We start from the raw sequence: 57441 nt of genomic DNA on the forward strand, positions 1-57441 counted from the left end.
GGTTCTGGGCGCGAAGATCCCGGTCATCATTCTTTCCACCTATGCCAACCGGCTCACCGGCTTCGGCGGCAACTTCTTGAAGGCGGACGGCACCTCGGCGCTCGACAGCACCGAGGCCGTCGAAGCCCTGAAGTCGCTGCTTGCGTCGGCTCCCCATGCGCTGCCGACCCCACTTGAAACCCGCTTCGAAGAAGGGCTGCCCGCGTTTCTCAACGGCAAGGCTGCACAGATCGACTTCTGGACCGATCTCGGCGGCTATGCACAGGACCCCAAGGGCTCGAAGATCGTCGACAAGTGGGGGGTGACGCGCATTCCCGTTGGCGGCAGCAACAAAACACCCCGCCTCGCCTTCAATGCCGGCTTCGGTTTTGCGATCACCAGCGGATCGAAAAACAAGGACGTCGCCTGGGACCTGATCAAGCTTGCGACCGGCAAGGACTACCACCAGGAGCTTCTGGCTCTCACCGGCTCGGGCATCGACCCGGACCGCCAGTCTGGCTTGAAATCTAAGAATTTCAGAGACTTCCAGCCGTTGGTGCAACCGCTGCTCGATGATGGCGCATTGGAAAACAGCCTGGCCTGGCCGACCGCCGTCTATGCGCCAAAACTCGAAAATGCGCTGACCGACGAACTGGCCCTGGCGCTCGCCGGCACCAAAAGCGCGGAACAGGCGATCGCCGATGCCCACCAGGCCTGGACCGAAATCATCGAGACCAACGGCTGATTGCTTGCGGGGTGGCGCTTCCTCCCGGCGCCGCCCCGCCACTTTTTTTGAAACGAGGCAAAAGACCATGAGCGCAAGATCCTTGCCGAAACGCAGGCTCGGCCGAACCGATTTCGACATCACGCCCGTTGGCTTCGGCGCCTGGGCCATCGGTGGCCCCGATTGGGGCTGGGGATGGGGAAGTCAGGACGATACCCGGTCGATCGCCGCCATCCGTCATGCGGTCGAGCGCGGCATCAACTGGATCGACACGGCACCCGTCTATGGTCTCGGCCATTCCGAACAGATCGTGCGCGAGGCGCTTTCGACCATCCCACGCTCCCAACGTCCGTTGATCTTCACCAAGGCCGGGCTGATCTGGGACCCGGACAACCGCAACGCCCTTCCCGCCCGCATCGGCAATGCCCAATCCATTCGCCGCGAGCTGGAGGCTTCCCTGAAGCGGCTCGGCGTTGATGTCATCGACCTCTACCAGGTGCACTGGCCTGCCAATGACGGCACGCCGGTCGAGGAATACTGGGCGACTTTTGCGGAGTTGAAGAAAGAGGGTAAGGTACGGGCCATCGGGCTTTCGAACCACGATCGGGCGCTTCTGGAGCGCGCGGCAACGGTGGCGCCCGTCGATGTGGTGCAACCGCCCTTTTCGGCAATCAAGCGCCAGTTCGCTAGAGCAGACCTGCCGTGGGTGCAGGCGCATGGCAGCGGCGTCATCGCCTACAGCCCACTGCAATCAGGCCTGCTCACCGGCGCCTTTACGCCGGCGCGCGCCCGGGCCCTTCCGCACGACGATTGGCGATCGCGCGACGAGGAATTTTCGGGCGAAGCGCTTCACCGCAACCTGGCCTTTGCCGAAGGCTTGAGGCCGATTGCCGCGCGACACAAAACGACCGTCGCTGCGATCGCTGCGGCCTGGGCGATTTCCTGGCCCGGCGTCACCGGTGCCATCATCGGCGCGCGCGAACCGCTGCAGATCGACGGTTGGATCGATGCCGCAACCCTTGCGCTCACGCCCAGCGACCTCGACGATATCGAGGACATGTTGCTGGCCACCCGGGCCGGCAGCGGGCCGACACGCCCGGATCTGGCCGAGGCCGCATGACCACCTTTGCCGTCGAGGTGCTGGAACCCGCCGGCGCGGCGGGTGTTGCCGGGCGCGGCCACGCCTTTTGGGCGCGTCTCGCACGGTTGGCCTGGATCGCACCGGTCCTCGTCGCGCTGATCGTCACGACGCTCTACCCGACTGTCTTTCTGCTGGCGCTTGCCTTCAGCAAGAGCACGCTTGGAAAGCCGTTCCGCGGCTTCGTCGGCATCAAGCACTTCGCAACGGCGCTTCAGGATCCGATCTTCCTCGCGGCCATCGGCAGAAGCGTCGCCTATGCACTTGCCACCTCGCTGGTGCAGCTTGCGCTCGGCTTCCTGATCGCGCTGCTTTTCACTTCCCTGTTGAAGGCCGGCCGCTTTTTGATGAGCCTCGTTCTGCTGCCACTGATGACCCCGCCGGTCATGGTCGGCATCGCTTGGAAGCTGATCTTCGCGCCGGCAGGCGGGCTCCTGAACGGTACCCTGATCACCTATGGCTTTATCTCCGAGCCGATTTCCTTTCTTGGTCACCCGACGCTCGCCTGGCTGGCGATCGGCGCCGCCGACCTCTGGCAATGGACGCCATTCATCGTCATTCTCTGCTTTGCGGCTCTTTCCACGGTACCCGACAGCGTTCACGAGGCAGCGCTGGTGGACGGGGCCAATGGCTGGCAGCGCTTCTGGCACATCACACTTCCGCTGGTCGCAGCACCGCTTTCGTCGATCTATCTGCTGAAGCTCATTTTGTCGTTCAAGCTCTTCGACCTCATCTACATCCTGACCTTCGGCGGACCGGGCTTTGCGACGACATCGGCCGGCTTTGCCATCTATCGGCGGGCGATCGAACAGTTCGACGTCGGCCGCGCCGCGGCCGAAACGATGATCTATGCGCTTGTCATCGGGCTTGTGACCTTGCCCGTCGTACGGCTGCACCAGCACTTCGAAAGGCGAGAGCTGTGAGACCCGCCGCGCGACATCTGTGGCTCGGCCTTGCGACAGCGCCGGTCGTCAGCTTCTTTGCCTTGCCTTTCCTCTTTCTCATCGCGGTTTCCTTCAAGACGAAGGACGACGTGCTCAACGGACGCTTCTGGCCGACGATGCCGACGCTCGCCAACTGGCCGGCGGCCTTCGACGCGGCCAACATCCTCGGTTTCATCCTGAATTCCGTGATCGTGTCGCTGGTTTCGGGCCTCGTCACCATCGCGCTGGCGCTGCCGTCGGCCTATGCCGTCCTGCGGCTGAAGATCGGTGGCAAATGGCTGTCGGACGTAACGCTGTCGAGCTACATGGCGCCGCCGATCGTAGCGCTGATCCCGCTGTTTTTTCTGCTGAAGACAACCGGACTGCTCGATACGCGCGCCGGCCTGATTCTCATTTATGGTTTCGCCAACGTGCCGGTCGCCTTCTGGCTGCTGATGCCGTTCCTGCGCCGGATGCCGATCGAGATCGAACAGGCAGCGGCGATGGACGGCGCCGGTCCATTTCGCACGCTGCTGCAGATCGTCGTGCCGATCATCGCGCCCGGCATCGTCGCGACCTTCATCATCGTCACGGTCTTGTCCTACAACGAGTTCCTGTTTGCTTCCGCCTTCACCTTCTCCGACGCCACGCGGACCTTGCCGGTGGGCATCTCGCTCTTCCAGGGCGACCGTCTGGTGAATTTCGGCCAGATGGCAGCCGCCTCCCTGGCAGGCATCGCGCCGGTTTATCTGGTCGCGCTGTTCATGCAACGCTACCTCGTGAGCGGGCTTGCCCATGGCGGGGTGAAATAAGGATCGCCAACCGCAAGCTATCGCGCAATAGGAGAGTTGAACGCTTGTTGCGCCGCAGCTTTTGGTTTCTTGTCGGTCCATTGAGGCGGCGCGCCGTATTTGGCTGCTATCGCGCCGACCAGGCCCGGTGCCCGACCGAAGGCATCGCATGCGGCATATTTGGGTTTGCCACCCAACCAGGACTGCATGCGTTGCCGGGTCGGCAGCGAGATATTCAATGCCTTCGGCTCCTTGCCGGAAATCAGCACCTGCGAAAACGCGTCGGCGAATTTCGTCGAAAAGCTATAGGCGTCGCCAACTTCCGAAACACGGGGCTTGTCGAGGATCGAATTTGCACCACGCGCCCAAAGCATGGCGGCACTTTGCAGACCGCTGGCATCGACCGCTTCGGCCTCTACAGCCAAGCCTCCCAGGCCGACAGGCAATCGCGGCACGCTGACGGGCAGGACGAACCCCGTACCAATGGTGATGGCCGTGGAAACCCCTGCGAGCGCCTTGTCTGTCGGGACAATATCGGCGATCACGGAGCGAACCGTCAGATCAGCAGGCTGATTGGCAGGAACCATCTGGTACCTGTCGCTGAGCGCGACGCAGAGCGCCCGATCGAGAGCGTTCGAAACCAAATCGCGATCGGCATCGGACTTGATCTTGGAGGCGGCTGCAAAGGAAAACGTCGTTGGCGCGATGCGGACGGTTTTCACGTCGACCAGACGTTGTCCATCAACGTAGAGGCGTTTCTTGGCCACCATGCCTTTCGACGGACCGAGCTTGCCATAGGAGGTCAAAGTCCCCGCCTCCTTCAATGGAACCGATTGGCATCCGATCAGGGTTGCCGAGAGTAGCCCTGCCAGCGCCACCGCGCCGGCCGGGACGAGCGATGAAGAAACCCAGGCAAGCGATTGAATAAAATATTCTTTTAGCACGTTTAATGATCTCCGTTGACATGCAACGGCGACCTTGGGGATGGACAATTGCTACAGAATTACAAGCAGGTTAGAGCTGACACCGAAGGGATGGTGTCTCGAGAACCCTTCAAGCATGGGCGCGGCGGTGACCGCGACCTAAATCCCACGCCTCTCGCGGTCAGAGGTGGACGACCACCTTGGTTCCGCTCGCTGAACTCGTGAGACTGACACGCCCCCCGTGGTTTGAAGCCACCTGTTTTACAAGGCTCAAACCAAGACCCGCGCCCGTGTCCTTGGGAGAAACCCTGTAAAAGGGTTCAAAGACGAGTTCCTGATGCTCGGCAGGTATGCCCGGTCCTTCGTCGGAAACTTCCACGCGCCCATCGCTTGAGACCAAGACGGCAATCATGCCCGAATTGCCGCCGTGATCGATCGCATTTCGGACGAGGTTTGTGACCGCGCGCAACACGGCAGGTGGGTTGCCCTTTCGCGCCAGCGTCTCCACGTCACTGTGGAAAGACACCTGATAGCCAGCCCCTATCGCCAACGGAGCGAGATCGGCAACGCCGATCGCGCGATGTCAACCAGATCCATCGGCTCGTCCAGAACGAGCGCCTGGTCGTTGCGCTCGAAGTCCAGAAGCTGCTCTGCCGCTTCTGCGAGCCGGGCGACATCATCCATCAGGCGCGTTCTCTCCCGGCCATCAGGCATGCCATCGATGCGCGTTTGCATGATCGCAATGGGGGTTCGCAGTTCGTGGGCCGCATCGATCAGGAAGCGCCGCCGCTTTCTGGACTCGTCCTCGAGACGCTCAAGTGCGCCGTTGAATGCGATCAGAACCGGGGCGACTTCGTTCGGGATTCCCGCGAGCGGAAGGCGCGTCCCGTGGCGGCGCGGATCGATCCGCGATGCTTCGTCGGCAACCTCGCTCACCGTCGCGAGAGCACGCCCGACGATGTGAGGAACGGCAAGAAAAATCGCCGGGAGAGCACTGGCGATCAAAGACAGGTAGATTGGATAGGCCTTCGCCAAGAGAGCCAGGGCACCCCAACCCTTGTCCGCCACGCCGCCAAACAGAATCCGGACTTCGCCAGCCGGCGTCTTCGCGTTTTCGATCGTCGCAATCTCGCCAGTGGCTGCGGCCCCCCTGATATCCGCTTCGTCGAACAGGTGGATTACCGTGGGCAGCGCGGCATAGGCGGGCGGAACGGATCCATAGGACGCGAAGGCACCGCTGGTGGTGGCAACTACGAACCACAATGCGCTGTTTTGCGCCTTGAGCGTCGTCAGGTCATGGGTCTCAAAAAGCTGCAGTTGACCATCGCTTCCGCGGCCTACGGCACGGGACACGACCGAGACGACCGTCCCCTCCATGGCCGTGTTCGGCGACATGATCGTGGTTGCCCAGATGCAGAGCCCGATGATCACCGAGGCAACGACGGCGATGATGACGAGGCTCAATTGCCAGCTGAGCCGCCACCAGAGCGACGGATTGCGTCCTGTCGTCTGACCCATCACTCTTCCTTCAGGAGGTAACCGACCCCACGGATGTTGTGAATCGAAACGCCGGCCCCGGCATCCGCCAGCCGCTTGCGCAGCCTTGAAATGTGGGCGTCGATCGCGTTCGACTGGATCTCTTCTTCGTAGTTGTAGACCGCTGCTTCGAGCGTCGAGCGGAGAACGGTTTTGTCCCGGCGCCTCGCAAGGGCCTGGAGCACGAAGAGTTCGCGCCTTGGGACGTCAAGCTTCACGTCATCGACGGTCACGGTGAGGTTCAGCGGATCGAGCGCTATTCGTCCCACCTTGATCTGAAGCTCAGCAAGCGCAGCCGGACGGCGCAACACGGCGCGCAGGCGCGCCATCAGTTCTTCGACGAGAAAGGGTTTGCCGAGATAGTCGTCCGCCCCGGTGTCGAGACCTTCAACCCGTTCCATCGGCTCGTTGCGTGCCGTCAGGACGATGATCGGCGCGTCTTGGCCAATGCGGCGCAATTGCGGGATGAAGCTCAGCCCTTCACCGTCGGGCAGGCGGCGGTCGAGAAGAATAGCGCCGTAGTCATTCTGACGCGCAAGTTCGGCTGCATCGGCGAGATGGGTCGTATGGTCGATGACGATGCCATATTTGCTGAGCGCCACAGCCAGTGCCGCCGCCAGCTCCCTCTCATCTTCGATCAGCAGCATCGGCACCCCATGGCTTCGACCTTTCGAATCTGCCGCAAGAATTACAGCAGCATTACGGAAACCACGGGGCAGTCGAACGTAACACTGCTGCAATCGTTCAGAGCTAGCACACGCATCGAGCCGACCTCGCTCGTATCAGCAGTGATAGGCGCGGCCTTCAACGAACCGGAAAGGCAGGGAGCATGACGACGTCACAAGTGGAGTGCCCTCCCGGGTCGGGATTGAAAACTGTTAGTTCGCGCCATGAGCATAGGGCCGCTCGATGACCCGCGGCCCCCTGCTGCGCTTCCTCATACGCTCGATCCTGTCGGCACTTTTCCTCGCCGCCTTCCTGGCTGGCCCGGCGATCATTCTGATCCTGACGTCGGATCGAATTGCGATGTAGCGCGCCAACGGATCAGATCCCCGACGTGGCGATCTGGTCGATCCAGCCAGTCAAAACGTCGCCGCGCGGATTGACGGCGGACAACATTGTTCGAACTGCTTCGGGCCCATTCACGACCCTTGGTTGCCATCTTCGCCGGATGTGGGTGCCGGGGTGTTCTTCGCTTCCATCGCCGCTTCGATCTGCCTGATGACCTTGACGGCCTCCTGGAGGATTGCCCGCATCTCATCGTCATAGAGATATACCGGCATGCCGCCGGCGCGGATGATGTCCATCGTTTCGGCAGACTCGCTGAGGCGATTGGGCTGCCCGAGCAGCTCCCAACCTTCCTTGATCGCGACATAGGCCCGGGAGACAAGACGGAGCTTTTCGCCCTCCGTCAGCATGTGAACGTCGCGCGCGGCGCGGGTCAGTTCGGCGATGACGTCTTTCGTGCTTTTCATGGGACACCTTGGCTATGCAAGTACCGCGGTGCAACCGACCAATCCATTCATGGTAACTAATGTATAGATTGAGGAAAACAAGAGCCAACACCTTCACGTAAGGGCAAGCCGAGGCCCTGAAATCCATGCACCTCGCGGAAATTCATCACCGGGGAAGCACGTCCGATGGCATCAACCGCTTCTTAATCCTTTGTTGACCATAATCTCCGTCGAAGAGCCGAGCCGCCGGCCGTTGCCGCCGGTGGATTGTAACTCGATTGAATCGGAAGCCGCTGTGTCTGAGTATCCTGTAACTGCGTATCCAGAGCCTGCCTCGCGTGCCATCGTCAGAGGCGTGAAGCGTATCGCCCGGTGGGCCGCTCGAGCGGCCGCAATCACCGCCCTTGCAGCATCCGCCATGGCTTTCACCAGCACGGCGTCGTCGGCAGAAGTCCGGTCGCTGAAGCTGTTCTTCACGCACACCGGTGAACGCGCGACGATCACCTTCAAGCGGGACGGCAAATACGACCAGAAGGGGCTCGCGCAGATCAACCGTTTCCTGCGCGACTGGCGCAGGAACGAGCCCGCCCGTATGGACCCGCGTCTTCTCGATCTTGTCTGGGAGGTCTATCAGCGCGCCGGTGGGAAGGACTATATCAACGTCGTCTCGGCTTACCGCTCGCCCGCCACCAACAGCATGCTGCGCGGCCGCTCCCGCAGCACCGGGGTCGCCAAGAACAGCCAGCACATGCTGGGAAAGGCGATGGACTTCTATATTCCGGGCGTGAAGCTCACCCGGCTGCGGGAAGTCGCCATGCAGATGCAGGTCGGCGGCGTGGGATACTACCCGACGTCAGGATCTCCCTTCGTACATCTCGACGTCGGAAACGTACGGGCGTGGCCGCGCATGTCGCGCCAGGAACTCGCGCGTATCTTCCCCAAGGGGCAGACACTCCACCTTCCGGCAAGCGGCGGGGCTTTGCCGGGGTATGACCAGGCGATGGCCGACTACAAGCGACGGGTCAAGGCCACCTCGATCGTCGCTGCAAACAGCGCCGGCCCAGCCAAACTGAAGGGCGGAGAACCGGCCGGCAACACGCTGTTGACCGCGATGCTTCCCACGCGCAAGAGCCGCGGTGAAGAAGCACTCGAGCTTCAGACCATGCGGAAGGAAGCAGCCGAAAAGTCGCCGTTCTTCGACCTTGCGGCGATCGCCGTGCCGCTGCCGACGCTGCGCGCCACGGCTACCGCCGCGACCGTGACGCCCGTCCCCACGCCCGAGCGGGCGCTACCCACAAACGTCTCGGCTTTCATTCCCTCCTCGTCGTTCAAGGTTGCGCTTGGCGTGGGCATGATGCGCCATCCAGCTGCAGGCGAAAGCAGCCTCACCGGCCCGTCGCCTACAAATGCCGAGTGGACAATTCGCGACGCGGCGCTCTTCAAGTGGGCGCTTGCGCCGGCCAAGGAGCTTGAGCGTCTGGCACTTCCGGCGAACCTGGAGCTCTCGGTGGCAAGCGCCGACGATACACCGCGCGTTCTAAAGCGGGCGTCCCAGGCTGGTAAGGAAAACAAGAGCTTCAACAAGGAGCGCTTCTGGTCGGACGGTTGATGCGGCAAGCACCTGTCACCATCTCGGCTTAAGGTTCGACCGGCCGGTCCGGCGTGCCACCAAGGCCGGCGTCACAGCGGCAGACGGCCCGATGATCACGCCAAGCTTTTCGGCCGAATGAGCGGCGACCCCGCACACCTTTTGCCACGTCTTGTAACGCGGCCGCTCGAGAAAGTTCGCCCGAGCGGCCCGGTTTTCTCAGCGACCGCGGCCGCCGCCACCACCACCACGTCCGCCACCGCCGCCGCGGAAAGCAGCTCCACCGCCGCGACCACCACCTCCGTGGAAGCCGCCGCGGTTGCCACCCTGGAAGCCGCCGCCGCTGTAGCCGCCGCGACCACGGTCAAAGCTCTGGAAGTTCCGGCCGGAGTCTTGGTAAAGTCGCCCATAATTGCGGCTCAGTTCGTTCTGGTTGCCGAATTGCCGTCCGGCGCGATCGAAGGACAGATGATCCGGCGCCCGTTGGCGAACCTGCTGGTTGCGGCGTGGTGCGGGTCTCGTTTCAGCACGGTTCTGGATACGCTGCGTGGCTTGGGGCCGGTTGGATGCCGCGCCTTGGGCGGCATTGCGCAGGTTCTCCCCGTCCGGCCTCTGAACCGGTTGCCAGCCATCCGGCGTGTGCTTCTGCCATTGGCCGTCCTGACGGCGATAGACGCTGCCGTCGCGGCCGGCATAAACGTCACCGCCCTTGCTGCCGGCGATAAAGCCCTTGTCGCCTTCCGAGTTGCGCCAGCGCAGGCCGCCGGCACTCCCGGTTGATCCGCCGCTGATGCGCGCGAACTCGCCGCCGTGCTTGACGGCTACACTGCCCCAGGAGCCGTAAACATTCTGCCCGCCCCGCGCGACCATCGCGTTGCCCGTGCGTGGATTGTAGGCAGAAATGAAACCGCGCTCGCCACCGGGACCCGCCACCGCGCCGCCGCGGAACCGTGTCCCCGTGACGGGGTTATAGGCTGCGCCGAAGACCAGGCCCCTTTCCGGGCCATAGGCGTAGCCATAGCGCCCGAAAGTGCCATAGGCCGGGTTGTACGAGGCGCCGAACCCGTAGCTGATCGGCGGCGGATAATAGGGCCAATCGTCGTCGTAATAGTCCCAATAGGGCGGATAATACCATCCCGAGCCCCAGACGACTGTATCCCAGGCAAGGTAGGTATAGAGATAGCCGAGCGTATAGCCGTACCAGATGGCATCCGGTTCCGTATCGTAGATGCGGACATAGGTCGCGTTATAGACCGGAGACGACGATGGGATCGTGTAGATCTCATCGGCAACGGCGCGCGCAACGGCGAAGGGCCCGGTCGGCGTATCGCCGACGAACCAGATGCCGTCCTTCAAGACGAAATACTTGTCCGCGACCTTGATGACCTGCTCGTTGGCATTGACGGCATAGAACATGGACGTGCCTTCGATCGGCTCGAACTTCGGCTCGCCATTGTAGTGGACGTCCACCTTCAGCGATCCATCCGTCGAAACCCGCGCGAGCTTCGGAATGCTCGCCCGCAGACGCGCCATTGCGCTTTCGGACGTGCCGGGGATCGACGCGCGCACAGCCGAGTAGGCGGCGTCGTCGGGCAGGTTTACGAAATCATCGGGCAGGTCAGGCGTGGCAAAGGTCCAGGGACCTTCGAGTGACGTTGAAGAAAACCACCGTCCGGAAAGAAGCGTGTACCACGTCTTGCTGGCCCGATGGAAAAACACCGAACTGCTCGTATTGGAAATCCAATCCAGCCCGGTGCCCGCGATCGGTCCGAGGGCCGGTTTTCCTTCAAAGATCAGAAGCTCCGCCGGCTTCTCCGAATAGAAAACTTTCGGAACCTGGTTATCGCTGAAGGGCGTGGGCGGAAGAGAGGCCTTTACCCCTTTCCAGTTGTCGATTTCCGGTAGCTTGGAAAAGACGTCCGGCACCGATGCCGCTTCAACCCAACCGCTCTCCAAGGTCTTTGTTGTCAGCCAGTTCTTTTCGCTCCGCAGATAGTAGTCTGCCGCCTGATCCACCTTGAAGAGGTCCCAATTCGTATTGACCACGAAGGAGAGGCCCTCAACGCCCTTGAGCGGAGCCGTCACCGGCTTGCCGTCCGTCTGCACCAGGATGGCCGGCGTCTCACTGACAAAGATCGGCGGCGGATCGGCCTTGATATCGGGGATATCGGCGAGGCGTTGGAAGTCCGCAAGGCTTGCCGCCAGGCGTTGCTGCGACACGACGATCGGATCGGTCGGGACAAGCTTGCCGATGTCGAGCGCGAGGTCAGCGAGCTGCTGTCGGTCCAGTGCGGAGAAATCGAGCTGCGTGGTGCGAACATCCGTCAGCGTAACATTCTCCGTCGCCTCGTCGGCCACAGTCTTGGCCGAAAGCCCGATGATCCCATAGATCGGCTTGGCGTCGGCGGACGGTTTGAGCTCGGTCGCGACAAGGGCTTCGAGCTCCTTGAAATCCTTCCAGGACGTGATCTGCGGCTGGAAGAGCGTGATCGTCGCGCCTTTTTCGGTGTTGAACATCCTTGGCCAGGCCGGCGCGGTGGCATCGGACTGGTTGAGATACTTGCCGGCAACAAAGCCATTTGCCCCGGCATAACTCACGGCACACCAGGAGGCTTCTGCGTCGCATTCCTTGATGTCGACTTCCTCGCCCTGGGGGATCACGCGCATGGCGTCAAATCCGGTTCCCGGGCCCACTCTGAAGTTCACATTTGCAGTCAGGATGGCGGGATCTGCAAAGGCTGAAGTTGAGAAGAACGAAGCGATCGTCAGGTACGCAAGAAGTCTACGCATGATCACATTCCCTTCCTGGGATGTCTAAGCTGTTCGAAGTCCCTGCATGCTGGAGTGCTACTGAAAAAAACGGACCGCCACGACAAAGTCGACCGCGTTCGCAGCCGGTTAAAGTCGTTCAATTTCAGGATCATTGCACATTCGGTGATAGGTGCAACTGCGCAGCACGAAATCCTGGCGCGCACCGGCGCGCCTCGCGATCGTGAGTACTCTCCGCCAAGCTGCGGTGAGCGTCAGCCGAGGTCGCCTGCCTGTTCGAGAACATCATGCGCGCGCTCGATGATCGGCGCATCCACCATGGTGCCGTTCAGCACGAAGGCGCCACGGCCGTCTGCCTGCGCCGTCTTCGCTGCGTCGATCACGGACTTTGCCCAGGCGATCCGTTCTGGGCTCGGGGAGTAAGACGCATTCAGCACCGGGACCACGGACGGGTGGACACAGCTCGCGCCATCGAACCCGTGGGCCTTCGCCTCACGAGCGGCTGCCTTCAAGGCATCCAGTCGCTTATAGTCCGCAACCGTCAAAAGCATGCCGAAGGACAGCTTGCCTTCCGCCTTGGCGGCAAGGTGGACCATCAGTTTCGGAAGTCGCAATACGTCTGGCAGCGGTTCTGCGCCCATGCTGGTCGCGATGTCTTCGCCGCCAGCGGCAAGGCCGACCACGCGGCTGACGCGGGCAATCGCGCGCGCATCGAGAACTGCCCCGGCATCTTCGAGGAGTGGCACGAAGGCGACCGGCGGCCTGCCGATCTGCCGCTCAACTGGTGCGAGATGCGCTGCAATATCCTCTAGCTCCTGCGGCGACCGGGTTTTCGCGACATAGAGACCGAACGCGCCGGCACGGCAGGCGGCCTCTGCATCCGCCATCCGCAGATCCGGCGCCGAATTGATGCGGACAAAGACGGTCGCACCACCGCGTGCCACCTGCGCCACGGCGTCCTTCAACCCATCCCTTGCGGCCTGTTTCTGATCCGGGGCGACTGAATCTTCCAGGTCGAGGATGATCGCATCCGCTCCGCGTTCGTGCGCCTTGGCGATGAATTTTGCGGACGAGGCCGGGACGTAGAGTAGGGAGCGAAGCCTCATGCGGCGCTACCCTGGAGTATCGTCTCGATCGCGCCGCGATCCAGTCCCGCTTCGGCCAGAACTTCCGCCGTGTGTTCCCCAAGCGCTGGTGCCGGCCGCCGCCAGACGCCCGGCGTCTGGGAAAGCCGCGGCACGATGTTGTGCATCGGCAGGCTGCCGAACTCGTCATCCTCCACATCGACGATGATTTCGCGCTCGGCGAAATGCGGGTCCGACGCGGCATCTGCGATGTTGTAGATCGGCCCGACCGTCGCGCCGGCGTCACGCATGATCTTCAGCGCCTCGTCATGGTCGTGCCGGGCAAACCAGCCGCCAACGGCCTCGTCGACCAGATCGCGATTTTTGACGCGTTCAGAATTGGTGGCAAAGCGCGGGTCCTGGTTCATGTCGGCACGGCCGATGATCTCGAAGATCCTCCGTGCGACCTGCGGCGTCGATCCCGACAGCGCCACGTACTTTCCGTCGCGGCAGCGGTAGACATTGCGCGGGGCGGCCGTATTGGAGGCGCTGCCCACGCGCTCCTTGATCCTGCCGGTCGTCTGATAGATCGCCGCTTCTGGCCCGAGCACCGAGAACATCGGTTCCAGCAGCGACAGGTCGATGACCTGTCCTTTTGCGTAGCCGCGATCGCGCGCAAGCAACGCTGTCACGGTGGCCGAGCTGCCATAGACACCGGCGATCATGTCGGCAAGCGCCAGCGGCGGCAGCACGGGCTCGCGATCGGGAAAGCCGGTTCTGTAGGCAAAACCGCTCATGCCTTCGATGATGGTGCCAAAGCCCGGGAACTGCGCGTAAGGCCCCGTCTGGCCGAAACCGGAAATGCGCACGATGATCAGGTTGGGATTGCGGGCGTGCAGCGTTTCCGGCGAAAGCCCCATACGCTCCAGCGTTCCCGGCCGGAAATTCTCGATGAAGACATCGGCCGTATCGATCAGTGCCCAGAGCGCCGTCATCGCCGCCTCTTGCCTGAGGTTCAGAACGACGGAGCGCTTGTTGCGGCTATAGGTCTTCCAATAGAGCGAGTGGCCATCATCCTTCCAGTCTCTGAGCGGATCGCCCGCCGGCGGCTCGATCTTGATGACATCGGCGCCGGCATCGGCCAGCTGCAGCGACAACATGTTGCCGGCAACGAGCCGGGAAAGATCCAGAACCCTCGTGCCGACCAGCGGTCCCTTGGCGTCGGGATCGAACTGTCGCTTCGCAAATCCACTCATCGAAGGCGCTCCCCGGTATCCTTGTCGAAGAGCAGAACCTTGTCGGCATCGATCGTCAGCGTCACATCCTGCCCGGCCGAAAGTAGCTTGCCGCCGTGGACGACGACCGAGATATCCTGGCCGCCCATGTCGACGACGATTTCCTGGTCCTCGCCGGTCGGCTCGACGAGGCTGATGCGCCCCGGCACGCCCGTTGTTCCGAGCGTGATGTGCTGCGGGCGGATGCCGCAGACGACCCGCTTGCCAGCCTGCACCTGTCGCCCGAGCGGCAGGGATACGCCGCCCCGGGTCAAGGCCGTCGCTCCCTCTGTGACTGCCTCGATCAGGTTGATCTCCGGCGAGCCAATGAAGCCGGCGACGAAGAGATTGGCAGGATCGTTGTAAAGATCGAGCGGTGCGCCCGCCTGCTCGATCTTTCCGCCGTTCATCACCACAATCTTGTCGGCCATGGTCATGGCCTCGGTCTGGTCGTGGGTGACATAGACCATCGTGCGGCGAAGCCGTTGATGCAGCTTCTTGATTTCGCTGCGCATCTTCACGCGCAGCTTGGCATCGAGGTTCGACAGAGGTTCGTCGAAGAGGAAGGCACGCGGGTCGCGCACGATGGCGCGACCCATGGCGACACGCTGGCGCTGGCCGCCGGAAAGTTCCCGGGGCAGGCGGTCGAGCAGCTTTTCGAGGCCGAGGATTTCGGCCGCCTGGGTAACGCGCTTTTCGATCTCCGCCTTCGGCGCACCGGCGAGCTTCAAGGCGAAGCTCATGTTTTCCGCGACCTTCATGTGCGGATAGAGCGCATAGGACTGGAAGACCATGGCGATGTCGCGCTCCTTGGCCGGCATATCGTTGACGACCTTGCCACCGATGGTGATCTCGCCAGCTGAAATATCCTCCAGCCCGGCGATCATGCGCAACAGCGTAGACTTGCCGCAGCCCGAAGGGCCGACGAGCACGACGAATTCGCCGTCGCCCATTTCCAGCGAGATGTCGTTGAGCACGGCGACACTGCCATAGCTCTTGCCGACGCTTCTAAGCTCTATCTCGGACATGTTTCCTCCCTTTCTTTCCGCCTCGCGCAGTTAGCGCTCGGCGACCTCAAGCCGGCCGATCGACATGCGCCCGGCAGACGCCATGCGAAGGCCAGCCATGCCGTAGCGCAGCGTCCCATCGTCCGCCTGAAGCAGCCGCTCGCCATCGACGGAAAGCGTCAGCTTGCCACCTTCGACAGTGAGATCGACCGCGTAGCTCCGGCCGTATTCGATACGGAACGGGCTGCGCGCGAGGATCTTCGTGCCGTGGTCTTCAAGAAGGATCACGGCTTCGCCGTTCTCGAAACCGGCGGCATAAAAGCGGCTCGTACCCTGAGCCCGGGCCACCACCAGGTGCGAGGCACCCGAGTGCGGCTGAAGCTCGGCCTTGACACTGACGTCGCGGAGATAGGCGTTGCCCGTCCAGGCGTCCGCGTCGGTTGCGGTATGGGCATGGATGCGGCCTTGCTGCAGGCTCCAATGGCCGCGGTTCCAGGTGAAGCGGGTGATGCCGCCCCATTCATGCGCTTCCTTCGACGGGTCGATGACGGCGCGACCCTTGCCGGATACGGAGAAGTCCGCAAGGAACAGCCGGCCGAGGAATTTCAGGCGCCCGAAATATTCGACCAGGATGCCGATCTCGTCGACCGCTTCGCCATCGCCGTCGGGGATGGTGAACGCGTAGTCCTGCCAGCCGCTCGCAGACGGCACGTGCCAGGCGCCTGTTTCCTGGATGGCGCCTGTCATGGCGCGGCGAACATAGGGCGCCACACGCAGGTTGCCGTCACCGTTCCAAGGGTCGAGCCAGAGCTTGAACGACACCCTTTGGCCGTCATCGGCAAGCGGCGTGAACATCGGGCGGTAGCGCTCGTCGTCGAAGTCGGAGCGGCGATAGAAGGGCTTCCAGAAAATGCGTCCACCATGCCCGCGCTCGAGACGGTCGAGCAGGATTTCCAGCGATCCCTTGGCGTTATCCGTATGACGCTCCGCCGATGCCTTGACGGCGATCTGGTTGAACGGCTCGGTGCGGAAGCCATGGGTGGCGCCGGGTGCGTCGAAATCGAAGCGAACGCCGCGGCGCTCGAAATCCTCGACCCAGAGCGCCGGAGCCTCCCGTCCCTGCAGGCGGAGCGCCAGCACCGTCAGTTCACGGGCAAAGGAGGGGATGTCGACGACGTTGACCGTACCGGTTACGCCGGAAGCGACGACGAAATCGTTGATCGGCTTGCGGTACTTGTCCCAGCCCGGCTGCACCTTTTGCAGCGTGCCGACGATCGCACCGGCATTGCCGGCGTTGCAGTCCGTGTCCCAGCCAGCCATGGTGGCGATCTCGACCGTGCGCGGCAGATCACCCTGACCGTAGATCAGGCTCATGATCAAGACGCCGGCATTCGGAATGATGTGGCAGACGCCGGGATAGCGGTCATAGCCCCAATCCGCTGTCAACATGTCGCGGCAGGCACGCCAGTCGTTCCGGTTGCTGTCGTGGAAGCGGAGTACCGCGCGCGAAACCTTGGCATAGAGGGAGTCGGCCGGGATTGTCGCGAGACCCGTCTCGATCACGTCCTCGATGTTCTTGGCAACAAAAGCCTGGGCGATGGCCGCGGCGCAGAAGCGGGCGCCATGCAGGCCCTCGCCGTCATGGGCGACACTTGCCGCACGGGCTGAGGCTTCGGCTGCCTTCTTCGGGTCGGCCGGATGCACCCAGCCCCAGCTGTCGATGAAAATCTGCCCGCCGATCTGCTCGGCAACCGTCGTGCCGTTCTGGGCGATCGAGCCGGATTGCGGCGCCGGAATGCCAGCGCGCAGGTTCTGGTAGGCGGTATGCTCGGTCGAATTGCCGAAGCCGCCCCACCAATACATGCCGTGTTCCTCGGCCGCATAGTTCAGCCAGGTCTTGCCGACCTCTTCGGCGGTGGCGCCGAGACCGTAGTCGCGCAGCGCCCGGATGAAATAGACCGGACCGTTGGTGTCGTCATCGGCAGCGAAATTCTTGAAATCGCGCAGATATTCCGTCACCTCGCCATAGGTGTCCCGGACGCGTTCATAGCTCCAGATCGTCGGTTCGACAGGTGCGCCCAAGCGCACGCCGATCGCCTTGCCGATAAAACCGGAATAGATACGCTCGAAGATTTCTGTGGTGCTGAGCATCGGATACTTTCGAATTCTAGAGACTGGAAACCTGGGTGAGCTCGGGAGCGGCAAAGAGGCCTGCGCGCGCCGTGGCCCGCGCCATTTCGCGTTTGTGGTCGGCCGCCCGGATTGCGGTCACGGTTGCGGTAAAAGCATCGGCCGATCGGTAGAGATCGAGCTTGTTGACACGGTCGAGCTGGGAGACCATCGCCCGGTCGATGATGCTCTCGCCCTGCATGGCGCCGAGGATTGCGCCGGCCATGACGCCGATCGAGTCCGTATCGCGGCCGGAGTTGATGCCGTCGATGATCGACTTGTAGAAATCACCGTCATTGACGACCGCAAAGCCGAGCGCCAGCGGCAGTTCCTCGATCGCGTGCAGACGCGACGGCTGGTAGGCGTCGGTCGCAATGCCGGCCTTCTGCGGCGTGTGCTGCACGTCGTCGCCCATTGGAGAATAGCGCGCGATGATGCGGTGGAATTCGGCGACGACTGTCGCATGATCCGCGCCCTTCAATGAGCCCGCAGCCTCGACGATATCGGCGATCGCATCACGCGTTCCGTCCTTGGCAACGGCCAGCGTTTCTTTGATGACGGTGTCGAGGGTGGTGCCCGGCACGAAAGCGGCGGCGACCGCGGCGGCGAGTACGCCGGCAGCTTCGAGGCCGAAGCTCTGCTGGTGGCCGGAGGCAAAGGCGATCGCCTCATCATAGGCTGCCTTCGGATCACAGGCGTTGGCGACGCCGATCGGCGCGATGTACATCGCCGCGCCACAGTTCACCATGTTGCCGACGCCGCCCTGGCGCGGGTCGCAGCCGGAAAGTTGATGGCGCTGGAAGATCCACTTCTCAGGATAGAACAGCCGCTCGATCAGCATCGTCTCGCGCTGCAGCTCCGGCACCCAGCGCGGCGTCCAGGCAATTTCCCGCACCATGCCCGAGGCCATATCCCAGGCATCGAGATGGCGCTTCACGTCGTCGTAGATCGACATCACGCAGAGCGTCATCAGCGTGTCGTCGGTGACGATGCCGCTGCCGCGGACACGGCCGTTGCGGGCCGCCTCACTCTGCTTCATGCGGTGCCACTCTGTGTCGAGCGATGTCACCCGGCCATAGCGCTGGCGGATTTCCGCAGCGGAGAGCTTTTCGACCGGCGCCCCGATGGCGTCGCCGTAGGCGACGCCAAAGAGAAGCGCCCGAACCCGTCCCTTAAGGGAGAGCCCTTGAGCATCATTTGTCATTGAGAACCGTCCTTGCATATTCGGTCATTTTCTCGCCGCCGGCAGCGTTCCACTCGGAAACGAACTGGTCCCACTGGTCCATCTTGGCTTCGCCGGAGACGAACTTGTAAACCCAGGCCCGGTAGACGTTCTCCGTGGCGTCGATGTCGGTGGCGTATTCCGCAGGCCAGACGAAGGCGTTGTCCGGCTTGAAGTCGGCGGAGATCGTCTTCAGCGATTGCTGCGCGGCATCGCTCAGCCACTGAACCGGCGGCTGCCAGTTGGCGGCAACGAGGAAGCGGGCATACCAGGTAGCGAGCTTGTCGGTCGGCTTGATGGTTTCGCCGTCCTTGGTGTACTGCTCGCCCTCAAAGCCGAGCCGTTCAATCGCCTGGCCCTCGGGGCTGGCGATGAAGTCGAGCAACTTGACCACCTCCTCCTTGTGCTCCGAGGTCGTTGCGATCGCGAGACCGCGCGCTTCCTTGGAGACGTCCAGCGCCATCAGGCCCTGGCCGCCCGGACCCTTCGGCGGCGAAAGCAGGCTGAGGGTCACGCCGGGATGGGCCTGGCGCATCTTGCCGCCATAGATGTCGATGACCTCTGCGGAGGAACCGAAGATCACCCCGGCACGGCCGGAATAGAACTTGTCTTCCTTCACGTCCCACTTGGTGGTGATGAATTCCGGATCATAGAGACCTTGCTCGCGGAGCGATGCGTAGAAAGCGATCTTTGCCTTTTCCGCGGCCGAAACGCGGGCATGGATCCACTCGCCAGCATCGTTCTTCAGCCAGGTTCCGGTGACGCCAAATGCCTGATTGAAGACGGCGTCGAGCTCTTGAGTGTTGTCGGCGGTGGTAACGCCGTAGCTGTCGGCCTTGCCGTTGCCGTCGAAATCGCCGTCCTTGATCGCCTTGAAGAGGGTGACGTAGTCGTCCGTAGTCTTCGGTGCTTCGACGCCCGCTTTCTCGAGCCAATCCGCGCGGATCACCGGCTGCGGTATGCGCGGCGGGTAGACATAGAGCAGGTAGGGATAGTTCTTCAGCCGCTCGACATTGTGCGGGAAGAGCGCGTCCTTGAGATAGGTCGTCTTCGGCAGCCAGGTGTTCCAGTCCTCCAGCACGCCCTGTTCGGCCATCTTGGCGTCGCCGCCCTGGAAATAGATGAGATCGGGGATATCACCGGACAGAAGCATGGCGCTGAGCTTGTCGGCATAGCCAGAGGACGGCAGGTCGACGACCTGGATATGGATGTCGGTGCCCTTGGCCTTCAGCGCCTCCTCATAGGCCTTCATCAGCTTCACGTCGTCAGGATTGCTCGTCGTGAGATCCTTCGAGACGACGCGGATCGTCACCGGATCGGCGAAGGCGGGCATGGCGACGCTCGCCATCAATGCCATGGCGGTGGTTGCGCCAAGGATCAGATTTCCAAGCATGTTTGTTCCTCCCAATATGCTATGGCTTTTATGGTTCGGTTCTGCATCGTCAGCCCTTCAGCGCACCGCTCATGGTGCCCTTGGTGAAGAACTTCAGAATGAGTGGGTAGATTGCGAGGATCGGCGCGATCGTAAGCAGGATCATGCCTGCCTTCAGCGCGCGAATGTTGATCTGGCTCGCACCGGTGTAGTTGTTGCTGTCGACGACCCCGACCATGGCGAGCTTGTCGCCCTCGACCACGAACTGGCGCAGCACGACCTGCAGCGGCCATTTTGACTGGTCGTTGAGATAGATCATCGCCCGGAAGAACTCGTTCCAGTGGAAGACGAAGTAGAAGAGAGCGATGGTCGCAAGCGCGGACTTGGCGAGTGGTAGCGCCACGTACCAGAAGATCTGGAAAGGGTTGGCGCCGTCGAGCTCCGAGGCCTCGATCAGTTCCTTCGGCACTTCCTCGAAGAAGCGGACGAGAATGATCAGATACCAGGCGTTCACAACCTTGAAGAGGATCAGAGACCAGTAGCTGTCGAGAAGGCCGAGGCGCTTGTTGATGAAATAGTCGGGAATGATGCCAGGCTCAAAGACGATCGTCACCAGCACGAAGACGAAAATCGCGCGCCGCCCCGGCAAACCCGGGCGGGAAAGTGCCCAGGCCATCAGCGCCGTCAGCACGACACCAAGGACGGTGCTGACCAGCGTGATGAAGATCGAGTTCAGGAGGCCGCGCTGGACGGCCGGGTTGTTGACCAGGAGGCTCCAGACGTCGGTCGAGAACCCGTTGGGGACCACCGTCAGGCCGCTCATGCCGGCAACCTTGCCCGGATCCGAAAAGGAGATGGCGAGCAGGTTGAGCAGCGGCTGGACCGTCAGTACGACGAGGAACATCAGCGTCGAGACGATGATCGCATATTCGAGCCGCTCGAGCGGCGTTCTGCGAACGTTGTGGGCGGCCATCACCATACCCCCTTGCCGGTAAGACGTTTGGAAAGAAGGTGGGCGGCGACGATCATCAGCATGCCGAGAACCGCCTTGAAGAGGCCGGCGGCCGTTGCCAGCGAATACTCGCCGGTCTGCAGGCCGATGCGGTAGACATAGGTGTCGATGATATCGATCTTGCTGCGCACCACGTCGTTGGAGAAGTTGATCACCTGGTTGAGGTCGGCGTTCAGGAACATGCCGGCGTTGAGGATGAACAGCGTCGCGATCGTCGGCACGATGCCGGGAATGGTGACGTAGCGGATCTTCTGCCAGCGATTGGCTCCGTCGATCTCGGCCGCATCATAGAGTTCCTGGTCGATGGCGATGATGGCGGCAAGGTAAAGCAGGCTGTCCCAGCCGGCCGATCGCCAGATCTCGGAGAAGACCAGCACCCAGCGGATCGAGCCCGTGTCGGTCATGAAGGAGACCGGCTGCAATCCGAAGAAACCGATGATGTCGTTGACCGCGCCGTCGCTCGGCGAAAGCACCGCGATGAACACGCCGGCGATGACCACCCAGGAAAGGAAATGCGGCAGGTAGATCGCCGACTGGATGAACTTGCGGAAAGCGCCGCCCCGGATCTCGTTGAGCAGCAGCGCAACGATAATCGGGACCGGGAAGACGAAGACGATCTTCATTGTCGAGATGATCAGCGTGTTTATCAGCACCTGCCAGAAGATCGGCGAGGAGAAGAGCGTCTGGAAATGCTTGATCCCGACCCAGATGTTCGGCGGGATGATGCGCAACTGCTCGAAGGCGATCTTGGCTTCCCAGATCGGAAAATAGTGAAAGATCACGAAGAAGATCAGCCCAGGCGCCATCATCAGGTAGTAGGGCCACCACTGCCGCACGTTTTTCGTGACGCTTCGCCGATGGACGTTGGGAACGTTCCCACTTCTAGGCATGGCTTCATCCGCTACAAGATCGTTGCTTACGCTCATTGTTACCTCCCTGCCGCCGTGCGCACAGCTATCGAGGCCGAGACATCGGCAAGCGAACCGCGCTCGACCAGTCGGCACGGCAGAAATATCCGGCCGTGCTCCGGGCGGCCGGCAATCTGATCGAGCAGGCATTCGACCGCGCGAATGCCGATCTGCCGGCCAGGTTTTTCGATCGTCGTCAGACCGGGCCAGGAGAAAGCACCCGCCGGAATGCCGTCGAAGCCAAGAATGGAAATATCCTCCGGGCACCGGAGCCCCGCCTCGCGCACGGCGATCATGGCACCGAGTGCCATCAGGTCGTTGGCGACGAAGACGGCGCGACTGCCTCTCCACGGCCCGGCGAGCAAACGCCCCATGGCCTTTCGGCCACCCTCGACCGTGTAGTCGGATTCCTCCACCAGCAAGATGTCGGGGTCGATGTCGCGCGCGATGCAATGCTCGTGCACGGCGCGCAGGAACCGGGCACGCGCAAGACGCGACCGCGGGCCGAGCATCAGGGCCGGCGCCGGGTGTCCGCGCTCAACGAGGATATCCATGCCGAGACGGACAGCCTGGGCGATATCCGATCCGACGCTCAAGGTATCCGGAAAACGCTCGGCGCTCGATCCGATGAAAACGAAGGGTAAGCCGAAGCGATCGAGATCATCGAAATTGTCGGCGACCGGATTGATGATCGCGCCATCGACACGGGCGCGCCGCAGGGCGCGAAGATGCGTCGCCTCCGTGCCGGCATCCCAGTCCGACGAGAAGACGAGAAGCGAAATGTCGTCCTTGGCGGCGCGATCCTGGGCGCCGCGGGCGACTTCGGCCCAGAAGGGGTTGGTGATATCGGGAATGACCAGGCCGAGCATGCCGCTGCGCCCCGAACGCATGCCGACGGCCAGATGATTGCGCTCGTAGCCGGTGGCTGCAACGGCCTTCAGCACGCGGTCGCGGGCTTCGTCGGAAATGCTGGCAGAACCCGCCAGAACACGTGCAACCGTGCTCTTCGAGACCCCTGCCCGCTCCGCGACGTCGATAATGGTGGCCCGTTGCCGGGGTCCGTTTTTCATGTTTCCTCCCGGGCCGGAAGCCATCATCAAAGGTGACAGGCCCCAAGCTCGTGGGAACGTTACCATGAGAGTTCACGCATTGGCAAGACATGAAAATCCCGCCTTAACACAAGGCTCCTTTGTCGCCGATTACTCGACCGCCGGCGACGTGGTCGACTTCCTGCTTTCCGGTCGCGCCGACCGCGCGCTTGAAGAGGTCGGCCTGACCCGGTCGCGGGATCTCGACACGATGAAAAACGTCCAGTTCATCGAACTGGGACCGGAGCTGCTCGTCTATCTCGACGCCGTCAAGCGCAGCAGATTTCTCGACACGTGGTTCCAGCTCGTGATCCAGGACTAATACCGAAACGTTGGGGCGGCGCTTGGACGACCTATGACTTCGCCGCGGCCCGGAAGGCACCAGCCAGCTTCCGCACCGCCCCCTCGATCTCGCTTGGCGTATAAGCGGCAAACCCCATGAGGAACCCGGGCTCGGGCTTGCCGCCGGCGTGAAGCGCGGACAATCCCATGATCTCGATCCCGACACGTCGTGCCGCATCGACGGCCGCGGCCTCCGAGATCGCACCTGTCAGCGCGCACGGCATCTGCAGGCCGCCATCGGGCACCCGCGCTTCAAGGAAATGCGGCAAATGTTTTATGACAAGCATCGCCAAAAGGTCGAGCCGGTCGGCGTAGATGCTGCGCATTGTGCGCACATGGGCGCCGAAATGCCCGCCTTCCATGAAGCGCGCGAGTGTCATTTGCGCCATCGGAGCGGAGTGCCCGTCAAGCAGAGTACGCGCGACGGTCATCGGCTTGACCAGCTCAGGCGGCAGAACTGCATAGCCGATCCGAAGCCCTGGAAAGAGCGATTTGGTGAAGGTGCCGATGTAGATCGTCCGGTCGTGCGGATCGAGGCCCTGAAGGCAGGCCGTTGGTTTGCCGGCATAGTGGAATTCGCTGTCGTAGTCGTCCTCGAGGATCCAGGCCTGATGGCGGCTCGCCCATTCGATCAGCGCAAGGCGGCGATCGAGCGTCAGCGTGGCGCCGGCCGGGAACTGATGCGAGGGCGTCAGGAATACGGCCTTGACCTTGCGCGTCTCCGCCTTGATCTGGTTGACGGCGATGCCATGGCGGTCGACGCGGATGGGGACGCATTCGAGCCCCGCCGCATCGAACGCCTTGCGCGCGCCGTAATAGGCCGGATCCTCGATGAAGATGCGGTCACCGGGATCGAGCAGCATGTTTGCGCACAATGTCAGCGCCTGCTGCGAGCTGGTGAGGATCAGCACCCGTTCGGCCGTGGTACGGGCGCCGCGTTCTAGGTTCACATAGTCGGCAATGGCACGGCGCAGCTCCTCGATCCCTTGCGGGTCGCCGTGAAGCAGCGCCCTTCTGCCGGTTTCGCGCAAGACCTGCCGTCCGAGGCGCTCCCACAGCGCGAGCGGAAAAGTGCGCGTCTCCGGCACGCCATGGGCGAAGGGGCGGGGCAACAGCTGTTCACTGACGCCGCCGCTGCCGAACATGGCATTGCCCCGCCTGCTCAAAGCCGCTGCCTGGTTGGGCGACTGCGCGCGCCTTGGAGACAGGCGCCTGCCGGGTGCAAACTCCTTCACCTCGGCCACGAAACTGCCGCTCCCGACGCGACGGTCGATGAAGCCTTCGGCATGAAGCTGGCCATAGGCCGCTTCGATCGTATCGCGCGATACGCCGAGGGATTTGGCGAGCACGCGCGAAGCTGGAAGCGGCTTTCCCGGCCCAAGCGCACCGTCGAGGATCAACTGCCGGATCGCCCGCTGGATGCGCGCATGAAGCGGCATCCCAGCCTGGGCGGGCTGGGCAATCCATGCCTTCACGGACTCGAGTTGGGAATGCTTGAACAAATGGTCTGATCATCTTCAGAAAAATGGATGGGCATATCGGGCCAATGACTGGCTATTTGTCAACGCGGCTTGCCAGTCCTCCCCGAAATTTCAGGAGCCCCGATAGATCATGTCATCACATGTTTTCCCGTCATCCCTTCGCTTCAACGACCTTGCCCATCCCATTGTCGCGGGTCTGATCTCCGTCATCGTCAACTATGGCGGCACCTTCATCCTGGTCTTTCAAGCCGCGAAAGTGGCTGGGCTCAGCCCCGAGTTGACGGCTTCCTGGGTCTGGTCGGTCTCGATCGGCGTGGGAATGACGGGGCTTTGGCTGAGCTGGCGCTATCGCGAGCCTATCATCACCGCCTGGTCGACGCCGGCCGCAGCCTTTCTCGTCACTGCGCTTGCGACCACGCCCTATGCCGAGGCCATCGGCGCCTACATGATCTCGGCTCTAGCCTTCGTCGCACTCGGGCTTTCGGGCTATTTCGAGAAGGTCATCCGGCTGATCCCGCCAGGCATCGCCGCGGGCCTGCTCGCCGGTATCCTGCTGCAGTTCGGCATCGGCGCGTTCGGCGGCGCAAGCGTCGATCCGTTGCTCGTCGGCCTGCTGATTATCGCCTACGTCGTCCTGAAGCGCTTCTCCGCCCGCTATGCCGTGGTCGGCATCCTCGTTCTCGGGCTCCTGTTCCTGCTCGCGGAGGGCCGGGTCGACCTGTCGGGTCTGAAGTTGGAGTTCGCGGCGCCCATTTTCACCATGCCGTTGTTCTCGCTGAACGCGCTGCTTTCGGTCGCACTGCCGCTGTTTCTCATCACGCTGACCGGCCAATACATGCCGGGAATGCTGGTGCTGCGGAATGACGGCTTCAAGACCAGCACCAACCCGATCGTGACGACGACTGGCTTCGGTTCGCTGATCATGGCGCCTTTCGGCTCGCACGCCTTCAATATCGCGGCAATCACGGCGGCGATCGCAACCGGCAAGGAGGCCCACGAAGACCCCTCCAGGCGCTGGATCGCGGGTATCGCCGCGGGCTTTTTCTACGTGCTCGTCGGCGTGTTCGGCGTTACGCTTGCGGCCGTGTTCATGGCGTTTCCTGCGACCTTCATCGCCACGCTAGCGGGCCTCGCCCTTCTCGGTACCATTGGTGGCAGCCTTGCTGCAGCAACAGCCGACCCGGCCTGCCGCGAAGCGGCGCTCATCACGTTCCTGGCCTCCGCCGCCAACATCAAGCTGCTCGGGATCGGCGGGGCCTTCTGGGGCCTGGTGATCGGCCTTCTCGCCTACATCGTTCTGAACGGCCGCCTACCGCAGCGTCGCGGGAGCAAGCTGCCCCTGAACGAAGGCACAGCGAAGTAGCAGGATGACCGGGTCCCGCCGCGTTTGACGGCCTTCGTCGCTGATGAAGGCCCTATGGCGGGTTTTGGTCCATCTCGCCCAAAGCCCCCCAGCCCTGAAAATCGGCGAAGCCCACCAACGGAGAAACCGGGCATTTCAAAGGGTGGCGGCAACACATGCCGCCATCCGCCGCTCCAGGCGAAGTCGCGGAATGCCAATCGGTCCGTCAGGACCGAGCTTCACACTCCTTAACGCCAGCGAGCCACGTAGGCCGCCGTCGCGGGCCGCCTGTGACGGCGTCGTTGACGCATGTGCAAACGTCAGCTTGTTGCCGCTGGACAAGGCGAATGTAACGCTATAACACAACACATGTTACGTTATTACATTATAGGAGATTTCATGTCCCGCTCCGGTTTGCCCGCGCTTTTCGCCACCACCATTCTCGCGACCCTCGCCTTTCCGTTGACCTCTCATGCCGAGGAAGAACAGCAGCGCGAGACCTGGCGTTTGTTCATTGCCGACCACACCCAGCCCGTGGTCCGCGCCATCGATTTGGAAACGGACAAGGAAATCGGCCGTTTTGACCTTGAAGGCTACGCCGCCCTTTCCCTGAGCGACACCGGACGAACCGTCTTTGCCGTCCAGGGCGAACAGAACCTGATCCATGCCATCGACACCGGCATAGCGCTTTCCGATCACGGCGAGCACCGGGACATCGAGGTCAAGGAGCCGAGGCTGCTTGAGAAAACCATTCGCGGACAAAAGCCCGGCCACGTGGTTGCCCATGGTGACGATCTCGCCATCTTCTACGATCGCGGTGGCAAGTTCGATCTGCTTGGCGAAAGCGCGCTTCTGGACGGCAAGGCGGAGCTCAAGGCTTACGATACTACCGCCGCACACCATGGCGTCGCGGTTTCGACCGGCAACCATCTTCTCGTTTCGGTCCCGAACCTCGAAGCGACGGTAAAGGAAGGTGAGCTTCCTCCCCGCCTGGGCCTGCGTGTTCTCGACAAGGAGGGCAAGCAGGTCGGCGATGTCGCAACCTGCACGGGGCTCCACGGTGAAGCGACGTCCGCCCGCCTGGCCGCCTTCGGTTGCGCCGAGGGCGTCCTGGTCGCACGCCCAGGTGGGCTCGATGGCCCCAAGCTCGAGATGCTCGCCTATGGCGACAAGCTGCCGGAAGGCAAGGTATCCACACTGCTCGGCGGCACTTCTATGCAGTTCTTCCTTGGGAACTACGGAGAAGACAAGGTCGTACTGATCGACGCCGACGCGAAGGAACCCTACCGCCTCGTCGAACTGCCGCTGCGGCGGGTGGACTTCATCCTCGATCCAGCAAAGTCACGCAACGCCTATATCCTGACGGAGGACGGCAAGCTTCACCTCCTTGACGTCGTGGATGGCGTGATCACCAAATCGGAAATCGTCACGGAGCCCTACAGCAAAGATGGCCACTGGCGCGACGCAAGGCCCCGCCTCGCCGTCGCCGGCAATCACCTCGCCATCACTGATCCGCGCCAAAGCCTGGTACGCGTGATCGACACGGAAACACTGAAGGAGACCCGCACGATCGCGGTCGAGGGACAACCCTTCGCAATCGTCGCAGCCGGTGGGTCGGGCGCAACCCACTAGGGAACACAGGCAATGAAGTCTGGACGCCGGCCAAAGGGCCGGTGTCCATAAGCAGGTGAACCGGCAGCGCCGGTTGCCCCACCATCGTTCGGCCTTTACTTCCGGAATTACACCGAGAGCCAGCGCCAAGGTCTTAGCGGATTAACTTGCGCGGCCCGTTTCTATCCTTCGCCTTGGACAATCATTTTAAGGCTGCCTTAAGGTAGCGGCCTGATCGCTCCGCCCTCGATTGAAGACGAGGACGCAAGAACGATGCGGAAAGCAAGTCTGCTGGCGCTGGTTTGGGTTTTGATTGCGGCCATCCTGCCAGCCCGGGCGCTCGAGGCGCCCCTGCCGATGGACGAGGCCTTCGTACCTGGGATCGCCAGGCAAGACGACGGCCGGCTGGCGATCACATGGACGATTGCTGACGGCTACTATCTCTACAGGGACTTCCTGGCAGCAGAAGATGAGGGTAACCGGCCGATCACCCTGCAAACCGAACCGGGGACAGTCAAGGACGATCCGGGCTTCGGCACAACCGAGGTCTATTACCAAAAGGCTTCGGCCCGGATCGCGAATGCGCCTCCGCTCATTCGCCTCACCTATCAGGGCTGCCAGGATGGCGGGCTTTGTTATCCGCCGACAACGCGGACGATCGATACCGCCGCGATGACCATCAGCAAACCGGTCGGTGGTTTTGCCTTTGCGCCTGCCAAGGACGCACGGCCCGTGGAAGCGCCGGACACAGGTTTTTCCATCGCAGCTGACGGCGGAGAAACGGCGGTCGACCGGCTCATGACCGGTGGCGGGTTTGCGCTGCTTCTTGCAGGCTTCCTCGGCTTCGGACTGCTGCTCGCCTTCACGCCCTGCGTTTTCCCGATGTATCCGATCGTCGCGGCCATGCTCACGCGCGAGGGAGAGGGGCTGACGGCACGACGCGGTTTCATGCTCGCCTCCGCTTATGTGCTGGCCCTTGCGTCCGCCTTCGGTCTCCTTGGCATCGTGGCCGCTTGGTCGGGGCAAAACCTGCAGATCGTGATGCAATCGCCCGTCGCTGTCGGCGTGGTCGCGGCACTGTTCGTCCTGCTGGCGCTCTCCAGCTTCGGGCTCTTCCACATCAAGCTGCCGGCAGTGATCGGCAACCGCCGGAGCGGCGGCCGGCAGAAGGGCGGCTCGGTCGCCGCCGCCGCCCTGCTCGGTCTTTCCTCCGCCTTCCTCATCGGCCCCTGCGTAACCGCGCCGCTTGCCGGCGCCCTCCTCTACATCGCCCGGACCGGTGACATTGCGGTCGGCGCACTCGCCCTTTTCGCCCTTGGCCTTGGCAAGGGCATCCCGCTCATCATCATGGCGACAATCGGCGGCAAGGCGCTTCCACGCGCCGGCGCGTGGATGGAACGTGTCCGGCACGTCTTCGGCTTCGCATTCCTGGGAACGGCGATTTGGCTTGCGACGCCGCTGGTGCCGGAGCGCTTCGTCCTCCTGCCCTGGGCCGTGTTTTCCCTTGCCTTCGGCATCTACGCGGTCGCTCCCGACGGGCTGCGGTCCACAGGCGGCTACGGCGTACTGACGCGCTTGACCGCCGTCGTCTCGCTCATTTGGGGTAGTCTGCTGCTGGTGGGCTTCGGCCTTGGAGCCAGCGATCCGCTCACTCCGCTCGGCCCGCTTAAGAGGGCGGCGAGTGTTGACCAAACAGCCGCCATCCAGAAGTCGGATTTTACCAAGGTCGGCTCGGCCGGCGCACTCTCCCGCCTTCTCGACACCGCAGCCTCCGGGAGGCAACCCACCCTCGTCTATGTCACCGCTGGCTGGTGCGTCACCTGCCGCACGATCGAGCGGTCCGTTCTGACAAAGCCTGATGTCGCGGCGAGCCTTGACGGGATCCGCTTGGTCAGCCTCGACGTCAGCACCCTCGATGCGGAGAATGGCGCACTGATGCGATCACTTGCCGTCGTTGGCCCGCCGACTATGATCTTCTTCAACCGCAGCAAAGAGGAGGCCCCCGGTACGCGCCTCGTCGGAGAAATCACGGCCGGCTCGCTTGCGGAGGCGGCACGGATGGCCAAGGGCAGCGCGCAATGAACGCCGTCGCAATAGGTCCCTTCGCTTTTTCCGCCGATCGCTTTTCGGTCATCGCCGGGTTGATCGTCTTCATGCTTGTCGGCTCGCTCCTTGCCGCCCGCATCCACAACCGGCTTGGCACCTTTACGACGGCTGCCACACTTTTCGGCGTTGTCGGCGCGCGCGCCGGGCATGTGCTCATCCATGCCGAGAGCTTCCTGCAGGAGCCGTTGCGAGTTCTCGCCATCTGGCAGGGCGGCTTTTCCCCGACGGGCGGATTCCTCGGTGTTTTCCTCGCCGCAGTGATGCTCTGGCGAAACGCACCGAAAGCCGCTCCTTGGGCGATCCTGCCGCTTGCGGCCGGCCTCTTCGTCTGGGTCGTCGCCACAACCCTCACCGATAGCGGCGCTGCACCCCGTGCCCCGGAAACGTCCTATGCCGTTCTCGCACGGAACGAGAGCCTCGCCATCGCCGAGCGCAAGGGCCGCCCGGCGGTTCTCAATCTCTGGGCAAGCTGGTGTCCGCCCTGCCGGCGGGAAATGCCGATGATGGCGGAGATGACCGAAAGGAATCCTGAGGTCGACTTTCTCTTCGCCAACCAGGGCGAAAGCCGCGCGGCGATAGAATCCTATCTGCGCCAAACAGGCGTCGACCTGGAAACCATCCTTCTCGACCCTTTCTCGGGCCTATCCCGGCACTACGGCGCGATCGGCCTTCCTGCCACACTTTTCATCAACCCGGACGGTACGCTCGCCGCCACCCATCTCGGCGAAATCTCCCGCGAGGCAATCGCCGAACGGCTCGCCGCCTTTGCATCTGAGGACAGGAAGCAGGCAGAATGACAGCCCCGGCCTTTCCGACTTTCGTCGTTTGCCTGCGCGGCATGATCCTCGAAATCGCCGCACGCGCCGTCGCTCTCGGCCCCAATCCATTCGCACAAGGAGAAATCTGATGTTCACCCGCAGAACCGTTCTGACGGCCACGGTCGCGACCGCCGCCGCCGTGCTTGTCGGAGGCCGATCATCCTTCGCCCAGCAATTGACCAAGGAGGAGGTGTTTTTCGACAAGGACGCGCCCGTCCTTGGCAATCCGAAGGGCGATGTCACCATCGTCGAGTTCTTCGACTATCAGTGCCCTTACTGCAAGAAAGTGCATCCGACGGTCGAGAAGGTGGTCAAGGCCGACGGCAACGTGCGGCTCGTGCTGAAGGACTGGCCGATCTTGGGCGAAGCCTCCGTCTTCGCCGCACAGGCAGTGCTTGGAGCCGCCCAGATCGGCAAATACCAGCCGGCGATGGAGGCGCTGATGAAAACCAAGGCGAGGCTGTCGCAGGACGACATCGAGAAGGCGCTGACCGGGGCGGGTCTTTCGATGAAGGAGCTGACCGCAGCCGTGAACACGCACAATGCCAAGATTTCCGGGCTGCTCGACCGCAACTACAGTCAGGCACTCGCCTTCAATTTCGCCGGCACGCCATCCTTCGTCATCGGTTCGGCGATCATTCCCGGCGTTCTGGATGAAAAAGGACTGAAGGACGCCATCGGCAAAGCGCGGAGTTGAAGCACGAACTTGGTGAGCTTACCGGACTGCCGCTTCGAAAGGCGGCCAGAGCCCATTTGCGCGCGACCTGACCGGTTGAAAGGGTCGCGCGCCGAGAGGTTCCCCTTGGCAGCCAGCCGACGAGCGGAAACCGGGATCGCTGAGCCTGGTGAGCCACCCCAGTCCGAACAGGGAGGCACCCATTCGGCCACCCGACTGCGGCCTTTCTGGCATCATTGAACGACCTTGCTAGGCCGAGAATTTCACCGTTACGCCGCGCTGCCGAAAGTACGCCTGCATCAGCTTCCGTCCGGAACGGTTGTTTTGCACGAGCCTGGTCGGGTCGAATACGGCCTCTTTCAAACCTGCCCGCATCAATGCTGCCTTGAGGGTCGCGATATGAAGATCGATGTCGGCATTGTCTGCCTGCAGCGATGCGTAAATGCGATCTGTTGCCTCTGCTACGGTCGGTTCGCTCACTATACACTCCTGTTGCTGTCTTGCTGGCGTTTGGCACGCCTGTCGGCTTGGCCCTATTTGCTGGAGCCGCCAACGTCAATCGGGAGAGGGCAGAATGTGCTTCCGACAGAACGCAGCAGGGCCTTGGAACAGGTTATCGAAGGTGTCGGCTTGACGCCTCGACGAAGGCGTCGAAGACGCGAGCGCCCGGATGGCTGTCGGCATCCAGCATTTCGGGGTGCCATTGAAGGCCGATGGCAAAGGTCTGCGAGCCGATCTCGATCGCTTCAACGACACCATCCGGGGCTCGGGCCGTAACGGTCACCGCGCCCGATACCTCCACGATCGCCTCGCGGTGAAACGTGTTCACGGTGAATGTTTCGATGCCGAGGATGTCGGCCATTCTGGTGCCGGGGACAACGCTGACGTCATGCGAGAAATTGGCCTGGTCGTGATTGAGCGCGTCGGGCCGCGACGAATGGACATCGGAAACCATCCGGCAACCGTTGAGGCACCCGAGCATCTGCATGCCGTTGCAGATGCCGAGCACAGGCTTGTCGCGCGCAAGGAAACTTTCCATCAATGCCATGTCGACGGCTAGCCGATCCGAGGGCGGATACTGGGATTGGTCTCCTTCGACATACCAGCTTTTCGGGAAGTTGATGCGGCCGCCGACGCTTAAGAACCCATCAAAATCTTCGACGACCTGGTCGACGAGATCGGGAACATAGGGGATGCCGAAGGCAAAGGCGCCGGCGCGGCGCAGGGCGGAAAAGTAATTTCTCGAGACGTCATAGCGTCCACCGCCCGCACTGGTGTTTTCATCCATGATCACGGCGATCTTCGGCATGCGTTTCATCGGGTTCATCCTAGATTTCAATGATTCCAAGTTCGGACGTTGAGCAACCTAGCCTATCTTTGCCGCGGGGCGGAACGGGGCTTCGCTCAGCGCATTCCATCGGTTAGGCCAAAGCCATCCGAACCCTATGGTTCCCGCCGATCTCGATCAGTTCGGATCGAACAGGCGCGGTAAAAACATCCGGCGCGGTGCTGCCATCGGAAACGAAGCTGCGGCCGGCAAGTTGCGGCACGGTGGCGTCGCTCGCCTGCCTTTCCGCCGGGTTCAGCGCAGCATCCGGATCGGGAATGGCGGCGATCAGGCGGCGCGTGTAGGGATGGGTGGGGACTTCGAAAATCTCGCGCCAGCCGCCCTCTTCCACGACTTCGCCGAAATACATCACCAGCACCCGGTCGCTCATATGTTCCACCACGCTCAGATCGTGGCTGATCATCAGATAGGAGAGGCCGAGTTTTTCCTGAAGGTCGAGCAGCAGATTGATGATCTGCGCGCGGATCGACACGTCGAGGGCCGAGACCGGCTCGTCGAGCACGACGATCTCAGGCTCGAGGATCAGCGCGCGGGCGATGCCGATGCGCTGGCGCTGGCCGCCGGAGAACTCATGCGGATAGCGTTTGGCCTGTTCGGGCGTCAGGCCGACATTCTTGAGCATCGCCTCGATGCGGCCTTCGATTTCCGAGGCGGCGGTAATGCCGTGCAGCCGCAGCGGTGCTGCGAGCGAGGTGCGCACGGACTGGCGGGGGTTGAGCGAGGCATAAGGATCCTGGAACACCATCTGCACCGCTTTCGCCCGGTCCATCCGTTGCGGCGCGCCGGGCCCCGCGAGCGGCTGGCCGCGATAGCGGATCATGCCCTCAGTCGGTTCCTGCAGGCCGAGAATGGAAAGCGCCGTCGTCGATTTCCCGCAGCCCGACTCGCCGACGATCGACAGGCACTCGCCCTTGGCAAGCTCGAAGCTGATGCCGTTGACGGCGTGAAGCGTCCGCCGTCCTTTGCCGAGCAGGCCACCGCCGGAAATGGGGAAACGGACATGGAGATCGTCCACCTGAAGCAGCGGCGCGGTCATGGCTGGCTCCCTTCCCGTTCGCGTGGCGCGATGAAGCGGCTTTCCGTCAGCTTCGAGCGGTCGGCGATGATGCTGTCGATGTCGACGAGCCGCTGCCGCCCATGTTCGCTGCGGCTGCCAAGGCGCGGCAGGGCGCCGAGCAGGCCGCGGGTGTATTCGTGCCGCGGGCTTTCAAAGAGCGCCCGCGTCTCGTTCTCCTCGACGAGGCAGCCCGAATACATCACGCCGACGCGCTGGCAGATGCTGGCGATTACGCCAAGGTCGTGGCTGATGAAGAGAACTGCTGTGCCCTGCGCCGCGCAGAGTTCCTTGATGAGGCGCAGCACCTCGGCCTGCACGGTTACATCGAGTGCCGTCGTCGGCTCATCGGCGATCAGCAGGTCCGGGCTGCAGGCAAGCGCCATCGCGATCATCACGCGCTGGCGCAGTCCGCCGGACATCTGGTGCGGGTAGTTCCTGGCGCGCCGATCGGGGTTGGGAACGCGGACATTCCCGAGCGCTTCGACGGCGAGCTTTTCGGCTTCCGCCCAGCTTTTTCCCTGATGTAGCACGAACATCTCGGCGATCTGTCGCCCGACCGTTGAAAGCGGGTTCAGCGCTGTCATCGGCTCCTGGAAGATCATCGCGATGCGATTGCCGCGCAGGCGCCGCATCTCGCGTTTCGGCAACGCCAGCAGGTTCTGCCCCTTGAACAATATCTCGCCACTGGTAACGGCAAGCGGCCGTTTCAAAAGGCCCATGACGGCAAGCGATGTGACCGATTTTCCGGAGCCGGATTCGCCGACGAGGCCATAGGCCTCGCCGGGCATGATCTGGAACGAGACGCCCTTGAGCAGTGGATGGTAGCTGGAACGGCCGAGCGAAACGCCAAGCTGCAGGTTCTTGATGTCGAGAAGCGGCGCGGTCATGGCTTGCGCGTCCTCATATGCGGATCGAGGCTGTCACGCAGACCATCGCCGAGAAGGTTGAAGCCGAGCACCGAAAGAAAGATGGCAAGGCCGGGGAAGAGCGCCGCCCAGGGGGCGAGCTGGATGAGTTGGCGGGCATCGGTCAACATCGAGCCCCAGCTCGGGAATGGCGGCTGGATGCCGAGGCCGAGGAAGGAGAGCGCCGCCTCTGACAGGACCGCCGACCCCATGCCGAGCGTCGCCATGACGAGGATCGGCCCCATCATATTGGGCAGGATCTGCGTGAACATGATGCGCAGGTCGCCATAGCCCAGCGTCTGGGCCGCCTGCACGTAGCCCTGCGATTTCAGCGAGAGCGTCGAAGACCGGGCGATGCGGCAGGTCCAGCTCCAGTTGGTGAGGCCAAGCGCGATCAAGAGCGACGGCAGGCCGGGGCCAAGCACCGCCATGACGGCAAGCGCGAAGATCAACGAGGGGATGGCGAGCATGACGTTGGTCAGGCCGTTGACCAGATCGTCCCACCAGCCGCCCCAATAGCCGGCCGTCATGCCGAGCGTGACGCCGATGATCGAGTTGATCACCTGCGACACGATGCCAACAGTCAGCGAGATCTGCGCGCCGTAAAGAATGCGGGTATAGACGTCCCGTCCCTGCCCGTCCGTGCCGAACCAGAAGGTGGCGTCCGGCGGCAGTTCGGAGTTCATCAAGTCCGCATCGAGCACGGGGTCAAAGGGCGCGATCCAATGGGCAAGGACACCGGCGAAGATGACGAGCGCAGTCAGCGTCGCACCGAGCCAGAAGTTGAAGCCGAGGCGCACGGTCGTCACTCCTGCTTGATGCGCGGGTCGATCGCGGCATAGACCAGATCGACGGCGGTGTTGATGATCAGGAACCACAGCACGATGACGAGGATCGTGCCCTGCACCACGGGAATGTCGCGGATCGCCACACTATCGACCAGCAGCGAGCCGATGCCCGGCCAGGCGAACAGCTTTTCGATGACGACGGCCTGGCCGATCAGCGAGCCGAACTGCAGGCCGACCGTGGTGACGATCAGCACCAGCGCATTGCGCGCCACGTGCCAGCGCACCACCTTCGCCTCGCTCATGCCTTTGGAATGGGCGGTGCGAATGAAGTCGGCGTTCAAAACGTCGAGCACGCCGGCCCGGGTGGTGCGCGCCAGCAGCGCGAGCGGCGTGACGCCGAGGGTCACGGCCGGCAGGATGAGGTTTCGAAACGAGCCGTCGCCGTAACCGAAACTGGGCAGCCAGTTCAGTTGCAGGGCGAAGAGATACATCATCAGAAGGCCGAGCCAGAATTGCGGCATGGAGAGGCCCGAAACCGCCCCGATCATCGTCACCGTATCGAGGATCGAACCGGGCCTGAGTGCTGCAAGAAAGCCGAGCGGCACGCCGACAACGATGGCGAAGACCATGGCGGCGACGGCCAGCTGAAGCGAGGCGCCCATGCGGTCGTTGATGAGGTCAATGACCGGCTGGCGGGTGCGGAAACTGGTGCCGAGATCGAACTGGGCGAGATCCGTAACATAGGTCACGAAGCGCTCCATCAGCGGCTTGTTCAGACCGAACTCCTCATTGAGGCGAGCGATCATTTGCGGATCGGCGGCACGCTTTCCGTCGGCAAAGAGGCTGGCCGCGAAGGTACCGGGGACGACGGAGAAGATAACGAAGATCAGCAGCGCCACCACGACGATCGTCGGGACGACCTGCAGAATGCGGCGCAGGGTAAAACGAAGCATGAGCGGTTCCATTTTGGCCACCCGGATGGGTGGGACAACTGATGTGTGGGGCGGCCGAAACCGCCCCGAACCTCTCAGGGCTTACTTGCGTGCGTCCGGAGCCGTGTCGTCGATCCAGATCTCGTCATAGGGCTGGACCGCCAGTTCCGTGGCGTTCGGGACAAGGCCGTGGATCCAGGGCTGGTAGGCCATGACCGCCTTGTTGTAGTTGAAGAACCAGACCGGCGCATCGTCCTGCACGATGTTGTTGGCCTGGCGCAGCAGATCGCTCTGCTTGGCAGGGTCGCGTTCCTGCTGGGCCGCCTCATAGAGTTTGTCGAAATCCGGGCTCGCATAGCTCGCGTAGTTGCAGGCGGACTGCGCCGTCTTGGAATAGAAGCAACGCAGTGCATTGAGCGGGTCGGGACCGGACAGGTTCGACCAGATGAAGGCCTGGAAGTTGTTCGACGTCACGGCATCGCCAAGCGCCGAGCTTTCGACCGGCTTCGGCTTCACGGTGACGCCGACCTTCTTCAGCATCGGCAGGATGGCTTCAACGATCGGCACGCCCCAGCTTTCGTTCGGGCTCGCCGTGACTTCGAACTCGAAGCCATCGGCATAGCCTGCTTCCGCCAGGAGTGCTTTCGCTTTCTCTGGATCGAAGGCGTAGGGCACCTTGTCCTTGTCGAAGGCCGGCGAAGACAGCGGCAGCCAGCCGGAGGCGGGGTAGGCCTTGTTCTTGACGAGCCGTTCAATGATCAGCGGCGCATTGATCGCATGGTTGATCGCCTGGCGGACCCGCTTGTCCTTGAAGGGTTCGAAGGCCGGGTTGAAGCCGATGTTGCGCGTATAGACCTCGGCAACTTCGAGCAGGTGATCCTTCAAGGCGTCTTCACCCTGATAGGCCTGGTATTGGGTCGGGCCAAGGATCGAGACATCGATTTCCTTGTTTCGGAACGCGACGTCGCGCGCGGCGTCTTCGGCCATCAGCACGATGTTGATGCGGTCGAGATAGGGCTTGCCCTCTTCGTAGTACTTGTCGAACTTTTCGACAACGACCTGCGATCCCGGCACGTGCTCCTTGAAGACGAAGGCGCCGAGGCCAACGGGGGTCTTGGCGAAGCTCGATTCATCCTTGACATCAGACGGATAAATCACCGTCGTGTTCTGCATCAGCGGGAAGCCGGGGTTGATCGGTCCGGTATAGGTGATCTCCAGCGTGTGGTCGTCGATTTTCTTGAGACCGGAAATCTCCTCAGCCTTGCCGGCGATGAACGCATCCGCACCCTTGATGACGGCAATGTAGCTTGCGCCCGGGAAGGCGTTCTTCGGGTTGGCGATGCGCTTGTAGCTGTAGATGATGTCGTCGGCCGTCAGTGGCTTGCCGTTGTGGAAGACGGCATTTTCGCGCAGGCGATAGGTGTGCACCGTACCTTCCTCGGACACCTCTTCCGAGCTAGCGAGTTCCAGGACCGGCTTGTTCTGGATCGAATCCCAGCTGTAGAGCGCGCGGTGGATCGCCTGGGTGATGAATTCCTCCTGGGTGTTCGGGCTTGCCTGAACGTCGAGCGTGGCGAAGCTCGAGCCATAGGGTGCGGTAAAGACGAGCGTTCCGCCGTGGCGTTCGCCGGCAGCCAGCGCTCCGGTTGCCACCCCGAGGCCGAGCATTGCGACCAATGTCAATCTTTTCAGCATGCTGTTTTCCCTCTCGTGCCGTTTTCGGCTTTGTGTTGATTGGTCTTTCAGGTCGTCAGCGTGCGTCATGCACGACGCGGCCTGCAAGCAGGGTCATCAGGCAGCGTGTGCCTGAGAGAATGGTATCGGCCGGTGCCTCCAAGAGGTCGTTGTCGAAGACGGCGATGTCGGCCCATTGTCCCGGCACAAGTCTGCCCTTCACGTCTTCGGCCTTCTGAGAATAGGCGCCGTATTCCGTGTAGGCCTGCAACGCTTCCTCGCGGCTCAGCTTTTCCGCCTCCACCATCACGGTACCCTTGCCGGTCTTGCGCGTGATCATGGCGTGAAGGTTCGGGAAGGGATCGGGCGAGCAGACGGGCGAATCCGAACCGGTCGAGGGCTTGAGACCCATGCGCATCCAGGTGCCGATCTGGTAGGAGGCCTTGCCCCGTTCCTCACCAAGCACGGAAACGTAGCTGTCGCCGAAATCGTGGATGAAGGCCATCTGCGGCGCCGGCAGGATGCCTGCCGCCTTCATGCGCCGATCTTGCTCCGGGCTCGAGAAGCCGCAGTGCTCGATGCGATGGCGCCGATCCGGATCGGGATTACCGGCCAGCGCCTTTTCGTAGGCCGTGATCAGCTGCTCGATCGCACCGTCGCCGATGGCGTGGCAAGCCATCTGATAGCCCCGGTCGTGGCAGGATTTGACGATCGCCTCTACGTCGGCATCCGGCAGCATCTGTACGCCGATATTGTCGGGCTCACCAAGATAGGGCTTCGACATCCATGCGGTGCGCCCGCCGGCCGAGCCGTCGAGGAAGATCTTCACGGCCCCGACGCGCAACATGTCGTCGCCCGCACCGGAAATGAGCCCGGCACGCCAAGAGTCCTCGACGATCGAGACGCCGGGATCGCCGAGCAGTGTCAGCCAGACGCGCACCGGCAGGCGGCCGGAAAGCTTGGCCATCTCATAGGCCTGGATTTCCGCAAAGCCGGCAAGTTGGCCGACCGCCGCATCCATGCAGCTCGTAATGCCGAGCGACAGAAGATAGCGCCCTGCCCGCTCGATGCCGTCGATCAACTCCTCCGTCGTCACCTCGGGAATAGCCGTCTTGATGAGGTTCTGCGCGTTTTCCGCCAGGAACCCGTTGAGGCGCCCGTCCGTGGTGCCGATTACGCCGCCGTCCGGCACCGGCGTCGCCTCGGTGACATCCGCCAGGCTCAGCGCCAGCGAATTCGCGATGGCCACATGGCCGCAGGCGCGCGTCAGCAGCACGGGATGATCCGGCACGGCGCGGTCGAGCTCCTCGCGGGTCGGATGCCGGCCGACATCAAGCTTGACCTGGTCATAGCCCCGCGCCCGCACCCAGGCGCCCTTCGGCGTGACGGCCGCGCGTTCGGCAAGTTTCTCCATAAGGGCGGCAAGCGTCGGCGCAGCGGCAGGCGTCGCGTCGACCCAGCCCATGGTGATGCCGGTGGAGATCAGGTGCAGGTGATTGTCGATAAGACCGGGGCTGGCAAAACGGCCTTCGAGATCGATCACCTCGGTATGCGGCCCCTTGAGGCTCGCCATCTCGGCATCGCTGCCGGTGGCCAGAACCTTGCCCTGCCAAATGGCAACGGCCTCGCTGATCCCCTCCTCCCTGCCTCGCCAGATTCGGCCGTTGTGCAGAATAAGATCAGCGTGAAGCTGGAAGGCCATTAACAATCCCCCTTTTGTTATCAGCCTGATTTCGTGAGCCTCCTCGCTGCCTCGAAATCAGAACTGTTTGCCTTGGGCGCAACGTGGAAGGTTTGTCGGGGTTTGGCTAATTCGCTTTTAGCAAAGGCTGATGCAATATCGGCATAGCGATTTCTTTCCAACGACTTATGATCCCCTCAGCTGCAACGCAGGGGAGATCTGCGCATGGAAATCAAGTGGCTGGAGGACTTCGTGACCCTCGCCGACACGTGGAGTTTTTCGCGCGCTGCCGAGTTGCGCAACGTGACCCAGCCGGCCTTCAGCCGCCGCATCAAACAGTTGGAGCGTTGGCTCGGGGCAACGCTGATCAACCGCGCCACAATGCCGGCGGAACTGACGCCGGCAGGTCGTAATTTCCGGCCCATAGCGCAGGAGGCGATCCGAACCTTCTATGCAGCGCGCGAATCGCTACGCCCGTCTCACGAAGAAGGCCTCATCCGCTTTGCCGCGCTCCATACGCTGACGGTAACGATCTTCCCTGGCTGGCTCAAACTGCTCGAAAACGCAGCTGGCGCTTTCAGCACCTCGCTGATGCCCGACCGCGGCGGCATCGAGGCCAATCTTGACGCCCTCATCGGTGACGAGGCGGATTTCTTCCTGACTTATGCGCATTCGGAGGTGCCATTCCATCTCGACCGCGCACAATTCTCGTCGCTAACGATCGCCCATGATCGGCTGATCCCGCTCGCCGCCGCACACGTCTCTATCTCCGATGGTACGCTACCGGGGCTGAATATTCTCGACCGGGCTGTGGCGCAGCCGCGGCTCGCCATTCCCTATCTGAGCTACGGGTTCAATTCGTTCTTCGGGGTCGCCCTTTCGCGTCTCATGCTGCGGCGCCCGCCCTTCCGGCGCCGCACGACGCATGAAAACACGATCAGTGCCGGACTGATGAACATGGCGATGTCGGGTGCCGGCGTCTGCTGGTTGCCCGAAAGCCTTGCCCGTGACGCGATCGATGCCGGTGGCCTCGTACCCGCCTCCACGGATAGGGGTTGGAATCTCGACCTCGAAATTCGCCTTTACCGTCACGCCGCGACGCGCAGCCGCAGGGTCGAAGACCTCTGGCAAACGGCAAAGCTCTTGCTGGAACGCGAGCCCGCCTAGACGGGCTCGCGGGAAGATCAACACGCGCAATTCGTCGCATCGCGAAAAGATGGTCTAAATCTTGACCCTCAGCGCACGCGGATCATATGCCGGTGCCAGATGCACCGTCGCGGCATAGCGAATGCCTGCAAGATCGATCTCGAAGCGCTCCCCCTCGAGGAACGTTTTGTCCACGCCTTCAGGGTTTTCAAGCAGGCCGAGTGCGACCGAACGCCCAAGCGTGTGACCGTAGGCGGCGGAGCGGACCTCGCCGACCGGTTTTTCCGCACGCAGGATCAGTTCGCCGCCCCAAAGCATCGGCAAGGGATCGTCCAGGGTGAACTGAACGATGCGGCGCGAGGGCAGGCCCTTGGTCTTTGCGGCCACGAGCGCATCGTGGCCGACAAAGCCGCCGGGTTTTCCCAGAGCAACCGCAAAGCCAAGACCAGCCTCGTAGGGGTTGATGTCGGGCGTCAGTTCCCGGCTCCAGGCGCGGTAGCCCTTCTCCAGCCGCAAAGCCTCAAGCGCATAGTAGCCGCAATCCGTCAGGCCGAAGGCGCGACCGACCTCGTGCAGCGCCTCGTAAACACCGACAGCGAATTCTGTCGGCACGATCAGTTCCCAGCCGAGTTCGCCGACATAGGTCATGCGGTTGGCAAAGGCCGTGGCGTACCCGATATCGATCTCGCGGATGGTCGCGAAGGGAAAGCCCTCGTTCGAGATGTCCGCCGAGGTAAGCTTCGAGAGGATGTCGCGCGATTTCGGTCCCATCAGCGCCAAGACTGCATAGGACGACGTCACGTCGGTCAAAGTCACGTGGGCGTCCGCGGCAAGGTTCTTGCGGATCCAGTCCGCATCATGCACCGCTTGGGCCGAACCTGTGATCAGCATGAAGCGATCGGCCGCAAGTCGCATGACGGTCAGGTCGCTCTCGTAGCCGCCCCGCGCGTTCAAGAGTCCGGTATAGACGGAACGGCCGATCTCGCCGTCGATGTCGGCAGCGCAGATGCGGTTAAGCGCTGCTGCCGCATCCCGCCCCTGCACAAGCAGCTTGGCGAAGGAGGTCTGGTCGAAAATGCCGGCGGCCTCGCGCGTTGCCTTCATCTCGCGCTTGACCGCTTCATGCCAGTTCTGCCGACCGAAGGAATACTCGGTGACGGGGCGCTCGCCTTCCGCAGCAAACCAATTGGCCCGTTCCCATCCCATTTTCGAACCGAAGCACGCGCCTTTGGCGGCAAGCCGATCGTAGAGAGGCGAACGGCGGAAGGGGCGTGCCGTATCCAGCTCCCGGTTCGGCCAAGGCATCGCATAGTGCAGACCGAGCGTTTCCTTGACGCGATCGTGAAGCCAGCGCGGATTGTTGTTGAAGCCCGCGAAGCGACGGATATCGACCGGCCAAAGATCCATGGTCGGCGCGCGGTTTACGATCCACTCGGCAAGGGCTCGACCTGCCCCGCCGGCGCTGGCAATCCCCATGGAGTTGAAGCCTGCGCCGACAAAGAAGTTCTTTAGTTCGGGCGCCTCGCCGAGAATGAAATTGTTGTCCGGGGTAAAACTCTCCGGGCCGTTGTAAAACTTCTTCACCTCGGATGTTTCAAGCTGCGGCACGCGCTGCAGCGCATTGTGCATCAGGATTTCGAACTGATCCCAATCGTCAGGTAAGAGGGCGAACTCGAAATCGTCGGGAATGCCTGCCATGCCCCAGGGCTTGGCTTCCGGCTCGAAGCCACCCATGACGAGCCCGCCGACTTCCTCCTTGAAATAGATGTAGCCGTCCGGATCGCGCATGACCGGCAGGTCAGGATGTACGCCCTCGATGCGGCCGGTGACGATATACATGTGCTCGGCCGAGTGCAGCGGCACGGTGACGCCGCACATCTGGCCGACCTTGCGTGCCCATTGACCGGCACAGTTGACGACGATCTCCGCGGCAATGGCCCCCCGATCGGTTTCGACGCCGGTGACGACGCCGTTTTTGGTCGAAATGCCTGTGACCCGGACGCGCTCGATCACGCGGGCGCCGCGATTGCGGGCGCCTTTGGCGAGCGACTGCGTGAGGTCTGTTGGATTGGCCTTGCCGTCGCCCGGCAGCCAGACGGCGCCGACGAGATCGTCGATCGCCATGACCGGCCAGAGCTCCTGCGCTTGCTTCGGCGAGATCACCTCGATCGCGACGCCTTGGGCGCGAGCAGAGGCCGCCGTGCGCTTCAACACGGTCATGCGGTCTTGCGTGCGGGCAACCGAGAGCGAGCCGCAATTCTTCCAGCCCGTGGCAAGGCCGGTCTCGGACTCAAGCTCGCTATAGAGCTTGGTCGAATATTTGATGAGGCCCGTCATGTTGGCGTGGCTGCGCAACTGACCGACGAGACCGGCCGCATGCCAGGTGGTGCCGCCGCTTAACTGCCCCTGCTCCAGCAAAACGACGTCGTTCCAGCCGAGCTTGGTTAAGTGATAGGCGACCGAGCAGCCTATAATACCGCCGCCGACGATGACGACCTGTGCCTGTGTTGGAAATTCCTGCGCCATGAAACGACCTCCCGAACCCATGGAAGGCCGCACGGTAACAAAACGCGGACAAAGAACAAGACAAAAAGTTACAAAAGATTACATTTGTTGTTCTGCAACGACCAGGGCTGGACCTTTGCGCTCGAGCGCCTCGCGGATCGCCTCCGGCGGATGTCGGTCAACAATCACTCCGGCGGCGGCTTCGAAGCGCGGAATGCGAAGTGGCGTCAGCCGTCCGAACTTGGAACTGTCGAGTACGAAATAGGCCTTGGCCGCCGTTGCCACCATGCGCGAGCGCTGCTCGGCGCCGCTGCGGGTAAAGTCGGTCACCTCTCCATCGGGCGACAGGCCCCCGCCGCCTAAGAACGCGACGTCGACGCGGAAATGGCTGATCGCCTCGAGCGCATCGATACCGATGGCCGCTTCTTCATCCGGATCGATTTCGCCGCCGAGCATATGAACGCGCACCTGGGGCTGTCGGCACATCAGCAAGGCGATCGATAGCGAAGTCGTGCAAATCGTTAAGTTTTTTCGCCCAGTCAGGGCATGGGCCACAGCAAGCGTCGTCGTGCCGGAATCAAGGAAGATCACCATGCCGTCGCGCACGAGACCTGCTGCTGCACGACCGATCAGCGCTTTTGGCCCGGCATTCTCCTCCCGCCGCTCGACGAAGGCCGCTTCCGTCGGCTCGAACAGGGTGGCGCCGCCATGGACAAGATCGAGCTGGCCGCGATCGGCAAGAAGCTTCAGATCGCGCCTGATGGTCTGACGCGAAACATCGAAGAAATCCGCAAGCTCGGTGATACCAACGGTACCGTCGGCTGCAAGCCGCCTGAGGATCTCGCCGTGACGGCGTGGAGCAAGAGCGCGGGCGTTTTGTTGTTCTGACATGTGACTATCTGTGTCCATTTTTGTCCATTTGACAAGCTGCAACGGTTGTCCATGCCGCAGCGCACGCGCAGTAGCCCCTCACCTGCACGGATTTCGAGCGGATTTCTTCGGATCCTCGTTTTAACGGGATTGGCAACGGTCCAATATGTTGCATAATGTAACTATTCTTTCCGCGCACCACTTCGACGCCCTCAGGAAGAGACAATGCAACAGCCATGTACGCAGGCTCGCCACTTCACCTTCTACCTGCTCGATGGATTTACCCTCCATGGCTTCTCCGCGGCGATCGAAGCGCTACGCCTCGCCAATGACGTGGCCGGCCGCCCGGTATACGGGTGGCACCTTGTAGCGGCGGATGGAGCACCCGCCGTTTCATCCTGCGGCACGTGCATTCCGGTAGCGGCGCCGCTCTCGGCCGAACGCAACCGGTTTGGCCGCGATGCAGATCCGGGCTTCATCGTCATCTGTGGCGGCCGCAAGAAGCCATCGGCCGACAGGGCCCTGGAGGCCTGGCTGCGATCAGGCGCTCGCAGCAACGCGCGCCTCGCCGGGCTTGGCGGCGGCGTCTACTGCCTAGCGCGCGCGGGGCTGCTCGATGAGCGTCGCTGCGCCGTTCACTGGGAACACTTTCCAGACTTCTCCGAGCGGTTCTTCATCGCGGACCCGCGCCAGACCGCCTTTGAGATCGACGGCGGGATCTATACCTGCGCCGGCGGCAACGCGCCCTTCGACATGTTCCTGCACATCATCGAAGAGGACCTTGGTCGGGACGTGGCCACCCGTATCTGCGAGGCGGCACTCTGCGAGCGGCTGCGTGAGACCGGCGAGCGCCAGCGATTGCCGTTGCAGGCACGTCTCGGCATCGACAACCCTCTATTGATTCGTGTCATCGAAAAGATGGAGGCAAATCTTGCCGAGCCATTGAAGCTCGCCGACATGTGGCCCTCGACCGGACTTTCCCGGCGCCAGATCGAGCGCCTGTTTCGAAGAGAAATGGGGCGCACGCCGGCGCGCTACTATCTCGACCTCAGGCTCGAGCGCGCTCACCTGCTGCTCATAACCTCGTCGCTTCAGGTCATCGAAATCGCGGTCGCCTGCGGCTTTTCCACCGCCTCGCACTTTTCCCGCACCTACCGCGAACGCTACGGCCTTACGCCGCAGCGTTCGCGTCTCAACGAGATGGAGCGCCTGCGCGCAGGAAACGACCGCAAAGTGGTGATGGCGGAGCTCCGGGTGGCGTAGAGTGACGCGGACAAAAGCGCCGCCGTCCTTCAGAACGAAGGACGGCGGCGCTTTGCGAAGGGCTGGTTGCGGGTTAGCGCCAAGCCTGGGTGCGCGCGAGCAGACCGCGCGCGATCAGCGCGTGGACAAGTTTGGCCGCAACATTAGTGTAAAAGATCATCATGCCCATGGCCGCGGCCGGCGCTATATCGCCGGCGTCGTCCATGTTTAGCACGGCGACTGACGCGAGCTTGGTGTCGGTCGAGTAGAGAAACACCACCGCCGAGACGGTCGTCATCGCATTGACGAAGAGATAGATAGCGATGTTGAGGATCGCCGGCAGGCAGACCGGCACCGTGACCCGAAAGAACAGCCGGTGGAAGGGCTGTTTCAGCGACGCGGCGACGGATTCGAACTCCGGGTCCATCTGCTTCAGCGCCGTCAGCGCGGTCAGGTGCGCGACGGTATAAAAGTGCGTCACGGTCGAGACGACGAGGATCGTCATCGTGCCGTAGATCGGGTGCAGCGGATTGGCCGGGTTGTTGAAGAAGAAGATATAGGCAAGGCCGAGCACCATGCCGGGCACCGCCATCGGCATCATCGCCAGGAAGTGAAAGAGGCCACGGCCGAAGCGGAAGCCATCGGCCTTCTCCACCATGTAGGCGCCGGCAAAGACGACGATCGAACCGAAGAGTGCCGTCAAAAGCGCGAGCCGGATCGAGTTGCCATAGGCGGCCCAGCCGCCACCGTCCATCAGGTCGAAGGCAAAATTCTTGGCTGTCAGCGTCAGGTCATAGGGCCAGAACTTCACCACCGCTGCGATCTGGCACATGGCGATCATGCCGAGGATGAAGAGGCTGACGAAGCAGGCAAAGGTGAAGCACAGACCGTCCATGCGGGCATTGGGCTTCGGCTGATAGGGCACGGCGCGAGCCGACAGAAGCGCTACCTGCCGCTTCTGCATGTGCCGGTCGACGTAAAAGGCAAGCACCGCCGGCACCAGCAGGATGACGGAAACGACCGCGCCCATCTCGAAGTTCTGCTGGCCGATCACCTGCTTGTAAATGTCGACGGCGAGCATGCCGTATTGTCCGCCGATCACCTTGGGCAGGCCAAAATCGGTGATGACAAGCGTGAAGACGACGAAGGCCGCAGAGACGATGCCGAAGCGCGCGCCGGGCACCGTGACGGTCGTGAAGGTCCGCCATTTGCTGGCTTTGAGCGATGCGGCCGCCTCATAGTGGCGAGCATCGGCAATCGAGAGCGCCGTCAGGATGATCAGGAAGGCATGCGGCAGGGTGAAGAAAACAGAGCCGATGACGATGCCGATCGGCCCGTAGATCGAATAGCCAAAAAGCCAATCCCTGAAGATGCCCTGATTGCCGAAGAGATAGACGAGTGCAATGCCCGGCAAGAGTGACGGCACCAGGATCGGGATCGTCAGGATGCCGCGGAAAAGCCCTTTGAGCGGCATGCAGCTGCGCGTCAGGCCGTAGGCAAGCGCAAAGGCGACCGAGATCGTGAACACCGTGCTGATCACCGCCATCAGCACGGAATTGTAGATCGACTGCGCAAGCGCCGGCGTCGAGAAATAGGTCGTGAAGTTCGTAAAACCCAGAGCGCGCGCGGGTCGCAGCACGACGCGCCGGAAGGTACCGGAATCATAGTCCCGCCACTCAGTCCCCTTTTCGAGGGTGGAGCCGACCAGGAAGGCGGCATCGTCGTTCGTGCCGCGAATACGGTAGTGAACGGGGCTGCGGAACTTGAAATCCGGGAATAATTTTGTGGCCGCGAGCCGTCCGTCGGAACTGCTGGAAAGCTCGGCTTCCGTCACCGCCCCGAGTTCCCGGTTCAGGTCTTCGGCGGTGACGACCGGCCCCCAGTTCGCCCCCGTCTCGTCGCTCACCTGGAACTCGAAAGCCGAAAGCTCGAACCGGTAGGTCGACAGCGACTTCGACAGCATGACGAAGAGCGGCGCGCCAAGCGCGACGACCAGATATAGCCCGATGACCGCCATGAAGCCGAGCTTGATGCGGTCGTCTTTGGAGGATTCCTGGCGCAGCCGCTTGCCGATCAGGGGAAGGTGGGGTGCTTCCAGAACCATGTTCATCGTCCAGCCCCCCTCGGATAGAGCAGCAGGCGTTCGCGCGGGATCTCCACCTGGATGGCGCCGCCGGTTTCGATCCGGAGGCGTCTCACCGCGTTGACGGAGAAGTCGGCAACCAGCGTGCGCTCGCCGAGACGCGGGGCCGTCAGGCGCGTGCGCCAGAACATGCCGAGGAACTCCATCTCGCGCACCTCGGCATCGATCAGGTTCTGCGGTGTGGCCGGCCGGTCGCTGGCGTTGACGGCATGGGCATCGGCTCCGTGGGGAATGATGTCGACCGGGCGGACGACCGCCGTTGCCGCATGGCCGGCGGAAAAATCCTCCGTCGAACAGCAAAAGGCGGAGTGGCCGATCTCGACTTCGTCATCTCCAAGAACCCGGGCTTCGAACTGATTGGTCTCGCCGATGAAGTCGGCGACGAACAGCGTTTCGGGATGACGGTAGATTTCGGTCGGCGAGCCGACCTGCTCGATGACGCCGTGGTTCATGACGACGATCCGGTCGGCCATGGCGAGGGCCTCCTCCTGGTCGTGCGTCACCATGATGGTCGTCACACCGAGCTTTCTCTGCAGCGCCTTGATCTCATGGCGAAGGTGCACGCGAACCTTGGCGTCGAGTGCCGACAGCGGCTCGTCGAGCAACAATAGCCCCGGCGAGATGGCGATGGCGCGGGCAAGCGCGATGCGCTGTTGCTGGCCACCGGAAAGCTGGGCCGGATACTTCTTGCCGTGCGCCGAAAGGCCGACCGTTTCCAAGAGTTCGGCGACCCGGGATGCGACCCCCGCCTTCGATCGGCCGGTGTTTTCCAGGCCAAAGGCGATGTTCTGCTCGATCGTCAGATTGGGAAAGAGCGCATAAGACTGGAAGACGATGCCATAGTCGCGGCGGGAAGCCGGCAGCGTCGAGATATTGCGGCCGTCTTGCAGGATGGTGCCTTGCGTCTGCAGGTCGAGACCGGCGATGGCTCGCAGCAACGTCGTCTTGCCGCAGCCGGACGGGCCGAGAAAACAGACGAACTCGCCCCTGGCAATCGACAGCGAAATGTCGCGAAGCGCGACGAAATCGCCATAGGTCTTCCAGAGATCCGAGATCTGCAAGTAGGGGGCCGGCTCCGCGGCCGCGTCATCGGCGAAGTGCTGACGGCTGGTGGGCGTCGGTTCGATCGACAGGGCATGCCTCATCTGCAAGCTCCGCTGGCTTGAGGGATTTTCTTTCCGAGAAATGCGATGGGGCGCAGCGCAAAGGCGCTGCGCCCAGCCGATCAGGCTCAGCTCTTCGGTTCAGACTTGGCGTCGTAACGCTTCTGCCATTCCTTGAGGATGTCAGAGCGGTTGTTTGCAGCCCACTCGAAGTCGTTGACGATCATCCGGGAAGCGATGTCGTCGGGCAGGTGCTCGACCTGCTTGGCGACGCCCGGATAGGCAACGACGGCATAGCCGGCATTGTACATTTCGTTCGCTTCCTTGGTGACCGACCAGTCGACGAGCGTCTTTGCGGCTTCGAGGTTTGCCGTGCCAGCGATGATTGCGGTTGCCTCGGCCTCCCAGCCCGAACCCTCGGCGGGGAAGATGATGTCGATCGGTGCACCGGCACTCTTGGCCTTGGCGCCCGGAAACTCGAAGGACACGCCGATGACGGCTTCACCGGCGCCTGCCATCTTGCACGGCTTGGAGCCGGAATGGGTGTAGGCGGAGATGTTCTCGTGGAGCTTGTCCATGTAGTCCCAGGCCTTCTCCTCGCCCCACATCTGCATCCAGCCGGAGACGTCGAGGAAACCGGTGCCCGAGGATGCCGGGTTCGGCATCACCACGTGGCCCTTGTATTCGGGGTTCGTCAGGTCTTTCCAACTCGTCGGCGGCTTGAGGCCGAGCTTTTCGCCCTCGACCGTGTTGTAGCAAAGAGCCGCGACATAGGCGTCCATGCCGACCCAGCTCGGCGGCGTGTCCTTGTCGACGAATTTCGGGTCGAGCGTCTCGACGCCCTTGGGCTGGTAAGGTTCCAGCATGCCTTCGGTCTTCAAGAGAAGCAGCGAGGTTGCAGCGAGCCCCCAGACGACATCGGCCTGCGGATTGTCCTTTTCTGCAAGCAGCTTGGCGGTCATGACGCCTGTGGAATCGCGCACCCAGTTGATCTTGATGTCCGGGTGGGCCTTTTCGAAGGTCGCCTTGTAGCGGTCGAGGTCGACGGCTTCGACGGCGGTGTAGACGGTGAGCTGCGTTTCAGCGGCAGCGATGGCAGGAAGCACAGCGGAAACGGCGCCGGCAAGCACAAAGAGCATGCGTCTGTTCATGATTGAAGTTCTCCTCTGAGGTCCTGGTAAAACCGGGGAAGCGCGGCGGACAATCTTGTCGTTGCCCTGTTGTGATCGGCTTCGGGAAACATTCTGCGCAGCGGTTTCCTGTAAGTAAAATTTATTATTCTTATCGATTAGAAGAAAAAAACTATGGATGTTCTGCCGCAGAACTGGGCATGGAAACCGCGCTTGACCAAGGCGGCGGCAGGTTTCGATACGATTTCGCACAATCTGCCGGATGAAGGAGCAGATCTAAGATTGCGCGTCGCGCAGAGCCCCGCGACGCTGCGGGAGCAAATAAAAAGGGAGCCGCCATGGCGGCTCCCAGAGGGGTGAATCAGCGGGGGAAACGCTTGAAATCACCATGGCAAGGAGAATGTCTTGACGTTGGTAAAGCTCTTCATCGCCTCGATGACGCCTTCCTTGTAGCCGTTGCCGGAATCCTTGATGCCGCCGAAGGGGCTCATCTCGATCCGGTAACCCGGCACTTCCCAGATGTTGACCGTGCCGACCTTCAGCCCGGCGATGTATTTCTGCATTCGCCGGAAGTCATTGGTGCAGACGCCGGAAGAAAGGCCGAAGGCGGTTGAGTTCGAGAGCGCGATCAGCGCGTCGTCATCATCGGGCGCGCGCACGATCGGTATGATCGGCGCGAAGGTTTCTTCCATCACCAGTTCGCTCGAATGCTTAACGCGGTCGACAACGATTGGCGGCAAGAGGGCGCCTTTACGGCCGGGATCGTAGAGGATCTCCGCCCCTTCTTCCGCTGCCCGGTGCACCCGCCGCTCGAAGACTTCCGCCGCCTTGGCATGGACGACCGTGCCAAGGTCCGTCGCCCGGTCCATCGGATCGCCGAACCTCAGCTTTTTCGCTCGCTCGAGCACCAGCGGCACGAAGCGGTCGGCAACGCTCTCCTGGCAGAGGATGCGTTTCACAGCGGTGCAACGCTGGCCGGAGTTCTTCGTCGCGCCGGCAACGGCCAGATCCGCGGCTCTTGCGAGATCGTCGTCCGACAGATCGTTGAGGATGATCAGCGGGTCGTTGCCGCCGAGCTCCAGGATCTGCCGCTTGTAGTGGGCGTGGGCCGCGATCAGCTTGCCGACTGGAACGCTGCCGGTAAAGGTGATGAGGTCGAAGTTCGGATTGGTGATCATCTCCATGCCAATATCGGCGGGCCAGCCGGTCACGACCGAGAGCATTTCCGGCGGCAGGCCGGCCTCATAGAGAATGTCGGCGAAGATAAGCGCCGTCATCGGCGTCAGTTCTGTCGGCTTGAGCACAACGCAATTGTTCGTCGCAACCGCCGGCGCGACCTTGTGTGCCACCATGTTGAGCGGATGGTTGAACGGCGTGATCGCCGAAATGGCGTTGAGCGGTTCGCGCGTGGTGAAGATCTTGCGCGCCTTGCCGTGTGGTGTGAGGTCGCAGGAGAAGATCTCGCCGTCGTCATGAATGCACATCTGGCCCGACAGCGTCAGCACGTCGAAGGCGCGGCCGACCTCGTAGAGCGAGTCCTGCTTGGAGATCCCGAGCTCCAGCGTGATCAGATCGGAGATCTCCTCCTTGCGGGCAACGAGCAGGTCCGCAGCCTTGAGCAGGATGCGCTGACGCTCGTAACGCGTCAGCTTCGGCTGGTAGGCGGCCGCGATCTCGAAGGCCTTGCGCGCATGCTCGGCGCTGCCCGCAGGCACCGTGCCGATCACCGCATCGTTGAAAGGGTAGCGCACCTCGATGCGCCCTTCGGTATCGACTGTCTTGCCGGCGATCCGCATGGGCTCGTGGCGAATTGCAAATGCTGTTTCCACCTTGGTCATCGCTCCCTCCCTAGTGCGTTGTCTGGGCGGCTGCGACGAGCGCGTAGTAGAACGCATCGAAATTGCGCAACGACGCGGATGTCAGCAATTCGGGCAGTTTGCGGTTGGCGATGAAAGGCACCGCCTGTTCGGTCAGGCCGCCATGCGAGCGCAGCGGTTCGTTCAGCGCCGCCAGATCATGGCGATGTTCGCTGGTGCCGAGCGTCTTGTTTTCCGAGGAGATCAGCACGAGATCGCCGATCCGATCGTCGGGCAGCTCGAAGCGTACGCAGGCTTCCGGGCGGGAGAGCACGACGTCGATGCCTTCGATCGCCTGCAGCCGCTCGATGATCTCCTCCTTGTCCGCACTTTCGGGCAGATAGGCCGTGGCAAACGAGCCGAGCGCGCCGTGATGCACGACATAGGGGTCGGTGATCGGCAGGATGACGCGCGCGGCGTCCTTGCCGAGCCATTGGTCGAGCAGGTCCTGCACGTAGATGACATCCGGCGAACCGTCCGCCTTGTGCTTCGGCTTCATACCGTGGTCGGCCGTGACGATGATGGCCGCGCCGAGCGCGTCGAGTTCGGTCAGATACTTGTCGAACATCTCATAGAAGGCGTTCGCCTGGGGTACGCCCGGCGCATATTTGTGCTGCACATAGTCGGTGGTCGTCAGGTACATGACATCCGGCCGAAATTCCTTGAGCAGCTTGACGCCGGCGGCAAAGACGAATTCGGAGAGATCGGCCGAATAGACTTCCGGTACAGCGCGACCGAGCCAGGCCGAGGCATTGTCGAGGCCGTTTTCCGCCTCGGTCGTCTTGTCCGCCTTTTCAGACGAGAAGCAGATGGCCCTGCCCTCGTCATACTTCAGCCCGTGGCCGAGCAGCGCCCTGAGCTTGTCCTTCGCCGTCACCACGGCGACCTTCGCACCCGCATCGTAGAATGCCTTGAAGATGGTCGGGGCGCGCAGGAAGCGTGGATCGTTCATCATCACTTCGTTACCCGTCTGCGGTTCGTAGAGATAGTTGCCGCAGATGCCGTGGATCGCCGGCGGCCGGCCGGTAGCGATGGAAAGGTTGTTCGGATTGGTGAAGCTCGGGATAACGCTGAGCGCGGTGCGCTCCGTCCCGGTCTTGCGGATGCGCTCGAGCGTCGGCATCAGCCCGGCCTTGATGGCTTCGTCGAGATAGGCCGGCTCGCAGCCGTCGAGGCAGATGGCGATGGCCGGGACATTCGGCCAGGGATAGGTGCGACGGTTGGCGGTAACGGTGATCTTGGACATCTTGTTCATCGTAATTTCCTCAGTTCAGGCAGCGAGACGGCGACGTTCTTCAAGGGCGACGGCCGGGGGAGCGGCGCTGTCGACGCCCATTTCGGAGAGTGAGTTGCGGGCGGCCTCGACCACGCGGCGCATGACATGCTCGTCCATGCGACCGATGCAGCCGACGCGGAAACTGTCGACCACCGTCAGCTTACCCGGGTAGATTATGAAGCCTTTGTCCTTCATCAGGTCGTAGAAGCGGTCGAAGGCGAAGGCCGGGTGGGCCGGGCTGAAGAAGGTGACGATGATCGGCGACAGCCACTGGTCGGCAAGCAACGTCTCGAAACCGGCCTCGCGCATGCCCGCGACCATGACGTCGCGGTTGCGGGCATAACGGGCTCCGCGACCGGCGACACCGCCCTCTTCCCGATGCAGACGCAAGGCCTCCAGGAACGCCGCGACAACGTGGGTCGGCGGCGTGAAGCGCCACTGGCCGGTCTTGTTCATGTAGTCCCACTGGGCATGCACATCGAGGCTGAGTGAATGGCTGCGCCCCTTGGCTGCCTCCAGTTCGCTCTTGCGGGCGATAACGAAGCCGAAGCCCGGCACACCCTCGATGCACTTGTTGGCGGAAGAAACGATCGCCTCGTAGCGGAAATCGCCGATACCGGCCGGCACTGCGCCGAAGGCGCTCATGGAGTCGACGAGCAACTTGCGACCGCGGGAATAGACTGTGTCGGAAATCTCCTTCAACGGGTTGAGGATGCCGGAGCTCGTTTCGCAATGGACGATCACGACATGGGTGATTCCAGGGTCGGCATCGAGCGCTGCTGCAACCTCCGGACCGCGTGGCGGCATGTAGTCGCCCTTGTCGATCGTCACATGGTCACGACCGAGATAGGAAAGCGTCTGGGCGATGCGCTTGCCATAGGCGCCGTTCATCAGCACCAGCACACGGCCGTCCTTCGGGACGAAGCTGCCGAGCATCGCCTCGACCGAAAACGAACCGCTGCCCTGCATCGGCACGCAATCGAACTCGCCCTTGGCATCGCCGGCAATCTCGAGCAGTTCCTGGCGAAGCTTGGCGGTCATTGCCCGGAAATCGCCATCCCAGGAACCCCAGTCCCGCAGCATGGCTTCCTTAACCCGATAGGCCGTGGTTAGCGGGCCGGGCGTCAAGAGATAGGGCTCGCCCAGCCTCGGTGTTTCCAGGGGCGCGATGGTTCTTTCAGAAGCGGTGTTTGGCATTGTCCGTCCTCGCGGTTGGCGTGTTCGAGAACGACAATGGGGCGGAAACATCTATCTGTAAAATCGTTCTTTTGTATCAATCTATCGTTTCAATTTATATATCTAAGCAGCAGGCACGAGCCGGCTTTCCAGGAGGTCCCCGCTCTCGCGCAGGCGCGGATAGGCCATCGTCGTCACCAGCGAATTGACCTCCTTCAGCGCCCGAACGATCTCGAGATGCATGTCGCTCGACAGGATGCTGGTCGCGATGCCCTGCCGAAGCCGCTCCAGATGGCACTTGCTGCTTTCTTCGACCAGGCGACGCACATGTTCCTTCTGCCGAACCATTTCGCGCGCGATCACCGGGTCCGGGGAGACGAGAAGATTGGCCGCCAGCCTGACGTTGGAAGACACGGCCGCATGCAGCAAGGTGAGTTCACGCCATCCCTCCTGCGAGAAGGTCCCTGCGCCCGCAAGCCGCTCCTCGGCCATTTGCAGGAGGCTCTTTGCGACGACGTCTCCGGCATATTCGAGATGGATCGCTGCCTCGGTGAGTTCGATGCCGCGCCGCGATTGCTCTTCGGTCAGGATGCCGCGGTTGACGGCGGCGATGTAGAGCTTGATTGCGCTATGGGCCACGTGGATGTCGCCATCGATGCTTCTGAGCGCCTTGACCGCCTGCGGTGTCGGCGCGTGAATGACGGTCATGACGGGCTCCAGCATCCGGGCGATAAGATTGCCCATGTGCAACACCTCGCGTGCCGCGGCCGCCAGCGCCTGCGCCGGTTTGTCGATCAGCGCCGGGTCAAGCGCGCTGACATGAGCCGCACGATCATTGGCACCGGCGGCCTCCGGCATGAGCAACCGAACGAGGCGCGCCATCGGGCCGCAGAAAATCACCCCGACGAGAACCAGGGCAGCGTTGAAGAGCACATGCAGATTGACCAGCTTGCCGGCCACAGTCTCCCCAGGAAGCCAGTCGAACGGGGAATGCAGCGAAAAGAGTCCGAAGATCGCTGCGGCGAACAGGGCGCGGAAGAGGAGATTACCAAGCGGCAGGCGTCGGCCTTCGACCGGCAGACCGCGGGTCAGCCACAGCGCGATGAGCCCGCCGCCGATGTTGACGCCGAGCACCAGGGGAATGCCGACGTCCAGGGGCACGATGCCCTTCACGGCAAAGGTCAGGATCAGCAGGATCGCTGCCACGCTGGAGTGCAGCGCCCAAGTGAAGAAGGCGGCAAGGATCATCACGCTCAAGGCATCCTTGCCGACGAAAGCGACGACGGAAGGCAGCATCGGGCTCTGAGAGAGCGGCTGCGTCGCATGGCCGATCATCTGCAGCGAGAGCAGCAGCAGACCGATGCCGAGCACTGCACGCCCGGTCTCGACGGACTTGCGGGTCGATGCCTTCAGATGCGCAAGACCGCCAGCAGCGATCAGAAGCGGCGCCAGCCAATGCAAGTCGAAGGACAGGATCTTGACGACAAGCGCCGAGCCGAGATCGGCACCAAGCAGCACCGCCAGGCCGGTATCAAGCGCCAGCGCGCCGCTGACGGCAAAACCGGCGGCAAGCATGGCGACCGCCGTCGAGCTTTGCAGCGCAATGGCAACCGCGCAGCCGCAGATGGCCGCACGCGGTCGTCCACCGGCGCCACCGACGGTACGCGCGACGATGTCTCCTGCCGCCGCCTCAACACCTTTCTTCACGAGGCTGACGGCGTAGAGCAAGAGGACGGTGGCGGCGGCAAGCTCGAGGACGACGGCCGGGAGGTTCATGAGGCGCGCTCCGGATAGAGGTGGAATCCGAAAACTATCCGCGCCCGCTTTACATAAATCAAATCGTTCGTTTTAATCAAACTATCGTTCAAATCTATTCAAGAAGGCGTCGTACGCATGCGCTATGTCCAGCTCCGCGCCTTTCATAACGTGGCCATCCACGGCGGTTTCTCGCGTGCCGCCGAAGCGCTCTTCCTTACTCAGCCGGCAGTCTCGGATCAGGTGCGCAAGCTCGAGGAGGAATATGATGTCCTCCTCTTCAACCGGAACAAGAAGCAGGTGACGCTGACCCAGGCGGGCCAACAGCTCCTGGAAGTCACCCGCCGCATGTTCGACGTCGAGCAGCAGGCCCTGGATCTTTTGTCGGAATCACGGGCGCTGAGAGCGGGAAAACTACGGATCGTTGCCGATGCCGCCCATCACCTGCTGCATATCCTTGCCGCTTTCCGGCGCACCTATCCGACCGTCCAGGTGTCGATCGATTCCGGCAACACCGAAACCGTCATCACCAGCCTGCACGCCTATGAGGCAGACATCGGCGTTCTCGGCGAGATCCCGCAATCGAGCGACTTCGACATCCTGAAACTCAACTCCACGCCGATCATAGCCTTTGCGAGCCGTGACTATCCGCTGCAAGGCAAGAAAAAGGTGACTTTCGCTGAACTCGTGAAGCACCCCTTGGTCATGCGCGAGCAAGGCTCCAAGACCCGCCAAAAGCTCGAAACGATGTCGCAGCAATGTGGCGTGCAACTGACGCCGCTCATCGAAGCCGAAGGTCGTGAGGCGGTGCGCGAGATCGTCGCCGCCGGCGGCGGGGTCGGCTTCGTTTCGTCGGCGGAGTTCGGGCAGGACAGCCGCCTCATTCCCATCGAGATCGAAGCGCCCGAGATGCTGATGGACGAAGCACTCATCTGTTTGCGCGAGCGCAGCAACGGGAAACTGGTCAGCGCCTTTTTCGACATTGCCCGCAGGCTAACCTCTGCGCCGGCCTGATCGCTACCCGGACGGCAGCAACGCAATTCATCGCGCCAACCAGCCGCCATCAACCGGGACGACCGCGCCATGCATGTAGCGGGATGCCGGCGCCAAGAGAAAAACGGCAGCCTCGCCGATATCATCGGGCGTGCCCCAGCGACCGGCCGGGATGCGGTCAAGGATTGCCGCTGAGCGGTTCGCATCCGCGCGCAGCGCCTCGGTGTTGTTGGAGACGATGTAGCCAGGCGCGATCGCATTGACGTTGATGCCCTTGCTTGCCCATTCGTTGGCAAGGATGCGGGTAATGCCCAGCACTCCATGTTTTGAGGCGGTATAGGATGCGACACGAATGCCGCCCTGGAAGGACAACAACGAGGCAATATTGACGATCCGCCCGGCTCGCTTTTCGTCCAGGAGTTTTCGGCCATAGGCCTGGCAAAGAAGAAAGGCCGCCTTGAGATTGAGGTCGATCACGTCATCCCAGTCGGCCTCCGAGAGCTCGGTGGAGGCCGACCGACGAATGATGCCGGCATTGTTGACC

The 57441-nt window shown here is 62.4% G+C and carries 48 protein-coding genes and 1 pseudogene (2 of these 49 running past the window's edge); 16 read left to right on the forward strand and 33 right to left on the reverse strand.

Annotated features, from left to right (window positions below):
* The 4 genes from ASD63_RS32260 to ASD63_RS32275 all read left to right on the forward strand — a co-directional run.
* Positions 1–724: the 3' portion of a sugar ABC transporter substrate-binding protein gene (locus ASD63_RS32260; protein ID WP_060530519.1), read on the forward strand. The gene continues 617 nt to the left of window position 1, outside the view; 724 of the gene's 1341 nt are visible here — the last part of the coding sequence; its start codon lies off the left edge, out of view; it ends in the stop codon at positions 722–724.
* A gap of 67 nt (positions 725–791) precedes the next feature.
* Positions 792–1823, forward strand: coding sequence for an aldo/keto reductase (locus ASD63_RS32265; RefSeq protein WP_034798112.1), 1032 nt, complete (start codon positions 792–794; stop codon positions 1821–1823).
* The gene (locus ASD63_RS32270; protein WP_034798110.1) at positions 1820–2764 is read left to right on the forward strand and encodes a sugar ABC transporter permease; all 945 of its coding nucleotides are present in this window, start codon (positions 1820–1822) and stop codon (positions 2762–2764) included. The genes ASD63_RS32265 and ASD63_RS32270 overlap by 4 nt, the downstream gene beginning before the upstream one ends.
* Positions 2761–3576, forward strand: a complete 816-nt coding sequence (locus tag ASD63_RS32275) for a carbohydrate ABC transporter permease (RefSeq protein ID WP_051659395.1) — start codon at positions 2761–2763, stop codon at positions 3574–3576. Before ASD63_RS32270 ends, ASD63_RS32275 begins: the two co-directional genes overlap by 4 nt.
* Positions 3577–3593: 17 nt before the next feature.
* Here ASD63_RS32275 and ASD63_RS32280 read toward each other — a convergent pair whose 3' ends face one another.
* The 3 genes and pseudogenes from ASD63_RS32280 to ASD63_RS32290 all read right to left on the reverse strand — a co-directional run bounded on the left by ASD63_RS32280 (position 3594) and on the right by ASD63_RS32290 (position 6667).
* Positions 3594–4433 carry a DUF3313 domain-containing protein gene (locus ASD63_RS32280; protein ID WP_244497306.1) on the reverse strand — a complete coding sequence of 280 codons (840 nt, stop codon included), beginning with the start codon at positions 4431–4433 and terminating at the stop codon, positions 3594–3596.
* A gap of 226 nt (positions 4434–4659) precedes the next feature.
* A pseudogene (locus ASD63_RS32285) lies at positions 4660–5996 on the reverse strand (HAMP domain-containing sensor histidine kinase).
* The gene (locus ASD63_RS32290) at positions 5996–6667 is read right to left on the reverse strand and encodes a response regulator transcription factor (RefSeq protein ID WP_060530520.1); all 672 of its coding nucleotides are present in this window, start codon (positions 6665–6667) and stop codon (positions 5996–5998) included. The pseudogene ASD63_RS32285 and the gene ASD63_RS32290 overlap by 1 nt, the downstream one beginning before the upstream one ends.
* Positions 6668–6923: 256 nt before the next feature.
* Between ASD63_RS32290 and ASD63_RS36695 the strand changes: the two genes are divergently transcribed.
* On the forward strand, positions 6924–7046 hold the full coding sequence (locus tag ASD63_RS36695; protein ID WP_255382254.1) for a hypothetical protein: 123 nt from the start codon (positions 6924–6926) through the stop codon (positions 7044–7046).
* Between the two features lie 110 nt (positions 7047–7156).
* Here ASD63_RS36695 and ASD63_RS32295 read toward each other — a convergent pair whose 3' ends face one another.
* Positions 7157–7489: a hypothetical protein gene (locus ASD63_RS32295; RefSeq protein ID WP_034798100.1), complete on the reverse strand. Its 333-nt coding sequence runs from the start codon at positions 7487–7489 to the stop codon at positions 7157–7159.
* Positions 7490–7886: 397 nt separating this feature from the next.
* Here ASD63_RS32295 and ASD63_RS32300 point away from each other — a divergent pair, with 397 nt between their 5' ends.
* A complete protein-coding gene (locus tag ASD63_RS32300; RefSeq protein WP_060530521.1) occupies positions 7887–9077 on the forward strand; it encodes a DUF882 domain-containing protein in 1191 nt (396 codons plus the stop codon).
* Positions 9078–9275: 198 nt separating this feature from the next.
* On the opposite strand, the gene ASD63_RS32305 is transcribed toward ASD63_RS32300, so the two are convergent.
* The 10 genes from ASD63_RS32305 to ASD63_RS32350 form a co-directional block, all read right to left on the reverse strand.
* Positions 9276–11846 (reverse strand): SH3 domain-containing protein, encoded by a 2571-nt coding sequence (locus ASD63_RS32305; RefSeq protein WP_060530565.1) that lies wholly within the window; start codon positions 11844–11846, stop codon positions 9276–9278.
* A 233-nt stretch (positions 11847–12079) separates the two neighbouring features.
* Complete coding sequence (locus ASD63_RS32310; protein ID WP_060530522.1) at positions 12080–12931, reverse strand: CoA ester lyase; 852 nt, start codon at positions 12929–12931, stop codon at positions 12080–12082.
* Positions 12928–14145: a CoA transferase gene (locus ASD63_RS32315; protein WP_060530523.1), complete on the reverse strand. Its 1218-nt coding sequence runs from the start codon at positions 14143–14145 to the stop codon at positions 12928–12930. The genes ASD63_RS32310 and ASD63_RS32315 overlap by 4 nt, the downstream gene beginning before the upstream one ends.
* Entirely contained in the window at positions 14142–15191 is a 1050-nt protein-coding gene (ugpC, locus tag ASD63_RS32320) for a sn-glycerol-3-phosphate ABC transporter ATP-binding protein UgpC (protein ID WP_034798094.1), read from the reverse strand. Before ugpC ends, ASD63_RS32315 begins: the two co-directional genes overlap by 4 nt.
* A 30-nt stretch (positions 15192–15221) precedes the next feature.
* The gene (locus ASD63_RS32325; protein ID WP_060530524.1) at positions 15222–17321 is read right to left on the reverse strand and encodes an ADP-ribosylglycohydrolase family protein; all 2100 of its coding nucleotides are present in this window, start codon (positions 17319–17321) and stop codon (positions 15222–15224) included.
* A gap of 16 nt (positions 17322–17337) precedes the next feature.
* Positions 17338–18543, reverse strand: coding sequence for an ADP-ribosylglycohydrolase family protein (locus tag ASD63_RS32330; protein WP_060520311.1), 1206 nt, complete (start codon positions 18541–18543; stop codon positions 17338–17340).
* Positions 18533–19954 carry an extracellular solute-binding protein gene (locus ASD63_RS32335; protein ID WP_156553128.1) on the reverse strand — a complete coding sequence of 474 codons (1422 nt, stop codon included), beginning with the start codon at positions 19952–19954 and terminating at the stop codon, positions 18533–18535. The genes ASD63_RS32330 and ASD63_RS32335 overlap by 11 nt, the downstream gene beginning before the upstream one ends.
* A gap of 49 nt (positions 19955–20003) precedes the next feature.
* Entirely contained in the window at positions 20004–20906 is a 903-nt protein-coding gene (locus ASD63_RS32340; RefSeq protein ID WP_034798191.1) for a carbohydrate ABC transporter permease, read from the reverse strand.
* Positions 20906–21835: an ABC transporter permease subunit gene (locus ASD63_RS32345; RefSeq protein ID WP_051659403.1), complete on the reverse strand. Its 930-nt coding sequence runs from the start codon at positions 21833–21835 to the stop codon at positions 20906–20908. The genes ASD63_RS32340 and ASD63_RS32345 overlap by 1 nt, the downstream gene beginning before the upstream one ends.
* Before the next feature lie 38 nt (positions 21836–21873).
* Entirely contained in the window at positions 21874–22923 is a 1050-nt protein-coding gene (locus tag ASD63_RS32350) for a LacI family DNA-binding transcriptional regulator (protein WP_060530525.1), read from the reverse strand.
* Positions 22924–22987: 64 nt separating this feature from the next.
* Between ASD63_RS32350 and ASD63_RS32355 the strand changes: the two genes are divergently transcribed.
* On the forward strand, positions 22988–23263 hold the full coding sequence (locus ASD63_RS32355; RefSeq protein ID WP_127890385.1) for a hypothetical protein: 276 nt from the start codon (positions 22988–22990) through the stop codon (positions 23261–23263).
* Between the two features lie 31 nt (positions 23264–23294).
* Here the strand turns inward: ASD63_RS32355 and ASD63_RS32360 are convergent, their stop codons facing one another.
* Positions 23295–24785, reverse strand: coding sequence for a PLP-dependent aminotransferase family protein (locus ASD63_RS32360; protein ID WP_060530527.1), 1491 nt, complete (start codon positions 24783–24785; stop codon positions 23295–23297).
* Positions 24786–24894: 109 nt separating this feature from the next.
* Between ASD63_RS32360 and ASD63_RS32365 the strand changes: the two genes are divergently transcribed.
* The 5 genes from ASD63_RS32365 (at position 24895) to ASD63_RS32385 (ending at position 31338) form a co-directional block, all read left to right on the forward strand.
* Entirely contained in the window at positions 24895–26127 is a 1233-nt protein-coding gene (locus ASD63_RS32365) for a benzoate/H(+) symporter BenE family transporter (protein ID WP_060530528.1), read from the forward strand.
* 378 nt (positions 26128–26505) lie between these two features.
* Entirely contained in the window at positions 26506–27738 is a 1233-nt protein-coding gene (locus tag ASD63_RS32370; protein ID WP_034794689.1) for a metallochaperone AztD, read from the forward strand.
* A gap of 252 nt (positions 27739–27990) precedes the next feature.
* The gene (gene dsbD, locus ASD63_RS32375) at positions 27991–29799 is read left to right on the forward strand and encodes a protein-disulfide reductase DsbD (RefSeq protein ID WP_060530529.1); all 1809 of its coding nucleotides are present in this window, start codon (positions 27991–27993) and stop codon (positions 29797–29799) included.
* A complete protein-coding gene (locus ASD63_RS32380) occupies positions 29796–30620 on the forward strand; it encodes a TlpA disulfide reductase family protein (protein WP_060530530.1) in 825 nt (274 codons plus the stop codon). Before dsbD ends, ASD63_RS32380 begins: the two co-directional genes overlap by 4 nt.
* A 109-nt stretch (positions 30621–30729) precedes the next feature.
* Positions 30730–31338: a DsbA family protein gene (locus tag ASD63_RS32385; protein WP_060530531.1), complete on the forward strand. Its 609-nt coding sequence runs from the start codon at positions 30730–30732 to the stop codon at positions 31336–31338.
* A 228-nt stretch (positions 31339–31566) separates the two neighbouring features.
* Here the strand turns inward: ASD63_RS32385 and ASD63_RS32390 are convergent, their stop codons facing one another.
* The 8 genes from ASD63_RS32390 to ASD63_RS32425 form a co-directional block, all read right to left on the reverse strand.
* The gene (locus ASD63_RS32390; RefSeq protein WP_034794697.1) at positions 31567–31800 is read right to left on the reverse strand and encodes a hypothetical protein; all 234 of its coding nucleotides are present in this window, start codon (positions 31798–31800) and stop codon (positions 31567–31569) included.
* Positions 31801–31930: 130 nt separating this feature from the next.
* On the reverse strand, positions 31931–32635 hold the full coding sequence (locus tag ASD63_RS32395) for a gamma-glutamyl-gamma-aminobutyrate hydrolase family protein (RefSeq protein WP_082573063.1): 705 nt from the start codon (positions 32633–32635) through the stop codon (positions 31931–31933).
* A gap of 103 nt (positions 32636–32738) precedes the next feature.
* On the reverse strand, positions 32739–33701 hold the full coding sequence (locus ASD63_RS32400) for an ATP-binding cassette domain-containing protein (RefSeq protein ID WP_034794701.1): 963 nt from the start codon (positions 33699–33701) through the stop codon (positions 32739–32741).
* Complete coding sequence (locus ASD63_RS32405) at positions 33698–34609, reverse strand: ABC transporter ATP-binding protein (protein ID WP_060530533.1); 912 nt, start codon at positions 34607–34609, stop codon at positions 33698–33700. Before ASD63_RS32405 ends, ASD63_RS32400 begins: the two co-directional genes overlap by 4 nt.
* Positions 34606–35427 (reverse strand): ABC transporter permease, encoded by an 822-nt coding sequence (locus tag ASD63_RS32410; RefSeq protein ID WP_034794912.1) that lies wholly within the window; start codon positions 35425–35427, stop codon positions 34606–34608. The genes ASD63_RS32405 and ASD63_RS32410 overlap by 4 nt, the downstream gene beginning before the upstream one ends.
* A 5-nt stretch (positions 35428–35432) precedes the next feature.
* Positions 35433–36368: an ABC transporter permease gene (locus ASD63_RS32415; protein ID WP_060517351.1), complete on the reverse strand. Its 936-nt coding sequence runs from the start codon at positions 36366–36368 to the stop codon at positions 35433–35435.
* Positions 36369–36449: 81 nt separating this feature from the next.
* Positions 36450–38042 carry an ABC transporter substrate-binding protein gene (locus ASD63_RS32420; protein WP_060530534.1) on the reverse strand — a complete coding sequence of 531 codons (1593 nt, stop codon included), beginning with the start codon at positions 38040–38042 and terminating at the stop codon, positions 36450–36452.
* Positions 38043–38097: 55 nt separating this feature from the next.
* Positions 38098–39723: an amidohydrolase gene (locus ASD63_RS32425; RefSeq protein WP_060530535.1), complete on the reverse strand. Its 1626-nt coding sequence runs from the start codon at positions 39721–39723 to the stop codon at positions 38098–38100.
* Between the two features lie 204 nt (positions 39724–39927).
* On the opposite strand from ASD63_RS32425, the gene ASD63_RS32430 reads away from it, so the two are divergent.
* Positions 39928–40869 (forward strand): LysR family transcriptional regulator, encoded by a 942-nt coding sequence (locus tag ASD63_RS32430; protein ID WP_060530536.1) that lies wholly within the window; start codon positions 39928–39930, stop codon positions 40867–40869.
* A gap of 54 nt (positions 40870–40923) precedes the next feature.
* On the opposite strand, the gene ASD63_RS32435 is transcribed toward ASD63_RS32430, so the two are convergent.
* Positions 40924–43374 carry an FAD-dependent oxidoreductase gene (locus ASD63_RS32435; RefSeq protein ID WP_060530537.1) on the reverse strand — a complete coding sequence of 817 codons (2451 nt, stop codon included), beginning with the start codon at positions 43372–43374 and terminating at the stop codon, positions 40924–40926.
* A gap of 78 nt (positions 43375–43452) precedes the next feature.
* Positions 43453–44244 (reverse strand): DeoR/GlpR family DNA-binding transcription regulator, encoded by a 792-nt coding sequence (locus tag ASD63_RS32440; protein ID WP_034794735.1) that lies wholly within the window; start codon positions 44242–44244, stop codon positions 43453–43455.
* 204 nt (positions 44245–44448) lie between these two features.
* Here ASD63_RS32440 and ASD63_RS32445 point away from each other — a divergent pair, with 204 nt between their 5' ends.
* Complete coding sequence (locus ASD63_RS32445) at positions 44449–45486, forward strand: GlxA family transcriptional regulator (protein ID WP_060530538.1); 1038 nt, start codon at positions 44449–44451, stop codon at positions 45484–45486.
* Between the two features lie 73 nt (positions 45487–45559).
* Here ASD63_RS32445 and ASD63_RS32450 read toward each other — a convergent pair whose 3' ends face one another.
* The 3 genes from ASD63_RS32450 to ASD63_RS32460 all read right to left on the reverse strand — a co-directional run bounded on the left by ASD63_RS32450 (position 45560) and on the right by ASD63_RS32460 (position 49850).
* Entirely contained in the window at positions 45560–47569 is a 2010-nt protein-coding gene (locus ASD63_RS32450) for a putative 2-aminoethylphosphonate ABC transporter permease subunit (protein ID WP_034794741.1), read from the reverse strand.
* A gap of 2 nt (positions 47570–47571) precedes the next feature.
* Positions 47572–48753 carry a putative 2-aminoethylphosphonate ABC transporter ATP-binding protein gene (locus ASD63_RS32455; RefSeq protein ID WP_034794744.1) on the reverse strand — a complete coding sequence of 394 codons (1182 nt, stop codon included), beginning with the start codon at positions 48751–48753 and terminating at the stop codon, positions 47572–47574.
* An 86-nt stretch (positions 48754–48839) separates the two neighbouring features.
* On the reverse strand, positions 48840–49850 hold the full coding sequence (locus tag ASD63_RS32460) for a putative 2-aminoethylphosphonate ABC transporter substrate-binding protein (RefSeq protein WP_089045783.1): 1011 nt from the start codon (positions 49848–49850) through the stop codon (positions 48840–48842).
* 165 nt (positions 49851–50015) lie between these two features.
* Between ASD63_RS32460 and ASD63_RS35385 the strand changes: the two genes are divergently transcribed.
* The gene (locus tag ASD63_RS35385) at positions 50016–50201 is read left to right on the forward strand and encodes a hypothetical protein (protein WP_060516634.1); all 186 of its coding nucleotides are present in this window, start codon (positions 50016–50018) and stop codon (positions 50199–50201) included.
* A gap of 23 nt (positions 50202–50224) precedes the next feature.
* On the opposite strand, the gene phnY is transcribed toward ASD63_RS35385, so the two are convergent.
* The 4 genes from phnY to ASD63_RS32480 all read right to left on the reverse strand — a co-directional run bounded on the left by phnY (position 50225) and on the right by ASD63_RS32480 (position 55925).
* On the reverse strand, positions 50225–51679 hold the full coding sequence (gene phnY / locus ASD63_RS32465; protein WP_034794751.1) for a phosphonoacetaldehyde dehydrogenase: 1455 nt from the start codon (positions 51677–51679) through the stop codon (positions 50225–50227).
* A gap of 10 nt (positions 51680–51689) precedes the next feature.
* Entirely contained in the window at positions 51690–52952 is a 1263-nt protein-coding gene (gene phnA / locus ASD63_RS32470) for a phosphonoacetate hydrolase (RefSeq protein WP_034794753.1), read from the reverse strand.
* A gap of 15 nt (positions 52953–52967) precedes the next feature.
* Positions 52968–54170 carry a 2-aminoethylphosphonate--pyruvate transaminase gene (locus ASD63_RS32475; protein WP_060516642.1) on the reverse strand — a complete coding sequence of 401 codons (1203 nt, stop codon included), beginning with the start codon at positions 54168–54170 and terminating at the stop codon, positions 52968–52970.
* Positions 54171–54272: 102 nt separating this feature from the next.
* The gene (locus ASD63_RS32480; protein ID WP_034794759.1) at positions 54273–55925 is read right to left on the reverse strand and encodes a Na/Pi cotransporter family protein; all 1653 of its coding nucleotides are present in this window, start codon (positions 55923–55925) and stop codon (positions 54273–54275) included.
* 117 nt (positions 55926–56042) lie between these two features.
* On the opposite strand from ASD63_RS32480, the gene ASD63_RS32485 reads away from it, so the two are divergent.
* Complete coding sequence (locus tag ASD63_RS32485) at positions 56043–56918, forward strand: LysR substrate-binding domain-containing protein (protein WP_034794762.1); 876 nt, start codon at positions 56043–56045, stop codon at positions 56916–56918.
* Between the two features lie 27 nt (positions 56919–56945).
* Here the strand turns inward: ASD63_RS32485 and kduD are convergent, their stop codons facing one another.
* A protein-coding gene (gene kduD / locus ASD63_RS32490; RefSeq protein WP_034794766.1) for a 2-dehydro-3-deoxy-D-gluconate 5-dehydrogenase KduD crosses the window boundary here: on the reverse strand, positions 56946–57441 show its 3' portion. Its footprint extends 269 nt past the window's final position; 496 of the gene's 765 nt are visible here — the last part of the coding sequence; its start codon lies beyond the right edge, outside the window; the stop codon is at positions 56946–56948.

The sequence above is a fragment of the Ensifer sp. Root558 genome (genome assembly GCF_001427045.1).
Taxonomy (GTDB): Bacteria; Pseudomonadota; Alphaproteobacteria; order Rhizobiales; family Rhizobiaceae; genus Ensifer; species Ensifer adhaerens.

Bases quoted from the DNA above. Each gene is read 5' to 3' on its own strand.
- ASD63_RS32265 (WP_034798112.1), top strand. From the start codon at position 792: ATGAGCGCAAGATCCTTGCCGAAACGCAGGCTCGGCCGAACCGATTTC.
- ASD63_RS32270 (WP_034798110.1), top strand. From the start codon at position 1,820: ATGACCACCTTTGCCGTCGAGGTGCTGGAACCCGCCGGCGCGGCGGGT.
- ASD63_RS36695 (WP_255382254.1), top strand. From the start codon at position 6,924: ATGACCCGCGGCCCCCTGCTGCGCTTCCTCATACGCTCGATCCTGTCG.
- ASD63_RS32295 (WP_034798100.1), bottom strand. From the start codon at position 7,489: ATGAAAAGCACGAAAGACGTCATCGCCGAACTGACCCGCGCCGCGCGC.
- ASD63_RS32300 (WP_060530521.1), top strand. From the start codon at position 7,887: ATGGCTTTCACCAGCACGGCGTCGTCGGCAGAAGTCCGGTCGCTGAAG.
- ASD63_RS32305 (WP_060530565.1), bottom strand. From the start codon at position 11,846: ATGCGTAGACTTCTTGCGTACCTGACGATCGCTTCGTTCTTCTCAACT.
- ASD63_RS32310 (WP_060530522.1), bottom strand. From the start codon at position 12,931: ATGAGGCTTCGCTCCCTACTCTACGTCCCGGCCTCGTCCGCAAAATTC.
- ASD63_RS32315 (WP_060530523.1), bottom strand. From the start codon at position 14,145: ATGAGTGGATTTGCGAAGCGACAGTTCGATCCCGACGCCAAGGGACCG.
- ugpC (WP_034798094.1), bottom strand. From the start codon at position 15,191: ATGTCCGAGATAGAGCTTAGAAGCGTCGGCAAGAGCTATGGCAGTGTC.
- ASD63_RS32325 (WP_060530524.1), bottom strand. From the start codon at position 17,321: ATGCTCAGCACCACAGAAATCTTCGAGCGTATCTATTCCGGTTTTATC.
- ASD63_RS32330 (WP_060520311.1), bottom strand. From the start codon at position 18,543: ATGACAAATGATGCTCAAGGGCTCTCCCTTAAGGGACGGGTTCGGGCG.
- ASD63_RS32335 (WP_156553128.1), bottom strand. From the start codon at position 19,954: ATGCTTGGAAATCTGATCCTTGGCGCAACCACCGCCATGGCATTGATG.
- ASD63_RS32340 (WP_034798191.1), bottom strand. From the start codon at position 20,906: ATGGCCGCCCACAACGTTCGCAGAACGCCGCTCGAGCGGCTCGAATAT.
- ASD63_RS32345 (WP_051659403.1), bottom strand. From the start codon at position 21,835: ATGCCTAGAAGTGGGAACGTTCCCAACGTCCATCGGCGAAGCGTCACG.
- ASD63_RS32350 (WP_060530525.1), bottom strand. From the start codon at position 22,923: ATGAAAAACGGACCCCGGCAACGGGCCACCATTATCGACGTCGCGGAG.
- ASD63_RS32355 (WP_127890385.1), top strand. From the start codon at position 22,988: ATGAGAGTTCACGCATTGGCAAGACATGAAAATCCCGCCTTAACACAA.
- ASD63_RS32365 (WP_060530528.1), top strand. From the start codon at position 24,895: ATGTCATCACATGTTTTCCCGTCATCCCTTCGCTTCAACGACCTTGCC.
- ASD63_RS32370 (WP_034794689.1), top strand. From the start codon at position 26,506: ATGTCCCGCTCCGGTTTGCCCGCGCTTTTCGCCACCACCATTCTCGCG.
- dsbD (WP_060530529.1), top strand. From the start codon at position 27,991: ATGCGGAAAGCAAGTCTGCTGGCGCTGGTTTGGGTTTTGATTGCGGCC.
- ASD63_RS32380 (WP_060530530.1), top strand. From the start codon at position 29,796: ATGAACGCCGTCGCAATAGGTCCCTTCGCTTTTTCCGCCGATCGCTTT.
- ASD63_RS32385 (WP_060530531.1), top strand. From the start codon at position 30,730: ATGTTCACCCGCAGAACCGTTCTGACGGCCACGGTCGCGACCGCCGCC.
- ASD63_RS32395 (WP_082573063.1), bottom strand. From the start codon at position 32,635: ATGAAACGCATGCCGAAGATCGCCGTGATCATGGATGAAAACACCAGT.
- ASD63_RS32400 (WP_034794701.1), bottom strand. From the start codon at position 33,701: ATGACCGCGCCGCTGCTTCAGGTGGACGATCTCCATGTCCGTTTCCCC.
- ASD63_RS32405 (WP_060530533.1), bottom strand. From the start codon at position 34,609: ATGACCGCGCCGCTTCTCGACATCAAGAACCTGCAGCTTGGCGTTTCG.
- ASD63_RS32415 (WP_060517351.1), bottom strand. From the start codon at position 36,368: ATGCTTCGTTTTACCCTGCGCCGCATTCTGCAGGTCGTCCCGACGATC.
- ASD63_RS32420 (WP_060530534.1), bottom strand. From the start codon at position 38,042: ATGCTGAAAAGATTGACATTGGTCGCAATGCTCGGCCTCGGGGTGGCA.
- ASD63_RS32425 (WP_060530535.1), bottom strand. From the start codon at position 39,723: ATGGCCTTCCAGCTTCACGCTGATCTTATTCTGCACAACGGCCGAATC.
- ASD63_RS32430 (WP_060530536.1), top strand. From the start codon at position 39,928: ATGGAAATCAAGTGGCTGGAGGACTTCGTGACCCTCGCCGACACGTGG.
- ASD63_RS32435 (WP_060530537.1), bottom strand. From the start codon at position 43,374: ATGGCGCAGGAATTTCCAACACAGGCACAGGTCGTCATCGTCGGCGGC.
- ASD63_RS32440 (WP_034794735.1), bottom strand. From the start codon at position 44,244: ATGTCAGAACAACAAAACGCCCGCGCTCTTGCTCCACGCCGTCACGGC.
- ASD63_RS32445 (WP_060530538.1), top strand. From the start codon at position 44,449: ATGCAACAGCCATGTACGCAGGCTCGCCACTTCACCTTCTACCTGCTC.
- ASD63_RS32450 (WP_034794741.1), bottom strand. From the start codon at position 47,569: ATGGTTCTGGAAGCACCCCACCTTCCCCTGATCGGCAAGCGGCTGCGC.
- ASD63_RS32455 (WP_034794744.1), bottom strand. From the start codon at position 48,753: ATGAGGCATGCCCTGTCGATCGAACCGACGCCCACCAGCCGTCAGCAC.
- ASD63_RS32460 (WP_089045783.1), bottom strand. From the start codon at position 49,850: ATGCTCTTTGTGCTTGCCGGCGCCGTTTCCGCTGTGCTTCCTGCCATC.
- ASD63_RS35385 (WP_060516634.1), top strand. From the start codon at position 50,016: ATGGATGTTCTGCCGCAGAACTGGGCATGGAAACCGCGCTTGACCAAG.
- phnY (WP_034794751.1), bottom strand. From the start codon at position 51,679: ATGACCAAGGTGGAAACAGCATTTGCAATTCGCCACGAGCCCATGCGG.
- phnA (WP_034794753.1), bottom strand. From the start codon at position 52,952: ATGAACAAGATGTCCAAGATCACCGTTACCGCCAACCGTCGCACCTAT.
- ASD63_RS32475 (WP_060516642.1), bottom strand. From the start codon at position 54,170: ATGCCAAACACCGCTTCTGAAAGAACCATCGCGCCCCTGGAAACACCG.
- ASD63_RS32480 (WP_034794759.1), bottom strand. From the start codon at position 55,925: ATGAACCTCCCGGCCGTCGTCCTCGAGCTTGCCGCCGCCACCGTCCTC.
- ASD63_RS32485 (WP_034794762.1), top strand. From the start codon at position 56,043: ATGCGCTATGTCCAGCTCCGCGCCTTTCATAACGTGGCCATCCACGGC.